Source organism: Porphyrobacter sp. THAI-01a, from assembly GCF_056868655.1.
In genome coordinates this window covers 1307131-1362723 of the sequence record NZ_CP180579.1, presented here as the reverse complement: position 1 = coordinate 1362723, position 55593 = coordinate 1307131, and the positions used below count along the sequence as shown (strand labels likewise).

General features: G+C 68.3%; 56 protein-coding genes and 2 tRNA genes (2 of these 58 cut by a window edge). 28 read left to right on the top strand and 30 right to left on the bottom strand.

All coding sequences use genetic code 11. From position 1 onward, the window contains the following. From ACMX37_RS06640 to ACMX37_RS06590, 11 genes are all read right to left on the bottom strand, one after another. Window positions 1-1907: the 5' portion of a S9 family peptidase gene (locus ACMX37_RS06640; protein ID WP_483148070.1), read on the bottom strand. 340 nt of this gene lie to the left of the window's left edge; 1907 of the gene's 2247 nt are visible here — the first part of the coding sequence; the start codon lies at window positions 1905-1907; its stop codon lies beyond the left edge, outside the window. 156 nt (window positions 1908-2063) lie between these two features. Further along, window positions 2064-2432: a 50S ribosomal protein L19 gene (rplS, locus tag ACMX37_RS06635; RefSeq protein WP_017665507.1), complete on the bottom strand. Its 369-nt coding sequence runs from the start codon at window positions 2430-2432 to the stop codon at window positions 2064-2066. After that, window positions 2429-3277, bottom strand: a complete 849-nt coding sequence (gene trmD, locus ACMX37_RS06630) for a tRNA (guanosine(37)-N1)-methyltransferase TrmD (protein WP_483148069.1) — start codon at window positions 3275-3277, stop codon at window positions 2429-2431. Before trmD ends, rplS begins: the two co-directional genes overlap by 4 nt. Continuing rightward, window positions 3274-4224 (bottom strand): carbon-nitrogen hydrolase family protein, encoded by a 951-nt coding sequence (locus ACMX37_RS06625; RefSeq protein WP_483148068.1) that lies wholly within the window; start codon window positions 4222-4224, stop codon window positions 3274-3276. The genes trmD and ACMX37_RS06625 overlap by 4 nt, the downstream gene beginning before the upstream one ends. 22 nt (window positions 4225-4246) lie before the next feature. Beyond that, window positions 4247-5059, bottom strand: coding sequence for a TIGR04222 domain-containing membrane protein (locus tag ACMX37_RS06620; protein ID WP_483148067.1), 813 nt, complete (start codon window positions 5057-5059; stop codon window positions 4247-4249). Beyond that, window positions 5059-5607: a glycine-rich domain-containing protein gene (locus ACMX37_RS06615; RefSeq protein WP_483148066.1), complete on the bottom strand. Its 549-nt coding sequence runs from the start codon at window positions 5605-5607 to the stop codon at window positions 5059-5061. Before ACMX37_RS06615 ends, ACMX37_RS06620 begins: the two co-directional genes overlap by 1 nt. A gap of 3 nt (window positions 5608-5610) precedes the next feature. Next, a complete protein-coding gene (gene rimM / locus ACMX37_RS06610) occupies window positions 5611-6117 on the bottom strand; it encodes a ribosome maturation factor RimM (RefSeq protein ID WP_483148065.1) in 507 nt (168 codons plus the stop codon). A 116-nt stretch (window positions 6118-6233) separates the two neighbouring features. Beyond that, window positions 6234-6722 (bottom strand): 30S ribosomal protein S16, encoded by a 489-nt coding sequence (gene rpsP / locus ACMX37_RS06605; RefSeq protein WP_483148064.1) that lies wholly within the window; start codon window positions 6720-6722, stop codon window positions 6234-6236. A gap of 55 nt (window positions 6723-6777) precedes the next feature. Then, window positions 6778-8235 carry a signal recognition particle protein gene (ffh, locus tag ACMX37_RS06600; protein ID WP_483148063.1) on the bottom strand — a complete coding sequence of 486 codons (1458 nt, stop codon included), beginning with the start codon at window positions 8233-8235 and terminating at the stop codon, window positions 6778-6780. A gap of 133 nt (window positions 8236-8368) precedes the next feature. Next, window positions 8369-8444, bottom strand: a tRNA-Ala gene (locus ACMX37_RS06595). An 89-nt stretch (window positions 8445-8533) separates the two neighbouring features. Further along, window positions 8534-8878: a TIGR02300 family protein gene (locus tag ACMX37_RS06590; protein ID WP_088914550.1), complete on the bottom strand. Its 345-nt coding sequence runs from the start codon at window positions 8876-8878 to the stop codon at window positions 8534-8536. A gap of 177 nt (window positions 8879-9055) precedes the next feature. On the opposite strand from ACMX37_RS06590, the gene aroA reads away from it, so the two are divergent. From aroA to ACMX37_RS06560, 6 genes are all read left to right on the top strand, one after another. Continuing rightward, window positions 9056-10372: a 3-phosphoshikimate 1-carboxyvinyltransferase gene (gene aroA, locus ACMX37_RS06585; RefSeq protein WP_483148062.1), complete on the top strand. Its 1317-nt coding sequence runs from the start codon at window positions 9056-9058 to the stop codon at window positions 10370-10372. After that, a complete protein-coding gene (locus ACMX37_RS06580; protein WP_483148061.1) occupies window positions 10369-10632 on the top strand; it encodes a CBU_0592 family membrane protein in 264 nt (87 codons plus the stop codon). Before aroA ends, ACMX37_RS06580 begins: the two co-directional genes overlap by 4 nt. Further along, window positions 10629-11249 (top strand): (d)CMP kinase, encoded by a 621-nt coding sequence (locus ACMX37_RS06575; protein ID WP_483148060.1) that lies wholly within the window; start codon window positions 10629-10631, stop codon window positions 11247-11249. The genes ACMX37_RS06580 and ACMX37_RS06575 overlap by 4 nt, the downstream gene beginning before the upstream one ends. 214 nt (window positions 11250-11463) lie before the next feature. Next, on the top strand, window positions 11464-13170 hold the full coding sequence (gene rpsA / locus ACMX37_RS06570) for a 30S ribosomal protein S1 (protein ID WP_483148059.1): 1707 nt from the start codon (window positions 11464-11466) through the stop codon (window positions 13168-13170). Between the two features lie 207 nt (window positions 13171-13377). Further along, the gene (gloB, locus tag ACMX37_RS06565; RefSeq protein ID WP_483148058.1) at window positions 13378-14133 is read left to right on the top strand and encodes a hydroxyacylglutathione hydrolase; all 756 of its coding nucleotides are present in this window, start codon (window positions 13378-13380) and stop codon (window positions 14131-14133) included. Window positions 14134-14137: 4 nt separating this feature from the next. Further along, on the top strand, window positions 14138-15115 hold the full coding sequence (locus ACMX37_RS06560; protein ID WP_483148057.1) for an NADPH:quinone oxidoreductase family protein: 978 nt from the start codon (window positions 14138-14140) through the stop codon (window positions 15113-15115). On the opposite strand, the gene ACMX37_RS06555 is transcribed toward ACMX37_RS06560, so the two are convergent. The 9 genes from ACMX37_RS06555 to ACMX37_RS06515 form a co-directional block, all read right to left on the bottom strand. Continuing rightward, the gene (locus ACMX37_RS06555; protein WP_483148056.1) at window positions 15103-15711 is read right to left on the bottom strand and encodes a flavodoxin family protein; all 609 of its coding nucleotides are present in this window, start codon (window positions 15709-15711) and stop codon (window positions 15103-15105) included. The two genes, ACMX37_RS06560 and ACMX37_RS06555, sit on opposite strands and share 13 nt — an antisense overlap. A gap of 156 nt (window positions 15712-15867) precedes the next feature. Further along, window positions 15868-16398, bottom strand: a complete 531-nt coding sequence (locus tag ACMX37_RS06550) for a F0F1 ATP synthase subunit B family protein (RefSeq protein WP_088914558.1) — start codon at window positions 16396-16398, stop codon at window positions 15868-15870. Next, complete coding sequence (locus ACMX37_RS06545) at window positions 16391-16885, bottom strand: F0F1 ATP synthase subunit B family protein (RefSeq protein ID WP_483148055.1); 495 nt, start codon at window positions 16883-16885, stop codon at window positions 16391-16393. Before ACMX37_RS06545 ends, ACMX37_RS06550 begins: the two co-directional genes overlap by 8 nt. 86 nt (window positions 16886-16971) lie before the next feature. Continuing rightward, window positions 16972-17196, bottom strand: coding sequence for a F0F1 ATP synthase subunit C (locus tag ACMX37_RS06540; protein WP_054118254.1), 225 nt, complete (start codon window positions 17194-17196; stop codon window positions 16972-16974). Between the two features lie 64 nt (window positions 17197-17260). Beyond that, window positions 17261-18022, bottom strand: coding sequence for a F0F1 ATP synthase subunit A (locus ACMX37_RS06535; RefSeq protein WP_483148373.1), 762 nt, complete (start codon window positions 18020-18022; stop codon window positions 17261-17263). 102 nt (window positions 18023-18124) lie between these two features. Continuing rightward, window positions 18125-18472, bottom strand: a complete 348-nt coding sequence (locus ACMX37_RS06530) for an AtpZ/AtpI family protein (protein ID WP_483148054.1) — start codon at window positions 18470-18472, stop codon at window positions 18125-18127. A 129-nt stretch (window positions 18473-18601) separates the two neighbouring features. After that, window positions 18602-18982, bottom strand: coding sequence for a YdbL family probable chaperone protein (locus ACMX37_RS06525; protein WP_483148053.1), 381 nt, complete (start codon window positions 18980-18982; stop codon window positions 18602-18604). A 23-nt stretch (window positions 18983-19005) separates the two neighbouring features. Beyond that, window positions 19006-19284, bottom strand: coding sequence for a YnbE family lipoprotein (locus ACMX37_RS06520; protein WP_483148052.1), 279 nt, complete (start codon window positions 19282-19284; stop codon window positions 19006-19008). Continuing rightward, entirely contained in the window at window positions 19281-22454 is a 3174-nt protein-coding gene (locus tag ACMX37_RS06515) for an intermembrane phospholipid transport protein YdbH family protein (RefSeq protein WP_483148051.1), read from the bottom strand. The genes ACMX37_RS06520 and ACMX37_RS06515 overlap by 4 nt, the downstream gene beginning before the upstream one ends. A 75-nt stretch (window positions 22455-22529) precedes the next feature. Between ACMX37_RS06515 and radC the strand changes: the two genes are divergently transcribed. The 11 genes from radC to ACMX37_RS06460 all read left to right on the top strand — a co-directional run bounded on the left by radC (window position 22530) and on the right by ACMX37_RS06460 (window position 31967). Continuing rightward, the gene (radC, locus tag ACMX37_RS06510) at window positions 22530-23264 is read left to right on the top strand and encodes a RadC family protein (RefSeq protein ID WP_483148050.1); all 735 of its coding nucleotides are present in this window, start codon (window positions 22530-22532) and stop codon (window positions 23262-23264) included. Window positions 23265-23333: 69 nt separating this feature from the next. Next, window positions 23334-24644, top strand: a complete 1311-nt coding sequence (purB, locus tag ACMX37_RS06505) for an adenylosuccinate lyase (RefSeq protein ID WP_483148049.1) — start codon at window positions 23334-23336, stop codon at window positions 24642-24644. Between the two features lie 76 nt (window positions 24645-24720). Then, window positions 24721-25116, top strand: coding sequence for a LapA family protein (locus ACMX37_RS06500; protein ID WP_483148048.1), 396 nt, complete (start codon window positions 24721-24723; stop codon window positions 25114-25116). Continuing rightward, a complete protein-coding gene (gene pyrF, locus ACMX37_RS06495) occupies window positions 25113-25787 on the top strand; it encodes an orotidine-5'-phosphate decarboxylase (RefSeq protein WP_483148047.1) in 675 nt (224 codons plus the stop codon). Before ACMX37_RS06500 ends, pyrF begins: the two co-directional genes overlap by 4 nt. An 11-nt stretch (window positions 25788-25798) precedes the next feature. After that, window positions 25799-26167: a bleomycin resistance protein gene (locus ACMX37_RS06490; RefSeq protein WP_483148046.1), complete on the top strand. Its 369-nt coding sequence runs from the start codon at window positions 25799-25801 to the stop codon at window positions 26165-26167. Next, the gene (locus ACMX37_RS06485; protein ID WP_483148045.1) at window positions 26164-26679 is read left to right on the top strand and encodes a GNAT family N-acetyltransferase; all 516 of its coding nucleotides are present in this window, start codon (window positions 26164-26166) and stop codon (window positions 26677-26679) included. Before ACMX37_RS06490 ends, ACMX37_RS06485 begins: the two co-directional genes overlap by 4 nt. 10 nt (window positions 26680-26689) lie before the next feature. Continuing rightward, window positions 26690-27322 (top strand): phosphoribosylanthranilate isomerase, encoded by a 633-nt coding sequence (locus tag ACMX37_RS06480; protein ID WP_483148044.1) that lies wholly within the window; start codon window positions 26690-26692, stop codon window positions 27320-27322. After that, entirely contained in the window at window positions 27319-28530 is a 1212-nt protein-coding gene (gene trpB / locus ACMX37_RS06475) for a tryptophan synthase subunit beta (RefSeq protein WP_483148043.1), read from the top strand. Before ACMX37_RS06480 ends, trpB begins: the two co-directional genes overlap by 4 nt. A 372-nt stretch (window positions 28531-28902) precedes the next feature. Further along, on the top strand, window positions 28903-29682 hold the full coding sequence (trpA, locus tag ACMX37_RS06470) for a tryptophan synthase subunit alpha (protein WP_483148042.1): 780 nt from the start codon (window positions 28903-28905) through the stop codon (window positions 29680-29682). Between the two features lie 83 nt (window positions 29683-29765). Beyond that, a complete protein-coding gene (gene accD, locus ACMX37_RS06465; protein WP_483148041.1) occupies window positions 29766-30617 on the top strand; it encodes an acetyl-CoA carboxylase, carboxyltransferase subunit beta in 852 nt (283 codons plus the stop codon). Between the two features lie 39 nt (window positions 30618-30656). Further along, on the top strand, window positions 30657-31967 hold the full coding sequence (locus ACMX37_RS06460; protein ID WP_483148040.1) for a bifunctional folylpolyglutamate synthase/dihydrofolate synthase: 1311 nt from the start codon (window positions 30657-30659) through the stop codon (window positions 31965-31967). 216 nt (window positions 31968-32183) lie between these two features. On the opposite strand, the gene ACMX37_RS06455 is transcribed toward ACMX37_RS06460, so the two are convergent. Continuing rightward, window positions 32184-33503, bottom strand: a complete 1320-nt coding sequence (locus ACMX37_RS06455; RefSeq protein ID WP_483148039.1) for an AmpG family muropeptide MFS transporter — start codon at window positions 33501-33503, stop codon at window positions 32184-32186. A 100-nt stretch (window positions 33504-33603) separates the two neighbouring features. Between ACMX37_RS06455 and ACMX37_RS06450 the strand changes: the two genes are divergently transcribed. The 3 genes from ACMX37_RS06450 to rsmD are packed head-to-tail and all read left to right on the top strand — an operon-like array spanning window position 33604 to window position 36117. Further along, window positions 33604-34734, top strand: coding sequence for an aromatic ring-hydroxylating oxygenase subunit alpha (locus ACMX37_RS06450; RefSeq protein ID WP_483148038.1), 1131 nt, complete (start codon window positions 33604-33606; stop codon window positions 34732-34734). 19 nt (window positions 34735-34753) lie between these two features. Further along, a complete protein-coding gene (locus tag ACMX37_RS06445) occupies window positions 34754-35533 on the top strand; it encodes a pseudouridine synthase (protein ID WP_483148037.1) in 780 nt (259 codons plus the stop codon). Continuing rightward, window positions 35530-36117 carry a 16S rRNA (guanine(966)-N(2))-methyltransferase RsmD gene (rsmD, locus tag ACMX37_RS06440; RefSeq protein WP_483148036.1) on the top strand — a complete coding sequence of 196 codons (588 nt, stop codon included), beginning with the start codon at window positions 35530-35532 and terminating at the stop codon, window positions 36115-36117. Before ACMX37_RS06445 ends, rsmD begins: the two co-directional genes overlap by 4 nt. Here the strand turns inward: rsmD and ACMX37_RS06435 are convergent. Continuing rightward, complete coding sequence (locus tag ACMX37_RS06435) at window positions 36114-36569, bottom strand: hypothetical protein (RefSeq protein ID WP_483148035.1); 456 nt, start codon at window positions 36567-36569, stop codon at window positions 36114-36116. The two genes, rsmD and ACMX37_RS06435, sit on opposite strands and share 4 nt — an antisense overlap. Window positions 36570-36840: 271 nt before the next feature. Here ACMX37_RS06435 and ACMX37_RS06430 point away from each other — a divergent pair, with 271 nt between their 5' ends. After that, window positions 36841-39147 (top strand): ATP-dependent helicase, encoded by a 2307-nt coding sequence (locus tag ACMX37_RS06430; protein ID WP_483148034.1) that lies wholly within the window; start codon window positions 36841-36843, stop codon window positions 39145-39147. A 7-nt stretch (window positions 39148-39154) separates the two neighbouring features. Here the strand turns inward: ACMX37_RS06430 and ACMX37_RS06425 are convergent, their stop codons facing one another. The 4 genes from ACMX37_RS06425 to ACMX37_RS06410 form a co-directional block, all read right to left on the bottom strand. Then, window positions 39155-39979, bottom strand: coding sequence for a sterol desaturase family protein (locus tag ACMX37_RS06425; RefSeq protein ID WP_483148033.1), 825 nt, complete (start codon window positions 39977-39979; stop codon window positions 39155-39157). A gap of 52 nt (window positions 39980-40031) precedes the next feature. Further along, window positions 40032-40802 carry an aspartyl/asparaginyl beta-hydroxylase domain-containing protein gene (locus ACMX37_RS06420; protein ID WP_483148032.1) on the bottom strand — a complete coding sequence of 257 codons (771 nt, stop codon included), beginning with the start codon at window positions 40800-40802 and terminating at the stop codon, window positions 40032-40034. Between the two features lie 82 nt (window positions 40803-40884). Further along, the gene (locus ACMX37_RS06415) at window positions 40885-42300 is read right to left on the bottom strand and encodes a DEAD/DEAH box helicase (protein WP_483148031.1); all 1416 of its coding nucleotides are present in this window, start codon (window positions 42298-42300) and stop codon (window positions 40885-40887) included. Window positions 42301-42448: 148 nt separating this feature from the next. Continuing rightward, window positions 42449-43027, bottom strand: a complete 579-nt coding sequence (locus tag ACMX37_RS06410) for a hypothetical protein (protein ID WP_483148030.1) — start codon at window positions 43025-43027, stop codon at window positions 42449-42451. A gap of 173 nt (window positions 43028-43200) precedes the next feature. Between ACMX37_RS06410 and ACMX37_RS06405 the strand changes: the two genes are divergently transcribed. Beyond that, on the top strand, window positions 43201-44670 hold the full coding sequence (locus tag ACMX37_RS06405) for an FAD-binding oxidoreductase (RefSeq protein WP_483148029.1): 1470 nt from the start codon (window positions 43201-43203) through the stop codon (window positions 44668-44670). Between the two features lie 110 nt (window positions 44671-44780). Further along, the gene (locus ACMX37_RS06400; RefSeq protein WP_483148028.1) at window positions 44781-45575 is read left to right on the top strand and encodes a SapC family protein; all 795 of its coding nucleotides are present in this window, start codon (window positions 44781-44783) and stop codon (window positions 45573-45575) included. 92 nt (window positions 45576-45667) lie between these two features. On the opposite strand, the gene ACMX37_RS06395 is transcribed toward ACMX37_RS06400, so the two are convergent. Then, window positions 45668-46645 (bottom strand): N-formylglutamate amidohydrolase, encoded by a 978-nt coding sequence (locus ACMX37_RS06395; RefSeq protein WP_483148027.1) that lies wholly within the window; start codon window positions 46643-46645, stop codon window positions 45668-45670. Window positions 46646-46783: 138 nt separating this feature from the next. Between ACMX37_RS06395 and cpdR the strand changes: the two genes are divergently transcribed. The 5 genes from cpdR to ACMX37_RS06370 all read left to right on the top strand — a co-directional run bounded on the left by cpdR (window position 46784) and on the right by ACMX37_RS06370 (window position 50888). Continuing rightward, window positions 46784-47173, top strand: a complete 390-nt coding sequence (cpdR, locus tag ACMX37_RS06390) for a cell cycle two-component system response regulator CpdR (protein ID WP_483148026.1) — start codon at window positions 46784-46786, stop codon at window positions 47171-47173. Window positions 47174-47254: 81 nt separating this feature from the next. Further along, window positions 47255-47329, top strand: a tRNA-Val gene (locus tag ACMX37_RS06385). Between the two features lie 236 nt (window positions 47330-47565). After that, window positions 47566-48789, top strand: a complete 1224-nt coding sequence (locus ACMX37_RS06380) for an NADP-dependent isocitrate dehydrogenase (RefSeq protein WP_483148025.1) — start codon at window positions 47566-47568, stop codon at window positions 48787-48789. A 109-nt stretch (window positions 48790-48898) separates the two neighbouring features. Then, window positions 48899-50662, top strand: coding sequence for a cation:proton antiporter domain-containing protein (locus ACMX37_RS06375; protein ID WP_483148024.1), 1764 nt, complete (start codon window positions 48899-48901; stop codon window positions 50660-50662). A 49-nt stretch (window positions 50663-50711) separates the two neighbouring features. Further along, entirely contained in the window at window positions 50712-50888 is a 177-nt protein-coding gene (locus ACMX37_RS06370) for a hypothetical protein (protein WP_483148023.1), read from the top strand. 23 nt (window positions 50889-50911) lie between these two features. Here the strand turns inward: ACMX37_RS06370 and alaS are convergent, their stop codons facing one another. The 3 genes from alaS to ACMX37_RS06355 all read right to left on the bottom strand — a co-directional run. Beyond that, window positions 50912-53569, bottom strand: a complete 2658-nt coding sequence (gene alaS, locus ACMX37_RS06365; protein WP_483148022.1) for an alanine--tRNA ligase — start codon at window positions 53567-53569, stop codon at window positions 50912-50914. 284 nt (window positions 53570-53853) lie between these two features. Next, window positions 53854-54921 carry a recombinase RecA gene (recA, locus tag ACMX37_RS06360; RefSeq protein WP_088914590.1) on the bottom strand — a complete coding sequence of 356 codons (1068 nt, stop codon included), beginning with the start codon at window positions 54919-54921 and terminating at the stop codon, window positions 53854-53856. A gap of 145 nt (window positions 54922-55066) precedes the next feature. Beyond that, window positions 55067-55593 carry the final stretch of a DUF4139 domain-containing protein gene (locus tag ACMX37_RS06355; protein WP_483148021.1) on the bottom strand. The gene runs 1075 nt beyond the window's last position, so the window shows 527 of its 1602 coding nt (coding positions 1076-1602); its start codon lies off the right edge, out of view; its stop codon occupies window positions 55067-55069.

The window sequence follows — 55593 nt, the reverse complement described above, 5'->3', positions numbered from 1 at the left end:
GGAGCGCCCGCGATGCCTGCGGCATAGAGCCCCGGATCGGCCTCAAGCATCTTCAGCGTCATGTAGCCGCCATAGGACCAGCCATAGGTCGCGATCTTGGCCGGATCGACGAAGTCGAGGCTCTTGAGGAAGGCCGCCCCTGTCTTCTGATCGCGCACCTCGACCCCGCCCATCGCGCGATAAATCGGCTGTTCGAAATCGACGCCGCGGTTGGCCGAGCCGCGATTGTCGATCTCGAAGAAGATGTAGCCCTTGTCCACGATCGCCTGCGCCAGCGCGCCGTTCCAGCCCTTCGTCACCGTCTGCGGGCCGGGGCCGCCATAGTGCTGGAAGAACACCGGGTAACGCTTGCCGGGCTCCATCTTCGGCTTGAGCATCATCCAGTGCAGCGGCGTGCCGTCCTCGGCGGCGATGGTGCCGAATTCGGGGCTCACATGGCTTGCGAGATAGGGCGCATAGGGATGATCGCCCTCGACCCGGTTCTCCTCGATCCAGGCGACGCGCTTGCCGTCGGGCGTGGCGAGGTAGGACTGCGGCGGCTGGTCCGGCCCCGAGCGGGTGACGTAGAGAAGCCGCCCCGCCCCGTCCATGCTGGCGCTGTTGGTGAAGGCGGGATCGGTCAGCAGTTCGGGCTCACCCGTCCCGTCCAGCCGCGCGCGGTAGATCTGCTGGGTCAGCACGTCGGCGGTCGCCTGATAGGTGAAGGTCCCCGCGGCCTCGTCGACCCCCACCAGCATGGTCGTGGGCGAGGTGCCGCTGGTGAGCTGCTGCCATGCCCCGTCCGCAAAGCGGTAGAAATGGCCGTAGCCGTCGCGCTCGGACCACCACAGCAGGCTGCCGTCGGCGAGGAAGCGGTAGTTGTCCGACAGGTTCACCCAGTTATCGGGCCGCGCCGCGTTCTCGGTGAACCAGACCGTGCTGGCGCCCGTCGCCGGATCGACCCGCAGCATGTCGATCCTGGTCTGCGCGCGGTCCTGCCGCTGGACGTAGATCGCGCTGCCATCGGGCGCCCAGTCGACGCGGGCGACATAGATGTCGATGTTGAGCCCGAGGTCGACCTTGACGCTGCCCGTCCCGTCGGGGTTCATCACGTAGAGCTCGACCACCGCATTGTCGGTGCCCGCGGCGGGGTAGCGTTGCTCGAACACCTTTGTGCCCTTGGCGCCGATCGCCGCGCGGGTGACGATGCCGACGCTCGCCTCGTCGGTGCGCTGCACGACGATCCGGCTGTCGTCGGGGCTCCACCAGTAGCCGGAGAGGCGGTGCATTTCCTCCTGGGCGACGAATTCGGCCTCGCCCCAGCGGATCGTCTCGGCCTCGCCTGCGGGGGTGATCGGCTGCGCCTCGCCCCCCACCGGCCCGACCCACAGGCGCCGGTCGCGCACGAAGCTGACGAACCCGCCCTTGCTGGAGAGCTTGGGATTGAGTTCGGTGCCCTCGGTATCGGTGAGGCGCGTCACCGTGCCGTCGAGCCTGGCCAGGAACAGGTCGCCGTCGAGCGGCACCAGCACCCCCGCCCCGTCGCTCGCCCACTGGTAGCTGATGATCCCCTTGAGGCTGCCGACGCGGGCGCGCTCGCGCTGCATCTTCTCGTCCTCGGACAATTCGCGCCCGCTGCCGAGCTTCCCGGAATCGACCAGCATCCGCCATTCGCGGGTCTCGATGTCGTAGCCCCACAGGTCGTAACGCTCGCGATCGTCGGCGCGGTTCCTCAGCAGGGTGAGGAAGCGCCCGTCGGGCGAGAGCTTCACCTGCCGCGGCGCCGGGCCATCGAGGCCGGGAGAGGCGAAGACGCGTTCGAAGGTCAGCGCGGGCGCGGTCTCAGCCATTGCGGGCGTCTCCGCCAGGACGGGCGTGGTCAGGCACGTGGAAAGGGAAAGGGCAACCGCAGCAAGAACCGAACGCATCCAAAGCTCACCTCGTCATCACGAGCCGCCGGAAGGGCGACACGCCGATGCTCCTCGCAATGACGGGACGGAATGGCAAGGGTCGAGCTTGGGCGCGCAAACGAAAAGGGCGGCCCCTTGCGGAGCCGCCCTTCGTGTTTCGCTGGCCGTGAAGCCTTACGCCTTGGGCGCGGAGGCCTTGCGCTCGACGATGCGGGCGCTCTTGCCGGTGCGGCCGCGCAGGTAGTAGAGCTTGGCGCGACGCACCACGCCGCGGCGGACCACGGTGATGCTCTCGACGATCGGCGAGTAGAGCGGGAAGACGCGTTCGACGCCCTCGCCGAAGCTCATCTTGCGCACGGTGAAGTTCGAACCCATGCCGCGGTTCGAGCGGGCGATCACCACGCCTTCATAGGCCTGGATACGCTCGCGGTTGCCTTCCTTCACCTTCACGCCGACGCGGACGGTGTCGCCTGCGCGGAATTCGGGGATGTCCTTGCCGGACTTGGCGATTTCTTCGGCTTCGATCTGCTGGATCAGGTTCACTGGTCCGGTTCCTTCGTTTCATGCCGCGCGCCAGAGGCAGGTCGGACCGGATCGCCACTATAGCGTTCCCACAAGTCCGGCCTGCGTGACCGAGTATCGTCCTCGCTCCTTGCCTTGCGCCAAGCAGCGATCCTCGCATGATCCCCCGATCGCAGCACTTCGGGGATCGTGCGCCCTTCCCATTCAACAGGTCGGGTATAGTGCGGGTATTCGAGGAGGCCGTTTTCGTACGACTCCTCCTCCCCGCTGGAGGTCGCGCCCATTACGCCGGGAATGAGCCGAATGCAAGCGTCAAGGAGGGTGAGCGCCGCCATCTCCCCGCCCGATAGGACGATGTCGGCGAGGGAGACCTGCTCGATCTGCGGCCGGGCTTCGAACAGGCGCTCGTCGAAGCCCTCGAACCGCCCGCACAGGATGACAACGCCGGGGCCGCTCGCGAGTTCGCGGATGCGCGCCTGCGTGATGGGTTTGCCCCGCGGGGTCATGGCGAGGATGGGCACAGCAGAAGAACCCGTTCGTGCTGAGCTTGTCGAAGCACTGTCCTTCTCTTCGATGCTGTGGTCAGAAGTAAAAGACTGCCCTTCGACATGCTCAGGGCGAGCGGGGTGGGTGGCGATGGCATGGTCCAATGCCCGCGCCAGCACATCGCACTTGAGCACCATCCCCGCCCCGCCGCCCGCGGGCGTGTCATCGACGGTGCGGTGCTTGTCGGTGGCAAAGTCGCGGATCTGCACCGTCTCGCAGGCCCACTTGCCCTCGGCGAGAGCGCGCCCCGCGATGGAGTGCCCAAGCGGCCCGGGGAACATCTCCGGGTAGAGCGTGAGGATGGTGGCGGCAAAGGTCATTGCCAGTTCACCCCATCCTTCGCCCGCGTATCCACCGTCAGCTCAAACACATCCGGCCGCGCATAATGCCCGTCGGTATCGAGGTTCGTCAGCCCCTCGGCCACTTCGGCAAGGTCGAGTTCGGCGAAGAGCGTCTCCTCCCCCTCGCCCGCCTGCGCGATGACGCGGGTGTCGGGCGCGGCGATCAGCGAGCCGCCGCGGTTGAGGACTTCGATGGGGATCGCTTCGAGCAGTTCGCGCGCCACATCAGAACCGCCGACACGCTCCAGCCCGTCGAACAGATCGTCCTTCATCTGGACCAGCCCCGCCGCCAGCACGAAGCAGCGGCCCTCCATTGCGTAATGCCGCGAGGCGATCTGGTGGCTCTCGCGCACCGTCGGCCAGGCAGCGATGTGCACATCCTCGCCGAGATTGTGCATCGCCGCGCGGGCGAGCGGCATCCAGTGCTCCCAGCAGATCAGCGTGCCGAGTCGGCCCCATTCGGCCTGGTGCACCCCCAGGGTCGAACCATCGCCGCGCGCCCAGATCAGGCGCTCGCCGTGGGTCGGCACCAGCTTGCGGTGATCGAGCACCGGCGCACCGGGGCGGAAGGTCAGCTGGTTGTTGACGAGGCTCCTGCGCACCCGCTCGTGCGTGCCGATGGAGATGATCGCCCCGCTCGCATCGGCCAGTTCCTGCAACGGAAGCAGCCGCTCGTCATTGGCGACCACCGCCTGTTCGAGCATGATCCGGTGCAGCGCCTTCGACCCCGGATGATCCCACAGCGCCGCACCCGGAGCCTCGTCGAGCCACAGGGGATAGCCGCCGAGGAAGGTCTCGCCGAAAGCGACGACCTTCGCCCCGCTGTCCACGGCCTCGCGGGCGAGCCGCACGGCCTTGTCGATCCCGCCCTGGAAATCGAGCGGGACAGGCGCGGCTTGCACGACAGCGACTGGAAGCTTGGTCATGCCCGCCACTTAGGCGCGGGCCTCAGCCTCCGCAACCGCCGCAGCCGCCGCCGCAGCCCGAGCCGCCGTCGCTGCTGCTGTCGCTGCCGCCGTCGCTCTCCTTCTGGCGCATGGCGTGAACCGGCTCCCACGGGGTCCCGACCAGCACGCCCGTGCCGAACAGCGCCACCGCCATCGCCGCCTCCTCGGGGCGCGGGGCGCGCGAGAAGCGGCCGTTCTTCGCGCGCAGCTCGCGCACCACCGCGATCCCGGCGGCGGTGCGGGGATCGCTTCTGGCATAGCGGATCACCGCCAGCACGGCCGTCAGCACCAGCAGGACCGACAGAAACGCGGTCGGCTCCCCAAGCGCGCTTCCGGCGCGGTGGCGGTAGATCCCGAGCACCAGCAGCACGAGGAAGGGCGCGATCGAGAGCCAGCGCAGCCGCGTGTCCGCGCCGCCGCGCATCAGCAGCCCCGCCCGCTGGAGCCGCGCCGCGACCCGCTCGGCGTGGGTCCCGAGCAGCTTGACCGCCTCGCCGAGCGTCAGCGGCGCATCTTGGCCCAGCAGCGCCTGTCCGGCGGGGGACACCGCGAGGCCGCGGTTGGCCGCCGCCAGCTTGCCCTTGCCCGCCGGTTCCAGCCCCCCGCGCACGTAAAGGTCGGCCAGCAGCGATTCGGTGAAGCGGGCGCGCCCACCGGACAGCACCGCGATGCTTTCGAGATCATCGATGCTGCCCCGCCGCCCGGGCTCGCGCAGGTGGGCGGGGATCCACCAGGCCGCAAGACACGCGAATGCCAGCATCATGGCGTAGAACAGCAGGAAATCGCTGCCCGTCCACGACGAGAACAGCTGCATCACATCATCCTTCCCGCGAGCCATCCCCCGGCAAGCAGAAGGATGCCCAGCGCCAGCGCGACCCGGCGTGTGACGAAAATACCATCGGAAAAGTTAACGCGAACTCCACGCGGGTCCACGGCGAAGCGCCGCTGCGCCGCGGGCCAGATGTCCGCCGGCGGCACCTCGCCGAATGCGGTCTCGTAGGCGGCGAGGGTTGCGGCATATTGCCGGTAGAAGCGGTCCCGCTCCGCCGGGCCGCCCCGGGTCGGGCCGTGATGCAGTTCGGCCCGCAGCACCTCGGGGCAGAACACCTGCCAGTAATCGCGCGAATAGGTGAGGTGGAGGTGCCACGCCTGGTCGACCGCGTCCGACGGGGTGACTTCATGTCCGGCAGTGACGGCAAGGTAGCAGAAGCGCCTGTATTCCCCGATCACCCGATCGGCAAAGGCGGCATCCCAGCGGTTCTCGCGGGCGAGGCGGGCGGCGAAGGAGAGCGATGCGTCAGAAGGGCCGATGGCGTGATCGGCGAGGCGCTGCCAGAGAGCGGCGTCGGCGAGCGATGGCACGCCTCAATTATCGGCGAAATCGGCGCTGATCACAAGCCGCTTGTCGTCCCATTCGATCACCGCAGCAGGGATCATCGGGACCATGAAGGTCTTCGGCCCTTTGACGGGCACGGGGTCGCGGGCGATCTCGACGATGTCGGTCGCGCCGAAATTCTCGATGGCAAGGACGGTGCCGACGGCATCGCCGGTGTCGGTGACGACCGGCAGGCCCAGCAGATCGGCATGGTAGAACTCGCCCTCGGCGAGCGGCGGGAGCGCCTCGCGGGGGACGGTCAGCACGGTGCCGCGCAGCTTCTCGGCATCGGCGCGCGAGGTGCTCTCGGCAAGACGGGCGATCGCGCCGCCCTTCCCGTCCTCGCGGATCTTCACGAGGGTGAGCGCCCCGCCGTTGAAGCTTTTCTGCTTCGCCAGCGTGGCGATGCCGTCGCCGAACAGCTTGAGGCGCACCTCGCCCGCCACCCCGTGCGCGCCGGCGATGGCGGCAAGGGTGACGGGCTTGGCGGTCGTCATTGCCAATCCCCGTTCGGGCTGAGCTTGTCGAAGCCCTGTTCTTTCTTCGCGGCTACGCAAAAGAAGAAGTGCGGTCCTTCGACAGGCTCAGGACGAACGGAGGAAGGCATCGTGCTTCAGCCTTCGGCCTGCTCTTCGGCGGCGGCTTCTTCGGCAGCCGGAGCTTCCTCGGCGGCAGCTTCTTCAGCGGCAGGCGCTTCTTCCGCAGCCGGGGCAGCGGCAGCGGCCTTGGCTTCTTCCTCGGCAGCGCGGGCGGCTTCCTCGGCCTCGGCGATCTTGGCGGCACGCTCTTCGGCGCGCTCCTTGGCCTTCTCGCCCGGCTCGCCCTTCTTGGGGTTCACGCGGGCCGCGCGCTCCTTGATGCCGGCGGCATCGAGGAAGCGGGCGACGCGGTCGGTCGGCTGGGCGCCGACGCCGAGCCAGTAGCGGGCGCGGTCCTCAATCAGCTTCACGCGCTCGGGGCTGTCCTTGGCGAGGAGCGGGTTGTAGGTCCCGATCTGCTCGAGATACTTGCCGTCGCGGGGCGAGCGGCTGTTGGCGACGACGATGCGGTAGTAGGGACGCTTCTTGGCACCGCCGCGCGAGAGCCGGATGGAAATCGACATGAGTAGTTACCTTTCGAGTGAATTGAACTTTTGAACCGAAACTTCTGAACTGAAACTATTTCTTGCGGGGCGGGCCGCCGAGGCCGGGAAGGCCGCCCATTCCCCCGCCCCCGAGGCCGGGGAGGCCGCCGGGACCGCCAAGACCGCCCATCGGACCGCCCGGGCCGCCCATGCCGCCGCCGAACATCGCCGCGAGGCCCTTGAGGCCGCCCATCTTCCTGATCTGCTTCATGGCGCGGGCCATTTCCTGATGCATCTTCAGGAGCTTGTTGACGGTCTGCACGTCGGTGCCGCTGCCCGCCGCCACGCGCTTCTTGCGCTTGGCGTTCATCAGGTCGGGATTGGCGCGCTCCTTGGGGGTCATCGAGGAGATCACCGCCTCGAGGTGGACGAGCACCTTGTCGTCCATCCCGCTCGCCGCCATCGCGGCCTTGGCCTTCTTCATGCCGGGCATCATGCCGGCGAGCATCCCCAGCCCGCCCATGTTGCGCATCTGCCTGAGCTGCATGGCGAGATCGTCGAGGTCGAACTTGCCCTTCTCGAAGTTCCGCGCGAGCTTCTCGGCCTCTTCCTCCTTGATCGTCGCCGCCGCGCGCTCGACGAGGCTGACGACGTCGCCCATGCCGAGAATGCGGTCGGCGACGGAGCCGGGGCGGAAGGGCTCGATCGCGTCGAGCTTTTCGCCGGTGCCCGCAAACTTGATCGGCTTGCCGGTGACCGCGCGCATCGACAGCGCCGCGCCGCCGCGGGCGTCGCCGTCCATGCGGGTGAGGACCACGCCCGTCAGCGGCACTTCATTGGTGAAGCTCTGCGCGACGTTGACCGCGTCCTGGCCGGTGAGCGAATCGACCACCAGCAGGACTTCATTGGGGGCGGACACGCTCGCGACGGCCTTCATCTCGGCCATCAGCGCGTCATCGACGTGCAGACGCCCGGCAGTGTCGAGGAGGAGAACGTCGAAGTTCTGGAGCTTCGCCGCTTCCATCGCCCGGCGCGCGATGTCGACCGGCTGCTGGCCGGCGACGATCGGCAGGGTGGCGACATCGACCTGCGTGCCCAGCACCGCCAGCTGTTCCTGTGCCGCCGGACGGTTCACGTCGAGCGAGGCCATCAGCGCCTTCTTGCCGTGGCGCTCGCGGATCAGCTTGGCGAGCTTGGCGGTGGTGGTCGTCTTGCCCGAGCCCTGAAGGCCGACCATCATGATCACGACCGGAGGCTTGGCTTCCAGCTTGAGGCCTTCGACCTCCATCCCGCCCAGCGTTGCGACCAGTTCGTCGTGGACGATCTTGATGACCATCTGGCCGGGGGTGACCGACTTCAGGACATCCTGGCCGACGGCCTTTTCGGTGACGGCATCGATGAATCGGCGGGCGACCGGCAGCGCGACGTCGGCTTCGAGGAGGGCGATGCGCACCTCGCGCATGGCATCGCGCACGTCCTGCTCGCGCAGCGCGCCGCGGCCCTTGAGCTTGTCGAACACCCCGCCAAGGCGGTCGGACAGCGTATCGAACATCGCCTGCTTCTCCTGCCGGGAGCCAAAACGCCCGGAAAATGCGAAAAACGCCGGCGGACGAAACCTCGTCGGCCAGCGTTGCGGAAGGTGTCCCCTTGGGGGGATGCGCCTTTCGACTTTATCAGTTGGTGACTGGTGGAGCCTAGCGGGATCGAACCGCTGACCTCAACACTGCCAGTGTTGCGCTCTCCCAGCTGAGCTAAGGCCCCGAGCCAGTCATCATGCGAAGCAGAGCGTGGTGCCCTGCTCGCGGGAGGCGGCCATTATAAGGGCCACCTCCCCCTTGCAAGCGAAAAAATCAGTTTTCGTCGTCGTCGTCGTCGCCGGTGCCGGTCGAAACGCCCAGATCGTCGTCGCCGCCGAGGTCGACATCGTTGTCGGGCGAATCGCCGTCCTCGTCGATATCCTCGATGTCCTCGAGATCGCCCAGATCATCGTCGCCGCCCAGATCGGCGTCGGCTTCGACATCGACCTTCTTCTCGGCTTCCTCGAAGGGAATCGGCTGCTTGGACTTGAGCACGGGCTCGGGCGTCCAGGTCTCGCCGCATTCGATGCAGGAGACGGGGTCTTCCTTGCCGAGATCGTAGAAGCGGGTCCCGCACTTCGGGCAGGTACGCTTGGTTCCCCATTCGGGCTTGGCCATGTGTATTCCTCGATTGGGGCCGACCCTTGGCAAAGGGCGGGCCTTGTCAGTGTCACGAAATTCGAAGGGCGATTGATCGCAAAAATTGGGTCCCGGCAAGCTCTTTATCAAGAGCCGGGCGGGCAAACGCGGCGCGCCTTGCCAGAAGCGCGGGGCGCTGTCAAAGACCGCCGCCTTATGACCAGCCACCGCTTCACGTCCATGGGTCCGCTGCGGGGCGCGATCCGCGTTCCGGGCGACAAGTCGATCAGCCACCGTTCGCTGATGTTTGCAGGCCTCGCGGTGGGCCGCAGCACCATCCACGGCCTGCTCGAGGGCGAGGACGTGCTGGCGACCGCGGCAGCGATGCGCGCCTTCGGAGCGCAGATTGCGCGCGGGGAGGACGGCAGCTGGACGGTCGACGGCGTCGGGGTCGGCAGCCTGCTCGAGCCGAAACAGGCGCTCGACATGGGCAATTCCGGCACCTCGACGCGGCTGCTGATGGGCCTCGTCGCGAGTCATGCCATCACCGCGACCTTCATGGGTGACGCGAGCCTATCGGGCCGCCCGATGAAGCGCGTCATCGATCCGCTGTCGCTGATGGGCGCCAGTTTCGAAGCGAGCGCGGGGGGCACCCTCCCCCTGATGCTGCGCGGGGCGAGCCCCGCAGTGCCGATCACCTACCGCCTCCCCGTCGCGAGCGCGCAGGTGAAAAGCGCGGTGCTGCTCGCCGGGCTCAACACCCCCGGCATCACCCGCGTCATCGAGCCCGTCCCGACCCGCGACCATACCGAGCGGATGCTGACCGGCTTCGGCGCCAAGCTGGAAGTCGGTCAGGAAAACGGCGAGACCGTGATCGCCATCCACGGCGAGGCGGACCTGAAGCCGATGGACGTTGTCGTCCCGGGCGATCCCTCCTCGGCTGCCTTCTTCATGGTCGCCGCCACGCTGGTGCCGGGGAGCGACCTCACCATCATGAACGTCGGCCTCAACCCGACCCGCGCCGGGCTGCTCCATGTGCTGCGCCAGATGGGTGCCGATATCGAGGAAGTGGACCCCCGCGAGGTCGGCGGCGAGCCGGTCGCGGACCTGCGCGTGCGCCATGCAGCCCTCACCGGCGTTGAGGTCGATCCGGCCATTGCGCCGAGCATGATCGACGAATTCCCGGTCCTCTTCGCCGCCGCCGCGCTGGCTCAGGGCACCACCCGCACCACCGGCCTCGAGGAACTGCGCGTCAAGGAAAGCGACCGCCTCGCCGCTATGGCCGCCGCGCTGACCGCCGCGGGCGCGCGGGTCGAGGAACACGAGGACGGCCTCACCATTCACGGCACCGGCGGCGAGCCGCTGCGGGGCACCGCCGAGGGCTGCGTCAAGTCGCTGCTCGACCACCGCATTGCAATGAGCATGGCGGTCGCGGGTCTTGTCAGCGCGGAAGGGGTCGAGGTCGACGACATCAGCCCCATCAACACCAGCTTCCCGACCTTCATGGGCCTGCTGCAAGAGGCTGCGGCGTGAACACCCCGCTCGACTGGCCCAGCATCGTCGGCCTGTTCGGCACGGCCTGCATCATCGGCGCCTATGCCTATCTGACGCTGGCGAAGACGACCAATCCCTTCGTGCTCCACGGCACCAACCTGCTCGGCGCCGCGCTGCTGACGGTCTCGCTGATCTACCACACCAATTGGGCGAGCCTCGTGCTGGAGTTCTTCTGGGCTTCCATCGCGCTGCTCGGGCTGGTGAAGGCCTGGCGCGGACGCGGGGAGGCAGCGGAATGATCATCGCGGTCGACGGTCCGACAGCCTCCGGCAAGGGCACCATCGCCAAGGCGCTCGCCGCGCATTTCGGCCTGCCCCATCTCGACACCGGCCTCCTCTACCGCGCGGTCGGACGGCAGGTGCAGATCAACGGCACCGACCCCGACGATCCGCACGCGGCGCTCGCGGCCTGCGACTTCGCCGATGCCCTGCTCGATGACGACATCCTGCGCTCCGAGGAGGTCGGCGGGTTCGCGAGCCGCGTCTCCGTCCACCCCGACGTGCGCCACGCGCTCTACCAGCGCCAGCGCGCCTTCGCGACGCAGGAAGGCGGCGCGGTGCTCGACGGGCGCGACATCGGAACCGTCATCGCGCCCGAGGCGCAGGTGAAGCTGTTCGTAACCGCCAGCGTGGCCGAGCGCGCGCGGCGGCGCTGGCTCGAGATGACGGGCCGCGGGATCGCCGTCGCCCTTGCAGACATCGAACGCGACATCGCCGCCCGCGACGCGCGCGACATGGGCCGCAAGGATGCCCCGCTCATCGCCGCCCCTGATGCGCTGGTGCTCGACACCACCCATTTCGGCCGCGACGCCGCGATCGAGGCCGCGATCGAGGCCGTGCTGGCCCGCGCCGGCTGAGCCGGTTTTCCTTGCTTTTCGCGCAGGCCTCGCCTAGGCGCAGCCCCGTTCTCGCAATCATCCAAGGTTGAAGGAACCCTCGCGTCCGGCATGGGGCCGCGCGGGGAAGTCTGCCTCTTGCCCCGCCAGCCCCGGCAATGGTGCCTGGGAAGCGGAGAAAGACCCCGGAAAAACCGGTGGCCGGTAGCACAACGAAACAGGACCTGCTGACCTTATGGCAACCCAGATGCCCACCCGCGCTGACTTTGAAGCGCTTCTCAACGAACAGCTCGGCGGCGCCGGCGACGAAGGCTTCGAAGGCCGCGTCGTCAAGGGCACCGTCACCGCGATCGAGAACGGCTTTGCCGTGATCGACGTCGGCCTCAAGAGCGAAGGCCGCATCTCCCTCAAGGAATTCTCGCGTGGCGAGGACGACCACGGCCTGACCGTCGGCGGCGAAGTCGAAGTCTTCGTCGACCGCGTCGAGAACGCCGATGGCGAAGCCATGCTCTCGCGTGACCGCGCCCGCCGCGAAGCCGCCTGGGACAAGCTCGAAAGCGAATTCGGCGAAGGCAAGCGCGTCGAAGGCCGCATCTTCGGCCGCGTCAAGGGCGGCTTCACCGTCGACCTCGACGGCGCCGTGGCCTTCCTCCCCGGCTCGCAGGTCGACATCCGCCCGGTGCGCGACGTCACCCCGCTGATGGACGTGCCGCAGCCCTTCCAGATCCTCAAGATGGACCGTCGCCGCGGCAACATCGTCGTCTCGCGTCGTGCCGTGCTCGAGGAAACCCGCGCCGAACAGCGCAGCGAGCTCATCAATGACCTGGTCGAAGGCCAGATCATCGACGGCGTCGTCAAGAACATCACCGATTACGGCGCCTTCGTCGACCTCGGCGGCATCGACGGCCTTCTGCATGTCACCGACATGAGCTACAAGCGCGTCAACCACCCGAGCGAAGTGATCGCCATCGGCGACACCGTGACCGTGCAGATCGTGCGCATCAACGCCGAAACGCAGCGCATCAGCCTCGGCATGAAGCAGCTCGAAAGCGATCCGTGGGATGGCGTGGCCGCCAAGTATCCGGTCGGCATGAAGCTCACCGGCCAGGTCACCAACATCACCGAATACGGCGCCTTCGTGGAGCTGGAGCCGGGCATCGAGGGCCTCGTCCACGTCTCGGAAATGAGCTGGACCAAGAAGAACGTCCACCCGGGCAAGATCGTCTCGACCTCGCAGGAAGTCGACGTGATGGTGCTGGAAGTCGACAGCGACAAGCGCCGCATCAGCCTCGGACTCAAGCAGGCCCAGCGCAATCCGTGGGACGAGTTCGCCGAGAAGCACCCGGTTGGCTCGGTCGTCGAAGGCGAAGTCAAGAACGCGACCGAATTCGGCCTGTTCGTCGGCCTCGACGGCGACGTCGACGGCATGGTGCACATGTCGGACATCGCCTGGGGCATCTCGGGCGAGGACGCGCTGGCGCTCCACCGCAAGGGCGAGATGGTCAAGGCCGTCGTGCTCGATGTGGACGTCGAGAAGGAGCGCATCAGCCTCGGCATGAAGCAGCTCGAAAAGGGCGCGCCCTCGGCTGAAGGCACCGCCAGCGGCTCGAGCCTGCGCAAGAACCAGACCGTCACCGTCACCGTGCTCGAAGTGCGCGACGGCGGCCTCGAGGTGCAGGTCGGCGAAGACGGCGCGACCGGCTTCATCAAGCGTTCGGACCTCGGCCGCGACCGCGACGAGCAGCGCCCCGACCGCTTCCAGGTCGGCAGCAAGGTCGACGCGATGGTGATCGGCTTCGACCGTTCGAAGAAGCCGAACTTCTCGATCAAGGCGCGCCAGATCGCCGAAGAGAAGGAAGCGGTTGCGCAGTTCGGCTCGTCGGACTCGGGCGCTTCGCTCGGCGACATTCTCGGCGCCGCCCTCAAGAAGGGTCAGGATTGATCTTGAGGCGCTCGCGCCTGTGCGCGAGCGTCCTCGGTGCTGTTCCCTTCGCTAAGCTTCGGGGCGCCTGCGGCTCGACCGCGCGGCCTCGTGGCCCCTGCGGGTCCGGGGATCGGCAAATTCAATCCGGCGTGAACGTGGAACAGGCCCGCTTGCTTCGGCAGGCGGGCCTTTTCACATGCCGCCCATGGGCGTAAGGTCGCGCGCATGATCCACGTGCACCAGTTCCCCTGCCTCAGCGACAATTACGGCTATCTCGTCCACGACACCGAGAGCCATGAAACCGTCGCGATCGACACCCCGGACGCGAAGCAGTACCTGCTCGAGGCGGACATGAAGGGCTGGAAGATCACCCAGATCTGGAACACCCACTGGCACCCCGATCATGCCGGGGGCAACGCGCATATCCAGGAAGAGACCGGCTGCACCATCCTCGGCCCCGCAGAGGTCGCGGGCAAGTTCCCGCTCGACCGTACGGTGACGGACGGCGAGACCGTGATGATCGGCGGTGTCGAGGCGCGCGTGATCGACGTTTCGGGCCACACCAACGGCCACATCGCCTTCCACCTGCCCGAGGCCGGCATCGCCTTCGTCGGCGATTCGATCTTCGCGCTCGGCTGCGGGCGGATGTTCGAGGGCGAGCCCGGGCAGTTCTGGGATAGCCTGTCGCGCATCAAGGCCCTGCCCCCCGAGACGCTGCTCTACTGCGCGCACGAATACACCGCGTCGAACGCGAAGTTCGCGGCCCATGCCGATCCCGACAACGTCGCGCTTCACGACTACATCGACGAGATCACCGCCAAGCGCGCCAAGGACGAGCCGACCGTCCCCACCACGCTGCGCCGCGAGCTCGCCACCAACCCCTTCCTGCGCGCCGACGATCCCGACATGATGGCGCGCTGGGGCGGCAGCACCCCGGCCGAGACTTTCGCGGCCCTGCGCGCGGCCAAGGACAATTTCTAGCCCCATGCAGGCCCTCAGGGTCGAACGGCTCTCGTCCGACCTGTCGGGCGTGACCCTGACAGACGTGCCCCCGCCGGAGCGCCGCCCGGGCGAGGTGCTCGTGCAGGTGCGCGCCGCCTCGCTCAACTTTCCCGACCTGCTGATGACGCGCGGCAAATACCAGTTCAGGCCCGAGGTGCCCTTCACCGGCGGCCTCGAATTCGCCGGCGTGGTGCTGGAGGCCGACGCCGGCAGTGGCTTTTCCCCCGGCGACAGGGTGACGGGCGGTAACAAGACCGGCGCTTTCGCGCAGATCGCCTGCGTCCCCGCCGAGAGGCTCTCGCCCATGCCCGCGGGGCTCGACTTCCCTGCCGCGGCCGCGATGGGTGCGGCCTATTCTACGGCCTTCACCGGCCTGGTGGAGCTGGGCGGCCTGAGTGAGGACCAGTCGGTGCTGGTCCACGGCGCCAGCGGCGGGGTGGGCCTTGCCGCCTGCGACCTCGCGCGCGCGCTCGGTGCCCGGGTGATCGCCACCACAGGCTCGCCCGACAAGGCGGAGCGCATCGCCGCCCTCGCCCGCCCCGAAGCCGTGATCGCCGCAGAAGGGCGCTTCCGCGAACAGGTCGCCGAACTGACGGGCGGCCACTTGGCCGACATCGTGTTCGACCCGGTCGGCGGCGACGTGTTCGACGAATCGACCCGCTGCGTCGCTTTCGGCGGCAAGCTGGTGGTGGTCGGCTTCACGAGCGGACGGATCGCCGACATCTCCACCAACATCCCGCTGATCAAGGGCTTCAGCATCGTCGGCCTGCGCGCGGGCGAATATGCCCGCCGCTTCCCCGAGCGGGGCCGCGCCATCAACCGTGCGATTGCGAAGCTTGCCGAAGCGGGCGCAATCACTCCCGCGATCGACCGCATCCTGCCGCTGTCGCGCTGGCGCGAGGGCTTCGAGGCGATGGCGCGGCGCGAACTGGTCGGCAAGGTGGTGTTTCAGCCGGGATAGGGCGCATCCTTGAGCAGCCGCGCGAGATGCGCGGCATTGCCGGCGACCATCGCGGCGGTCTTCGTGACCTTCTCCGGCACCTCGTCCAGGTCCTTGAAGTCGGTGCTGCCCATCGCCTCGCCCACCCAGTAGCACGCCGCCACGGCGGGTATGGTCCAGCCCGTGTCGTTCAGGGACTGGAACAGCTGCGAGGAGGCCCAGTGCGCTCCGTCCTCGTTGCCCACGATCGCCGCCACCGCGACCTTGCCGTAGCTCGGCATACGGCCCTTGTCGTCGGTTTCGGAGAGGAAGGCGTCCATCCGCTCGTGCACCCGTCTGGCGACGGACGACGCCTGCCCGAGCCAGATCGGTGTGCCGAACACGAGAATGTCGGCGGCGAGGATCTGCTTGCGGATCGCGGGCCAATCGTCGCCCTCGCCCTCGTCTGACGTCACCCCCGGCCTGACGTTGTGGTCGGCGATGCGGATCGGCTTACCGAGCGTCACGTCATGCTTCTCGAAGGCCTTTCGCAGCACGGCGATCATCGCGTCGGTCGAACTGTCGCGCGCGTCCGATGCGGCAAGCGAGCAATTGATGGCGCAGGCGGTGAGCGGCATGGGGCGGGTCTCCTTCGCAAAGGAAGAAGAAGCTGCTTCCCGGCGCCTTTGTTTCGCCGGGACCGCCTGCCCGCCCCGCCGGCGCGGCGGGCCGTGCGCCACGAAAAAAGGGCGGCCCCGCAGGACCGCCCTTCGATGTCTCTTATTTAGCGCCGCTCAGAGCGAGGCGATCACCTCGTCGGCGAGCCGCTTGTCGGCGGCACCGTCATGCGCGCGCGCGATCAGAACCTTCGAAGCTGCTGCGGCGGCGGTCACGGCCTTGGCCTTGACCTCGGCAACCGCGGCGCGCTCGGCAGCGGCGATCTTGTCTTCGGCCATCCGCTGACGGCGGGCGACCATCACCTCGCTGTCGGCCTCGGCCTTCGCGAGGATCGCGTCGGCTTCCTCGCGCGCGCCTGCCAGCATCGCCTCGGCGTCCTTCTCGGCCGATGCGATCTTGGCGGCATATTCTGCGCGCAGGGCCTCGGCCTCGGCGCGCAGGGTCTTGGCTTCGTCGAGCGCGGCGCGGATCGCGGCGATCTTGGAATCGAGCCCGCCGGTGATGAGGCCGGGGACCTTCTTCCACAGGAAGACACCGATCAGCACGGTCATCGCGAGGGCGACCCACTGGTACGAATCGAGGCCCAGCACGCCCGGTTCGGCATGGCCTTCGGCCCCGCTGGCGAGCAGCATCAGAATGTCAGCCATGCGCCATCACCTCCTTGACCGCGGCCTCGGCGGCGGCGGGTTCGACTTCGGCACCGGCGACCCGGGCGACGATGTCGCGTGCGGCTTCGGCGGCGACGCCCTCGATCTCGGCCATCGCGCTGCTGCGCGCGGCCTCGATCGCGGCTTCGGCCTCGGCGAGGCGGGCATCGAGCCGGCCCTGCGTCTCGGCAAGCTTGGCCGCGCTGGCGGCTGCCGCCTTGGCCTTGGCCGCGCCGATCAGCTCCTGCGCCGCAGCACGATTAGCGTTCTCGCGCGAGCGCCAGGCCGCTTCCTCGGTATCGGCAGCGTCACGCGCCGCCTGCGCCGCGGCGAGATCGCCGGCGATCTGGTTGTCCCGCAGCTCCACCGTGCCGAGGATCTTGGGAACCATCCCAAGACCGACGACCACGAAGGTGAGGCCGAAGAACAGCAGCAGCCAGAACACCTGGCTCGACAGCGTCTCGGCGATTTGTTCAATCTGAGGCATGGTCCGCCCTTGTTACCGGCAGTTCGCGAGGAGGGCGCCGGCACGCAGGCGAGGCATGGCCCCGCCCGCGCCCGGCGCGCCCGATCTTAGCGGAAGATCAGCAGAACGGCGATAACGAAGGCGAGCAGGCCGAGAAGTTCGGCGGCCGCGAAGCCGATGAACAGGCGGCCCTGCTGGCCGTCGGCGGCACCCGGATTGCGCAGCGCGCCTTCGAGGAACGAGGCGAAGACGTTGCCCACGCCGAGCGCGGCGAGGCCGGCGCCGATAGCGGCGAGACCGGCACCGAGGAGAGCTGCAGCAGTTGCGTCCATGATATCAAACTCCTTGAGTAAAATCTGTGTGATGGTGAGGGTTTCTAAGAGAGCCCGCGAGCTCTCAGTGAAGGTTTTCCGCGTCGTTGATGTAGAGCGAGGTCAACAGCGCGAAGACGTAGGCCTGGATACCCGCGACGAGGATCTCGAGCGCGCTGATCGCGACCATCAGGACGAAGCTCGGCACGCCGACGAGCACGCCGGTGCCGATCCCGCCGCTGCCTCCGGCGATCACGAAGCTCGCCAGCACCTTGAGCAGGACGTGGCCGGCCATCATCGCGACGAACAGACGCAGCGCCAGGCTGAAGGGGCGGACCATGAAGGACACGAGCTCGATCAGGCTGATCGGCAGCGCGAGGAACGCGGGCGTGTTCGCGGGCCAGAACAGCGAGAAGAAGTGGAGACCGTGCTTCCAGAAGCCGACGATCAGCACGATCGAGAAGCTCATGATCGCCAGCACGCCGGTCGCGGTGAAGTGGCTCGTGAAGGTGAAGGCGTGCACCCCCGGGATCAGACCGAGCGGCACGAGGCCGAGCAGGTTCCCGAACAGGATGAACATGAAGAGCGTGAAGATGTAGGGCACGTACTTGCGCCCGGCCTTGCCGACATTGGCCTCGAGCAGATCGTCGATGAAGCCGGTCATCGTCTCGACCGCCATCTGCCAGCGGCCCGGCACCAGCTCGCGCTTCATGCCGCCCGCGACGAACACCCAGACGAGGATGGCGGTCACGGCCATCCACAGCGCGGAATTGGTGAACGCGATGTTGATCCCGTCGGCCAGCTGCCAATCGGACCCCAGCAGGGGTTCGATGGTGAACTGCTTCATCGGATCGACCTTGCCTTCTTCGGCTGCCACGATCGAAAGATCCCCAAATGTTTCACATGAAACACGCCCCTTCGACGGGGCCTGGAGGGGATCCGGAGGGGTCTATCCCTCGTCGTCCCGGCTCTGGACCTCATCTGCGGGGCGCGTGTTCGCGCTCAGGATAATGCTTCTGAAAGCCGAGGCCGTTCCGAGGAACAGCCCGCCTAACAGACCCCAGGGCGCGATTCCCAGCATTGCGTCGAGCGCAAAGCCGATCACCAGGCCGCCGATGATCCCGCCCAGAAGACTGGCCAAAGCGCGGTTGCCGCTGCGGTAATTCGCATCGACACCCTTCACCTGTGGCCGGTTGCGCTGCTCTTCGCGCTCGCGTGCGGCCCTGAGCCGCGCTTCGAGCGCGTCGATCCGCGCATCCTCGTGAATGGGTTCTCGGGCGGGTTTCTCGTCGCTCATGCCTTGATCCCCTAAGAGCAAGACCAGCACACGCGCAACCAGGTGCCCGCCGAGGGCGCCGACCCCTTAGAAGGGGGGCACATATGTGTCAACATCGCCCAAGGGCCAGATTGTGCAGGTGCGAAAAAATCAGGGACAGCGCGGATCGCGCAGCGGCGCGGCGGTGGTGCGGGTCTGCCACGAGCCGTCGGGGCCCATGTATTTCTCGCCCGGCTTGGTCGCCGCGATCGCGAGGCAGCCGGAGGTGAAGGCATAGGCCTCTGGCGTCGCCTTGTTCTCCAGCGCCTTCTCGGCATAGACGGCCTTGCGCTTGATGTTGATGTCGTTGACCAGCCGCTGCAGCGCCGGATCGGCATCGCCGACGATCCCGAGATAGCCGTCGGGCTTCTCGCCGACCTTGCCTGCCTCGCGCGCGGCGGCATAGGCAGGGTCGCGCTGGGCGAGCGCGGGGCCGGCCACGAGGCCGAGCGCGGCCGCGGCGGCGATCCCGGCAAGAATGGCACTGCGCATCGTGTTTCCTCCTTGTCGCGGCATCAGAAGATGTCCGCGTTTTGCTCGATCGTGTTCTTCGCATCCTCCGCCAGGCGAAGGATCACTTCCTGCCGGATGTTGACGTTGAGCTCGATCACGATCGGCTTGTCCGGGGCGGCGATGTTGATGCAGCCCGCGAGCATTGCCGAAAGGACCAGGCCCGCACCCGCCAACGCCCGGCGCCGGTTGCTGCCTGTCCGCTCCATGGTGCCTGCCCGTGCCCCCTTCATGCCCGGAGGTGTGGCAGCGCGCCGCGGCGCGGTCAATTCGTGGTGCATCATGGCTGGCTTTCGCTTTCGGGAGGTTGAACGGGATCGCGGGGCACGAGCCGCCCGCTCTCGACGCGGTAGCGTTCCTCGAGGTTGCCGAGATAGCCGACATCCCAGAACGACCGCACCATCGTGGCGAGCTCGTAGAAATTCTCCGACCGGACATTGACCCGGAACCGGATCGGAAGCTCGGCGAGGCGGCGGGTGATGAAGTTGCGGCTCGTCCCCGCCCCCTGCCGCACCCCGTCGAAATTGAAGCTGGTGACGATCTCGCCCGCAAGGTCGCCGCCGAGGCCCACGCTCATCTGGCGATAGTCGAGCGAGCGCAGGGCCGAGAAGGCGTAGTTGCCCATCGTGCCGAGGTCCTCGTAGGTGAGTTCGCCGACATAGGCGACATTGCCCCCGCCCTCCCGCGCGATCAACATCCCGCCCTCGATCCGGCCATTGCCCTGGGCGTCGAAGACGATCGGCACGGTCCCGTCGAAGATGCCGGTGGCCGAGAGATTGGTCAGCTCCATCTGCGCGACGAACTGCGCGGCATCGAGGCCGACCACCTCGAAGACGTAGCGGCGCTCCTCGGGCTTGCCGAAATCCATCTCCAGCGGGCGCAGCAGCAGCGTGCCGCCCATCAAGGGGAAACGCGCGTCCTCGACGCTGAGCACCGTGCCGTCGCGCAGTTCGAACTGGATCGTGCCGGCAAGCACCTCGACCCCGGGATTGATCGCCGCGACGGTGAGGCGCTGGTCGGGCGCGGTGGTGAGATTGACGAGGTCGGTGAACACGACCTTGCCGGCAAGGCCCCGCACCGGCCCGAAGGCGGCGGCGAAGTCGAACCCGTCGCTGGCGAAGGTGCCCGAACTGGTGATGTCCCCGCCCCGCCAGTCGATCCGGCCATTGCCGCTGACGGTGCCATCGGCCAGCGCGATGACGCCCTTGGCGAGATAGGACAGGTCCTCGGGCTGAAGCGCGGCGTCGAAGGCGATACCGGGCACGGTGAAGCGCGCCCCGCCCGCGGCGGTATCGAGATCGTGGGTAACCGCGACATCGGCAACCTCGCGGCCCGATCCGGGATGCTGCAAGCGGGCATTGGCGGTGATGCGATTGTCGGCGAGCGTCAACGCCGCGCCTTCCGCCTTGAGCGGGGCGAAGCGCGCAGGGGCGCCCGCCTCGGGCCGGTCCAGAAGGGTGAAGGCCCCGCCGGTCACCTTGAGCGCGCCCTCGGCGAAGGCCCAGCGGCCGCCCACCGCGTCGAGATCGAAGGGCACCGCCGCGAGCCGCGCCTTGCCGCCCGCGAAGGTCCCGACAGTCTCGCCCGCAAGGCTGCCCTCAAGGCTGGCGGCGGCAAGGCTGATCGCGTTTTCGCCGCTGCCGATATTGGCGGCGAGGTTCTCGATGCGGAACGTCCCCGGATAGCGCAGCACTGCGCCCGCCGCCGCGAGGCTTGCGGGGCTTTCGCCCATCGTGCCCGCAAGCCGCAGCGCGCCGGTGCGGGCGGCGAGGCGCAACCCATCGCGCCAGGCGAGGATCGGGCCGCCGCGCTCGGGGCACAGGGTGATCGCCTGCCCCTGGAGCGCGAGGCCCGAAAGCGCGAGGCTGGCAAAGCGCAGCGGGGTGCAGCGCGTGCCCAGCGCGAGGCCCGCGCCCTGCGACCACGAGCCCTCGAGCGGGACGGAAAGATCCTCGATCCCGCCGCCCGGCAGGTCGCCGCTTGCGGTCAGCAGGCCGTCGAACCGCACCGCCCCGCCCGGCGCGGCGCGCAGGGTCAGTCCCGGGATCGCGAGGCGGTTGGCGCCCGCCGCATAGTCGGCCATCGCGAGGCGCATGGTCCAGCCGCCGTTCGCCCCTTGCGCGATGCGGGCGTTGATGTCGGGCAGGCCCTCGCCGCCGGCGAGCAGGTTGCCGCTCAATCCGGTGAGCCCGCCCTCGCCCAGCCCCGCGCTTGCCCGCGAAAGCGCCAGCACGCGCGTGCCGCGACGGGTGGCGAGGCTCGCCTCGGGGATGACCACCGAGGCCTCGTTGCCCCTGTGCCGTAAGGTCGCGTCGGCGGCGATGCTCGCTCCGGCGAGGCCTGCCTCGAGGCTGGCGCGGGCCTTGTCGAGCAGCGGCGCGGCGAGCGTGCCCTCCGCCCCGCGCGCGGCTTCGGCGAGGCTGGCGGTGAGGCCGGGCGCGGGCAAGAGGCCGGTGCCGCGCAGCGATCCTTCCCACTGGCCGCTCGCCCCGTCCGCAGTGCCGCGCCATGCCCCCTCGGCCGAAAGACGCGCCAGGCGTCCCTGCGGAGCGGCGACGCCGACGAGGGCAAGGTCATGGGCGAGCGCGATGCGGCCTTCCGACCAGCCCAGCCGCGCCGTGCCCGTCAGGCCCTCGCCCGACAGGTCGCCATAGGCCCCGCCCGCGCCCCGGATCGCCAGATCGGCTTCGGCGGCGGCGAAATCGGGCCTGAGGCTGGCCCTCGTGCCGATATCGGCCCGGGCGAGTCGGGCCGTCCCGCAATCCAGCCCCGCAATCCGCAGAGGGCCGTCGATCGCGGGCGCGCCGCCGCTGGTGGTAAGCCTGCCGTAGAGCGTCGCCCCCTCGGCGCGGCAGCCCTCGGTGCCGATCCCCGGCGCGCTCGCGGCGAGGATGCCGGCGAATCCGTCATCGAGCCGCCCCGCGCCTTCGAGCTTCACCCCGATCCGGCCGTAATCGCTCTCCACCAGCGCGCGGGCATCGCGCAGGGCAAGGTCGATCGCGGGCAGGCGCGGCGGGGCATCGCTCTCGGTGAACACCAGCGGATCGAGCGCCCCGAGGCTGACACGCCCGCCGCGCAGGCTGCCATAGAGCCGCGCGCCCTCGACCTGCACGGCGCGCACCTCGGGCCCCTGCCAGCCCGCGCCGAGCGTGACAACCATCCGCCTCACCGTCAGATCGGGCCGCGCGGGATCGCCGATGACGAGGTTGGCGATCACCTGTTCGCGCGGGGAGAGGCTGACGATATCGTAAGTGGCCGGGACGCCGTTCCCGGCGAGATAGGCGTCGATCGCATCGGCGGCGATTCGCTCGCGGGCGAGCCACGCGGTGCTCCCAGCGGCGAGCGCCACCACCGCGACGCCCGCGGCGATGCGCCTCGCCCAGCGGCGCGGCCGGGCCTGCCCCGCCTCGCCGCTCTCGGGCCCCTCGATCTGCTGCGCGTCCGCTCCCGGCATCGTCTCCAACCCTTGCGCGCTTCATCGTCCAAAGGCAATGAAGCGCGAGACGCAACGCTTGTCCGGAGGGTCGCATTGCCGGAAGCTGAAGAGGGGTTCGATTTTCTCGACGGAGCCGTGCCCGATTGGGACGCGGGCAAGGCCGCAGGAGACGGGCACCGCGCGCGGCTGCGCCAGCGGCTGCTGACCGGCGGGGCCGAGGCTCTCGCCGATTACGAGGTGCTCGAATATCTCCTCTTCGCCGCCATTCCGCGCGGCAACACCAAGCCGATCGCCAAGGCGCTGCTAGCGCAATACGGGAGCCTCGCCGGCGTGCTCAACGCCGATCCCAAGGCCTTGCAGCGCGTGAAGGGCGTGGGCGAGAACTCGGCGGCCGCGCTCAAGGCCGTCGCCACCGCCGCCCGCCGCATGGCGCGCGGGGAGATCATGGGCAAGCCGGTGCTCGGATCGTGGCAGTCGCTGATCGACTATCTCACCACCGACATGGCGCACCTCACGGTCGAGCGGGTGCGGGTGCTCTATCTCGACACCAAGAACCGCCTGATCGAGGATCACCACGTGGGCGACGGCAGCATCGACGAGGCCGCGATCCACCCGCGCGAGGTGATCCGCCGGGCGATGGACGTGGGCGCCTCTGCCATGATCCTCGTCCACAACCACCCCTCCGGCTCGCCCGAACCCAGCCGCGCCGACATCCAGATCACCCAGCGCATCGCCGAGGCCGGGCGGCACATGGGCGTGACCGTCCACGATCACGTGATCATCGGGCGCGAGGGGCATACGTCCCTGCGCGCCAGGGGACTCATCTAGCGCTCTTGCCATCCGCGCCCGCGCCGCCTAGCCCGCGCCCACGTTCGACCCCTCAACCGGAGCCGCCCGATGGTCCCCCGCTATGCCCGCCCTGCCATGACCGCCCTGTGGGAACCGGAAGCGAAATACCGCATCTGGTTCGAGATCGAGGCGCACGCGACGCAGAAGCTCGCGGACCTCGGCGTGGTGCCGCAATCGGCGGCGAAGGCGCTGTGGGACTGGTGGGCGACCGACCCGAAGATCGACGTCGAAGCCATCGACGCGATCGAGGCGGTGACCAAGCATGACGTGATCGCCTTCCTCGACTGGGTGGCGCAGCAGGTCGGCGAGGAAGCGCGCTTCATGCACCAGGGCATGACGAGCAGCGACGTGCTCGACACCACGCTCTCGGTGCAGCTCGCCCGGGCGAGCGACATCCTGCTGGCCGATCTCGACGCCCTGCTTGCCGCGATCCGCACCCGCGCCGAGGAGCACAAATACACCCCCACCATCGGCCGCAGCCACGGCATCCATGCCGAACCCGTGACCTTCGGCCTCAAGCTCGCGCAGGCCTATGCCGAGTTCAGCCGCTGCCGCACCCGTCTCGTCGCCGCACGCGCCGAGATCGCGACCTGCGCCATCTCGGGCGCGGTCGGGACCTTCGCCAATGTCGATCCGCAGGTCGAGGCTTATGTCGCCGAGCAGCTCGGCCTCGAGATCGAGCCGGTCTCGACGCAGGTCATCCCGCGCGATCGCCATGCGATGTTCTTCGCCACCCTGGGCGTGATCGCCAGCTCGATCGAGCGGCTCGCCACCGAGATCCGCCACCTCCAGCGCACCGAGGTGCTCGAGGCCGAGGAATATTTCTCCCCCGGCCAGAAGGGCTCCAGCGCCATGCCGCACAAGCGCAATCCGGTGCTGACCGAGAACCTCACGGGCCTTGCCCGCGTGGTGCGCTCCGCCGTCACCCCGGCGCTGGAGAACGTCGCGCTGTGGCACGAGCGCGACATCTCGCACTCCTCGGTCGAACGCTACATCGGGCCGGATGCGACCATCACCCTCGACTTCGCCCTCGCCCGCCTGACCGGCGTGGTCGAGAAGCTGCTGGTCTATCCGGCGCGCATGGAGAAGAACATGAACCGCATGGGCGGCCTCATCCATTCGCAGCGGGTGCTGCTGGCGCTGACGCAGGCAGGGCTGACCCGCGACGAGAGCTACCGCCTCGTCCAGAGGAACGCGATGAAGGTGTGGGAATCGGACGGCACGCTGTCGCTGCTCGATCTGCTCAAGGCCGACCCGGACGTCACCGCCGCGCTCACGCCCGAGCAGCTCGAGGAGAAGTTCGACCTCGGCTACCACTTCAAACACGTCGACACGATCTTCGCGCGCGTATTCGGGTGAGCCCCGCGATGCTGGACAAGGGAGCCGAATTGCTTAGGTTCGCTGAGGGCAACGGCCACCGGGAGAGAGACCGCTCGTGAAGATCCTGCGCACCATTGTCTGGGTTCTCGCGGCCCTCGGCTTCCTCATCTTCGCGATCTACAACTGGCAGCCGGTCGAGCTCAGGCTGTGGCAGAACCTCGTGCTGGAAACCAAGGTGCCGGTGCTGGCGCTGCTCGCCTTCGTCGCCGGGTTCCTGCCGATGTGGGCGGTGCACCGCAGCGTGACCTGGGGGCAGGCCCGCCGCATCCGCGCGCTGGAAAACTCGCTCAAGAACACCGCGATGGCGCACCGCGCCGACACCACGACGGCCGCGAATGCCGCCCACGCGGCGGACAGCCCTGTGGACAAGACCGGCAAAAGCGCGGGAGAACAGTCGGATTTCTTCGCGCGCGGCGATAGTGGCGGGGGCGAAGCAGGGGGCGGCGAATGAGCAATCCGGTCTATCTGGCGCTCGATGTGCCGCAGCTCGAACCGGCGAAGGCGCTGGTCGAGAAGGTCAAGGCCCATGTGGGCGGCGTGAAGCTCGGGCTCGAGTTCTTCTGCGCCCACGGCGCGCACGGGGTGCACGAGATCGCACATTGCGGCCTGCCGATCTTCCTCGACCTCAAGTTCCACGATATCCCCAACACCGTCGCCGCCGCGATGCAGGCGATCCACGTCTACGAGCCCGCGATCGTCACCGTCCACGCGAGCGGCGGGCGCGCGATGATGGAGGACGCCAAGGCGGCGGCTGCGGCGGGCACCAAGGTGGTCGCGGTGACGATGCTCACCAGCCTCGATGCGAGCGACCTCACCAGCACAGGCGTCTATGGCAGCGCCGAGACGCAGGTCATGCGCCTTGCCGAACTCGCCCATGCGGCGGGGCTGGACGGGATCGTGTGCTCCGGCCAGGAGGTCGGCATGGTGAAGAAGGCATGGCGCGACGGCTTCTTCGTCGTCCCCGGCCTCAGGCCCAGCGGCAATGGCACCGGCGACCAGAAGCGCGTCGTCACCCCCCGTCAGGCCCGCGACAACGGCGCGAGCGTGCTCGTCATCGGTCGCCCGATCAGCCGTGCGGAGGACCCGGCGGCAGCCGCGCGGGCGATCGAGGCGACGCTCTGACGCCCCGGTCGATGAGCGACCGCGCCACCCCCAACCTGCCCGCGCGCGACTTCGCGGCGACGGAGGCGTTCTATGCCAGGCTCGGCTTCGAGGTGGACTACCGCTCGTCCGGGTGGATGATCCTCTCGCGCGGCGAGGTAACGCTCGAATTCTACCCCTGGCCCGATCTCGATCCCTTCCAGTCGTCCTTTTCCTGCTGCATCCGGCTCGATGATCTCGCTGCGATCATGCGGCAGGTGGAAGCGAGCGGCGTGCCCGATGCGCGCCAAGGCATTCCTCGCTATCATCCGGCAGCGCCCGACCCGAGCGGCCTCACCATCGCCTACCTGATCGACCCGGACGGCACGTTGCTGCGCCTGATTCAGAACGACCGAGCATGACCCCCACCCTCGCCATCACCACCGCCACCCCCGCCGATGCGCCCGTGCTCAAGGCCCTGCTCGAGGCCGCCTATCGCGGCGATTCGGCGCGTCAGGGGTGGAACCACGAGGCCGACATTCTCGATGATGAGCGCATCGGCATCGACGAGCTCGACGCGATGCTCGCCGATCCGGCGGTGACGATCCTGACGGCGCGGGACGGCGGGGCGCTGATCGGCTGCGTTGCGGTGACGATGAAGGACCAGAGCCTCGGCTATCTCGGGATGCTGTGCGTCTCGCCGACGCTCCAATCCTCCGGGCTCGGCCGGCGGCTGCTCGATGCGGCGGAGGACCACGCCCGCGCCCTCGGCCTTGCGGCGATGGAGATGACGGTGATCGACAGCCGCGCAAGCCTGATCGCGTGGTATGTCCGGCGCGGCTATGCCTTGACCGGCGAGACGCGCCCCTTCCCCGTGCTGCGCGATCCGCCGGTGACCTTCGTGGTGCTGGAAAAGCCGCTCTCGCCCGCGTAAGGCCCGCCCCATGGCAGGCACCCTCGTCAAGATCTGCGGGATTTCGACGCCCGATACACTCGCTGCGGCGGTCGGCGCGGGGGCGAGCCATGTCGGCTTCGTGCACTTCGCCAAGAGCCCGCGCCACCTCGCGCTGGCCGATGCGGCGGCGCTGCGGCGTCAGGTGCCCGCTCACGTCAAGGCGGTGCTGCTGCTGGTGAATGCCTCGCCGGAGACCCTTGCCGAAGCGGTGCGCACCGTCGCGCCCGATGTCGTCCAGTTCCACGGCAGCGAGACGCCCGACACCCTCGCCCGCTTCCGCGCCGAGACGGGACGCGAAGCTTGGCGCGCGCTGGCGGTGCGCGACGCCGCCAGCCTCGCCACGGTCGCCGCCTTCCGGGGCGCGGCAGACCGCGTGCTGCTCGATGCGCCTGCGAGCGCGCTGCCCGGCGGCAACGGCACGGCCTTCGACTGGAGCCTCCTTGCCGGATGGCAGGCCCCGCTCGCCTGGGGCCTTGCGGGCGGCCTCACGCCTGCCAACGTCGCCGATGCGATCCGCGTCACCGGCGCGCCGCTGGTGGATACTTCGAGCGGGGTCGAGCGTTCTCCCGGCATCAAGGACGTGGACAAGATCACGGCCTTCTGCAAAGCGGCACGGCTATGAACTCTCCCAACTCCTTCCGCAACCAGCCCGACGAGCGCGGCCATTTCGGCCAGTTCGGCGGGCGCTACGTCGCCGAGACGCTGATGCCGCTGGTGCTCGATCTCGAGCGCGAATACCGCAAGGCGCAGGCCGATCCGGCGTTCCAGGCAGAATTCGACGACCTGCTCGAACATTACGTGGGCCGCCCCTCGCCGCTCTACTTCGCGACGCGGCTGACGGAAGAACTGGGCGGCTCGCAGGTGTGGTTCAAGCGCGACGAGCTCAATCACACCGGCGCGCACAAGATCAACAATTGCATCGGCCAGATCCTGCTCGCGATCCGCATGGGCAAGACCCGCATCATCGCCGAGACCGGCGCAGGGCAGCATGGCGTGGCGACCGCGACGGTGTGCGCGCGCTTCGGCCTGCCTTGCGTGATCTACATGGGCGCCGAGGACGTGAAGCGGCAGTCGCCCAACGTGTTCCGGATGAAGCTGCTGGGCGCCGAGGTCGTCCCCGTCACCAGCGGCGGCGCGACGCTCAAGGACGCGATGAACGAGGGGCTGCGCGACTGGGTCGCGAATGTCCACGACACCTTCTACATCATCGGCACCGCGGCCGGCCCGCACCCCTACCCCGAGATGGTGCGCAACTTCCAGAGCGTGATCGGCAAGGAGGCCCGCGCGCAGATGCTCGATCGCACCGGGCGCCTGCCCGACCTGCTGGTGGCTGCCATCGGCGGCGGGTCGAACGCGCTCGGCCTGTTCCACCCCTTCCTCGATGATCCTTCGGTCAAGATGCTCGGCGTGGAAGCGGCAGGCCACGGCCTTGACGGTGACGAACATGCCGCAAGCCTGCTCGGCGGATCGCCCGGCGTGCTCCACGGCAACCGCACCTATCTGCTGCAGGACGCGGACGGCCAGATCACCGAGGGCCACTCGATCAGCGCAGGGCTCGATTACCCCGGCATCGGCCCCGAGCACGCGTGGCTCAAGGAAAGCGGCCGCGTCGATTACACCGCCGTCACCGACGAGGAGGCGCTCGACGCCTTCCAGCTGCTGTGTGCGACCGAGGGGATCATTCCGGCCCTGGAGCCCTCGCACGCGATCGCCGCGGTGAAGAAGGTCGCGCCGACGATGCCGAAGGACTCGATCATCCTCGCCAACCTGTGCGGGCGCGGGGACAAGGACATTTTCACCGTGGCGGAGCGGTTGGGGGTGGAGCTTTGACCACTTTTTCTCGTCATTGCGAGGAGCAGAAGGCGACGCGGCAATCCATGGGTTCGGTCCGTGGATTGCTTCGCTACGCTCGCAATGACGAGAGAAGGGCTCCGCTAGGAGCTAACAAGTGAAGCGCAGGAAGCAGGATTTGGGCCCGATCCTTGGAGCAAAGCCAACATTCCGAGAACGCTTCGCTCGCGACTTCAGCCCGATGAGAGGCCTCAAGAGCTTTGGCCTCGGGCTCCTGCTCTCTCCGATCCTCATCTTACTGAGTTCATTCGGCGTCCAAGAATTCCACTGGGAAGGCGTGCTGCCCTTCATGCTTTTGGTTGCCGCGATTTGTGGACTTTGGGGCCTGTTTACGAAGAGAGACTTACCGTTGTGACCCGCCTCACCAATACCTTCGCCGCCCCGCGCCCTTCGCTCGTCTGCTTCATCACCGCGGGCGACGGCGACACGGCGGCCAATCTCGATGCGCTGGTGGAGGCCGGTGCGGACGTGATCGAGCTCGGCATGCCCTTCACCGATCCGATGGCGGACGGCCCCGCGATACAGAGCGCCAACCTGCGCAGCCTCGGCGCGGGGACGACCACGGCGGACGTGCTGCGCTACGCCACCGAATTCCGCGCGCGGCACCCGAATGTGCCGCTGGTGCTGATGGGCTATGCCAACCCGATGGTGCGGCGCGGCCCCGAGTGGTTTGCCGAGGCCGCCGCCGCGGCGGGCGTCGACGGGGTGATCTGCGTCGACATTCCGCCCGAGGAGGACGACGCGCTCGGCCCGGCCTTGCGGGCCAAGGGCATCGCCCCGATCCGCCTCGCCACGCCGACGACGGACGCCGCCCGCCTTCCGCAGGTGCTCGAGGGTTCGGAGGGCTTTCTCTACTACGTCTCGGTCGCCGGGATCACCGGCAAGCAGCAGGCGCAGATCGCCAGCATCGAGGCCAATGTGGCGCGCATCAAGCAATCGACCGCCATCCCCGTTGCCGTCGGCTTCGGTGTGAGAACGCCCGAACAGGCCGCCGAAATCGCCAAGGTGGCGGACGGCGTCGTGGTCGGCTCGGCGCTGGTGGAAGTCTGCGGCCAGTATGGCGCCGAGGCTCCAGAGCACCTCAAGGCGCTCACCGCCGCGCTGTCCGAAGCGGTTCACACCGCGCGCTGACGGGAACCGCAATCCCGCCCTGTGGATTGCTAGACCGTTGCACATCTCGCAATGACGGGGAAACCCGGCTAAGGACTGCTCGCATGAACTGGTTCACCCGCGTCCGCAATTCGCTGGGCTTCGCGCCCGAGAAGAAGTCCACCGAGAAGGATCTGTGGATCAAGTGCCCCTCCTGCCAGGAGATGCTGTTCGTCGCCGATTACGAGGCGAACCTTTCGGTCTGCCCGAAATGCGAGCATCACGGCCGCATCGGGGCCGACGCGCGACTTGCGCTGCTGCTCGATGCCGGCTTCGAGGTGCTGCCGCTGCCCAAGGTCACGGAAGACCCGCTGCAGTTCAAGGACACCAAGAAATACACCGACCGCCTCAAGGCCGCGCGCGCCGCGAACCCGCATGAGGATGCCTTCGTGGTCGGATCGGGCTTCATCGACGCCAAGCCGGCGGTCGTGGGCGTGCAGGACTTCAGCTTCATGGGCGGCTCGATGGGCATGGCCGTGGGGCAGGCCTTCTGCAACGGCGCGCAGAAGGCGCTGGACCGCAAGTGCGCCTATGTCGTGGTGACGGCCGCCGGAGGCGCGCGGATGCAGGAGGGGATTCTCTCGCTGATGCAGATGCCCCGCGCGACCGTCATGACGCGGCGGCTGAAGAATGCCGGGCTGCCCTACATCGTGGTGCTGACCGACCCCACCACCGGCGGTGTGACCGCGAGCTACGCGATGCTCGGCGACATCCACATTGCCGAGCCGGGCGCGCTGATCGGTTTCGCCGGCCAGCGCGTGATTCAGGACACGATCCGCGAGCAGCTGCCCGAAGGCTTCCAGCGTGCCGAATATCTCCACAAGCACGGCATGGTCGACATGGTCGTGCCGCGTCACGAGCTGAAGGCGACCCTGGCGAGCGTGCTCGATTACCTCGCCCCGGTGAAGGCGGCGTAAGCTCTCCCCTCCCGCCAGCGGGAGGGGCCGGGGGTGGGCATGAGAGATTTCGGCAAGTCGGACGACCCGCGCGTTCAGGCCCAGCTTGACCGCCTCAGCGCATTGAGCCTGCCGCAAGGGCGGCTCGGGCTGGAAACGATCCGCGCGCTGATGGAGCGGCTCGGCAATCCCCATCGTCAGCTGCCGCCCACGTTCCATGTCGCGGGCACCAACGGCAAGGGATCGACCTGCGCCTTCCTGCGGGCGATGCTGGAGGCCGAGGGCTACCGCGTCCACGTCACCACCTCCCCCCATCTGGTGCGCTACAACGAGCGCATCCGGCTCGCCGGAGAGCTGATCGCCGACGCGATGCTCGCCGAGGTGCTGGCCGAAGTGCTCGACGCCGGTGAGGATCTCGGCCCCAGCTTCTTCGAGGTCACCATCGCCGCCGCCTTCCTCGCCTTCGCCCGCGTGCCGGCCGATGTCTGCGTGGTCGAAGTGGGCATGGGTGGGCGCTTCGATGCCACCAACGTGCTGGAGCCCGAGGTGCTCGCAGCCTGCGGGATCGCCGCATTGGGCCTCGATCACGAGCGGTTTCTTCTGGCCCCCGAGGACGGCGTGCCGACCGAACCGATGGCCCGCATCGCCTTCGAGAAGGCGGGGATCGCGAAGCCGGGGGTGCCGCTCGTCAGCATAGCGCGGTCCGCACTAGAAGCGCAGAACATCGCCGCCGTAGCCCGCGCGAAGGGCGCGCCGCTGCTGGTTCAGGGCGAAGACTGGCACGCCGGCCCCTTCGACGGAGGGCTGGGCTATTCCGATCGCACCGGAAGGGACGGGGTGGACAGCATGAACCTCGCCCCGCCCGCCCTGCCCGGCGCGCACCAGTTCCGGAACGCCGCGCTCGCCATTGCTATGCTGCGCCATCAGGACAGGCTTCCCGTGCGCTTCGGCGCCTTCTCGCTGGGCCTGCAAGCCGCCCGCTGGCCCGCGCGAATGCAGCGTCTGCGCGAGGGCCCGCTGACCGGCAGGCGGGTGGTCTGGCTCGACGGCGGACACAATCCGCAGGCAGGCGCGATGCTGGGGGAGCATTTTGCAGGCCAGCGCCTGCACCTCGTGATCGGGATGATCGAGGGGAAAGACCCCGCCTCGCTGACGGGCGCGCTCGCAGGATCGCTCGCCAGCATCACCGCCGTGCCGGTGCCGGGGCACGAATGGCACCCGGCCAGCGCCTTCGGCCCCGCGGCGCGTTCCGCCCCCGATGTGCCCTCGGCCATGACGATGATCCCCGAGGACGGCCTGCCGGTGCTGATCGCCGGCTCGCTCTACCTCGCGGGCGAGGTGCTGCGGCTGAACGACGAAGTGCCGGACTGACCCTCGCGACGGGGCGATTTCCTACTCGCCTGGCCCGGGCTAGAGCAGGTGACCGCTCTTTCCCATTGTCGGCCCCGTCCGCATCGCGCCCGCGGGAGCGAAAAACGCTCCGCACACTGTCAACTTCGCAAATGGCGTATAAGCCTATGATAGAAAGGCGAAAATCCTGTAGGAATGCGAAGTCTACAGTGTCAACTTTGTAAACTTCGCGCGCCCTCAATCCTCGCCCCCTTCGGTGCCCGCCGTCCCGATCGAGGCGTCGATCAGGCCTGCGCGCATCATCAGCCAGAACAGCACGATCCCCGGCAGCGCCGCCGCGGTGGTGAAGAGGTAGAAGTTCACATAGCCGAAGCTCTCGACCAGCGCGCCGGCGGTGGTCCCCGTCAGCACCCGCCCGACGATGCTCGCCGCCGCCGAGATCAGGGCATATTGCGAGGCGGTGAACCTGAGGTCGGTGAGCGCGGCGAAGTAGGCGACCACCGTCACCCCGCCGATCCCGCTCGCGACGTTCTCGAACAGGAAGGTCGCGGCGAGGCCCGCATTGGTCTTGTCGACCGCCGCCAGCAGCGCGAAGCTGAAGTTGGAGACGCCCATCAGCACGAGGCTCAGCAGCACCGACCGCTTCATGCCGAGCCGGGTGTAGAGGATCCCCCCGATGAAGATCCCGATCAGGAAGGCCCAGAAGCCCACGCCCACGTCGTAGAGCGCGATCTCGTCGTTGGTGTAGCCCTTGTCGTCGAGCAGCAGGCGGACGGTGAGGTTCGCCAGCGTGTCGCCGATCTTGTGGAGCAGGATGAACAGGAGGACGAGCACCGCGCCCTTCCTCATGAAGAACTCGGTGAAGGGCCCGTAGACCGCCCGGAAGGCCTCGCCGATGCCCTTGGCGCGTTCCACGACCCGGCGGCGGGCCGGCTCGCCGAGGATCAGCGCGGTGAGCATGGCGGGCAGCGCGAAGGCGGCGCAGGTCATGTAGGCGACCTCCCACCCCGCGCGCGCCGCCACCACCAGCGCCAGCGCCCCCGCGCCGGCCGAGCCGATCCGCCAGCCGTACTGGGTCATCCCCGATCCGACGCCGAGCTGTTCGGGCTTCAGGGTCTCGATCCGGTAGGCGTCGATCACGATGTCGAAGGTCGCCCCCGCGATGCCGACGAGGATCGCCGAGGTCGCGACCCAGCCGATATCCGCCGCAGGGTCCACCAGCGCGAGGTTGACGACCGCCGCAATCACCGCGAGGCCGACCACCAGCATCCACGACACCCGCTGGCCGAGCCGCCCGATCACCGGCAGGCGCACCCCGTCGATCACCCAGGCCCACAGGAACTTGAAGTTGTAGGCAAGGAAGACGAGGGTGAAGGCGGTGACGGTCTTCTTGTCGATCCCGTCCTGTGCCAGCCGGCTCGTCAGCGTCGCGCCGATCAGGGCGTAGGGAAAGCCCGAGGACACGCCGAGGAAGAAGGCTGCGAGCGATTCCTTCTCGAGGTAGGGCTTCACTGCGCTCGCCCAGCCACGCTGCGGGGCCGCCCCGGTCTCGGTCATGCGAGGAGTCCTTTTGATTGATCCCGATCTCTGCCACACTCAGCAGGAATGAGAGGATGAGAAAAGAGCGATGAACGCTGCAACAACAGATTTGCCCAGAATGTCGCCGACCCCCGGGCAGCTGGCGCTCGCCGAGGCGATCCGGGAGGGGCGCGCCAAGGTGGCGGGCGGGATCCAGAGGGTGCCTGCGGCGAACTACACCTGCCCCCATCACTTCGCCCGCGAGAAGGCGGGGCTGTTCGACCGCTTGCCGCAGGTCATCGCCCCGTCCGCGCTCCTGCCGGAGGCCGGCATGGCCGTGCCGCACGATGCCACGGGGCGCCCGCTGCTCGTCACCCGCGACGCCGAGGGGCGCGCCCATGTCTTCCTCAACGTCTGCCGCCACCGGGGCACGCGGCTGGTCGAGGGCAGCGAGGTGCAATGCGCCAGGCGGCTCGTGTGCCCCTATCACGCCTGGACCTACCGGCTCGATGGCGGGCTGATGGCCCTCCCCCGGCCCGAGACCTTCCCCGGGCTGGACAAGGCGGATTACGGCCTCGTCGAACTGCCCAGGCTCGAGGCAGGCGGCCTGATCTGGTTCGCGCCGGTCGAGGGCGCCGATTTCGGCGCTGCACAGGAATTGGGCAGGGATCTGGATTCCTTCGGATTGGCGGGTGCCCACCTGTTCCGGCGCAAGCTCCACACGGTGAAGGGCAACTGGAAGCTCATCATGGATGCCTTCCTCGAAAGCTACCACGTCACGCGCCTCCACGCCGCGACCATCGGCCCCTTCTTCAAGGACGGCATCACGGCGGGCGACCAGATCGGCCCGCACCAGCGCAGCGCCGTCGGGCGGCTCGAGGAGATGGAGGGCGTCGACCTCACCGACATGGCGCAGCTGCGGCGGGTCGTCACCTTCGCCTATCAGCTCCTGCCCGCGACCGTGATCGTGCCCAGCCCCGACTACGTCAACGTGATGGTACTGATGCCGCAGGCGGCCGACCTGACGCTGGTCGAAGACTTCATGCTCATTCCGGAGGCACCCGCGACCGAAAAGGCGCTGGCGCACTGGGAGAAGAGCTGGAACCTGCTCGACGGCGGGGTCTTCGCCAGCGAGGATTTCCGCGCGGCGGAGCTGGGCCAGCAGGGGCTTTCCTCGGGGGCGGTCGATCACATCACGCTCGGCACGCTTGAAGGCGGGATCGCGCGCTTTGATGCGATCGTCAGCGAAGCCTTGCGGGCGGCGGGCTGAAGCCCTAGGCGCGGCCCCCATGCCCACCCAGCCCCCCCGCTCCGAAAACCGCCCCGAGGGCGACCGCATCGCGAAGCTCCTCGCCCGCGCAGGCGTCGCCAGCCGCCGCGAGGTCGAACGGATGATCGCCGAGGGGCGTGTGGCGCTGGACGGCAAGGTGCTCGACACGCCGGCCACGATCCTGCCGAATCTCAAGGGCGTGACGGTCGACGGCAAGCCCGTCACCGCCGCCGAGCCGACCCGGCTGTTCGCCTTCCACAAGCCCACCGGCCTCATCACCGCCGAGCGCGATCCGGCAGGCCGGCCGACGATCTACACCGCATTGCGCAATGCCCTGCCGAAGAACGCCGGACGGGTGATGCCGGTCGGACGGCTCGACCTCAATACCGAGGGGCTGCTGCTGCTGACCAACGACGGAGCGGTGAAGCGCACGCTCGAACTGCCCGCCAGCCGCGTGCCCCGCACCTACCGCGCCCGTGCCTTCGGTGTGGTCTCGCAGGAGCAGCTCGAGGACCTGATCGAGGGCGTCACCATCGACGGGATGCGCTACGGCTCGATCGACGCAAACCTCGAACGCTCCTCGGGCCGCAACCTGTGGATCGAGATGACCATCACCGAGGGCAAGAACCGCGAGGTCCGCCGCGTGCTCGAACATCTGGGCTTGCAGGTGAACCGCCTGATCCGCGTCGGCTACGGCCCCTTTGCGCTCGGCGATCTGCCGCGCGGGCAGGCGGTGGAGCTGAAGGGCAAGCCGGTCGACCGCTTCCTCGCCGATCTGGCGAAGGGTCCGCTCAAGTGAGGATCATCGCCGGGGAATGGCGCGGGAGGAAGCTTGCCGCGCCCAAGGGCGAGGCCACGCGGCCCACGGCCGACCGGGCGCGCGAGACGCTGTTCGCGATGCTGACCAGCCGGCTGGGCAATTTCGAGGGGCTGCAGGTCGCCGATCTGTTCGCCGGCTCGGGCGCGCTAGGACTCGAGGCCCTGTCGCGCGGGGCGGCATCGTGCCTGTTCGTCGAGCAGGACCGCGCCGCGCTGGACGTGATCCGCGCCAATGTCACAGCGCTGGGCGCAGGCGCCAAAGCGCGAGTGGAGGCAGGGTCGGTGATGGGGTTGCGGGCCGCCACCAGGCCGCTCGACCTGATCCTGGCCGATCCGCCCTATCACTCGGGCGCGGGCGAAGTCGCGCTCGACCGGCTGCTGCGGCTGGGCTGGATCGGGCCGGAAACCTGGATCGCGCTCGAGACCGCCTTCAGCGAGGACGTGGCGGTCACGGGATTGGTCCACGACACCGAACGCCGGGTCGGCAAGGGGAAGCTCCACCTCTTGCGGGTGGATGCCTCCGTTGCCGGCCCGGCGACGGTCCGCGACGAAAGTGCGGGTTAGCCCTGCGAGGACTTGATCTGGCTTTCGATCTGGCCCCAGGCCACTTCACGCTGGTCTTCCGGCAGCTGGCTCAGCCTGACCTTGTCCTGATCCGACAGCGCCCAGAACATCTCCTTACGCTCCTCGGGGAGCGACTGGTAATAGGTCTGGGTCTCGGCCGGCCAGGTCGCGACCGCCGCCTGCTGCTCTTCCACCGTCATGGTCTTGGACGCGGATGCCGGGGGCGGCATGGTGCCGTCATCCACGGTGCCATCGGTCGACTCGGGGAGAGTTTCGGTGGTGGTGTCGGACGGCGCCGTCGGCGGCGTGGTCGTGGTGGTCGTGCCGGTGTCCGGCATGCTCGGCGGGGTGGTGCCGGGCATCGCTTCATCCTGAGCCGAAGCGAGGGCGGGAGTCATCGCCAGAGCCGAAGCGGCACCGGCAAGACCGAGAATCTTCAGAGACTTGTGCATGGGTAACTCCATCATTAACTGACCCGAGCACGACGAACGCTGTATGCTGTCCGGCGGCGCGGCCCCTGCGAACCGGACATCTCCACATATGGACACGGTGCTTCCCGGGACAATGCTCCGGCCGGCCGGACAACCCGTCACTGCCCCGTCCGGTCGGTAAATGTGGCTGAAAGACGGCAGGCCGATGATCCGCCCGTCGCAATGCCTGTGCGGCAAGGCGCCTCGCGGCTTGCTCCGGTGATAATTGTTCCCTACCTGTTCGCACAAGACGATGAGCCCGCCTCTGCCCTCCCCCGCCGCTCCGCCCGAGTCGGTGCCCGCCTACGCCGCGCGGCTGAACCCGCCGCAGCGTGCGGCCGTGCTGGCGACCGAGGGGCCTGTCCTGATGCTTGCCGGCGCGGGCACGGGGAAGACCGCCGCGCTTACCTCGCGGCTTGCGCATCTGGTTGCGACGGGGCGCGCCTGGCCTTCGCAGATTCTGTGCGTCACCTTCACCAACAAGGCCGCGCGCGAGATGCGCGAGCGCGTGGCGCACCATCTCGGCCCGGCGGCGGAGGGGCTGCCGTGGCTCGGCACCTTTCACTCGATCTGTGCCAAGATGCTGCGCCGCCATGCCGAGCTTGTCGGTCTGCAGCACAATTTCACGATCATCGACACCGACGATCAGTTGCGGGTGCTGAAGGCGCTGATCACCGAGGCCGATCTCGACGAGAAGCGCTGGCCCGCGCGCCAGCTTGCCGGTCTGATCGACCGTTGGAAGAACCGCGGCCTCAATCCGGCGGATCTGGATGCGGTAGAGAACGAGGCCTATGCCAACGGCCGCGGCGCGGCGCTCTATGGCCGCTATCAGGAGCGCCTCAAGCAACTGAACGCCTGCGATTTCGGCGATCTGATGCTGCACATGCTGAACATCCTGAAGCAGCATCACGACATCCTCGCCGATTACCAGCGCCGCTTCCGCTACATCATGGTGGACGAGTATCAGGACACCAACGCCGTCCAGTACCTGTGGCTGCGGCTGCTCGCGCAGGGGCACAGGAACATCTGTGTCGTGGGGGACGACGACCAGTCGATCTATTCCTGGCGCGGGGCCGAAGTCGCCAACATCCTGCGCTTCGAGAAGGATTTCCCCGGCGCCGAGGTGATCCGGCTCGAACAGAACTACCGCTCCACGCCGCACATCCTCGGCGCGGCATCGGGGCTGATCCGCGCCAATTCGCAGCGCCACGACAAGACCCTGTGGACCGAGGTCAACGGCGGCGACAAGGTCAAGGTCATCGGCGTCTGGGACGCGCCCGAGGAAGCGCGCCGCGTCGGCGAGGCGATCGAGCGGCTGGAGCGGGAGGGCGCAGGCCTCGACCAGGTCGCCATCCTCGTGCGCGCGCAGTACCAGACCCGCGAGTTCGAGGACCGCTTCATCCAGATCGGCATCGCCTACCGGATCATCGGGGGCTTCCGCTTCTACGAGCGCGCCGAGATCCGCGATGCGCTCGCCTATCTGCGCCTAATCGCGCAGCCTCAGGACGATCTGGCGTTTGAGCGCATCCACAATGTCCCCAAGCGCGGGCTCGGCGCCAAGGCGCTGGAGGCGATGCACTCGCACGCCCGCCGGACTGGCCTGCCGCTCGCTGCCGCCGCGCTGCAACTGGCCGACAGCGACGAGCTGCCCAAGCGCGCCGCGATCACCATCGGCGGGCTGATGCGCCAGTTCCTGCACTGGCGCGAGCAGGCCGAGACGCTCTCTCCGGCCGACCTTCTCCGGCTGGTGATGGAGGAATCGGGCTACAACGCGATGCTCGCCGCCGACCGCTCGCCCGAAAGTGCGGGCCGCGCGGAGAACCTCTCCGAACTCGCCCGCGCGATGGAGGAATACGAGACGCTCGGAGATTTCCTCGAGCACGTCAGCCTCGTCATGGACAATGACCGCGCGAACGAGGGCGAGACGGTCACGATCATGACGATCCATGCCGCCAAGGGGCTGGAATTCGACAACGTCTTCTGCGTCGGCTGGGAGGAAGGCGTCTTCCCCTCGCAGCGCGCCATCGACGAGGGCGGCCTCGCGTCACTGGAGGAGGAGCGCCGTCTCGCCTATGTCGCGATCACCCGCGCGCGGCGGCATTGCACCATCCTCCACGCCGCCAACCGCCGCATCTATGGCCAGTGGACCAGTTCCATCCCCTCGCGCTTCATCGAGGAACTTCCCGCCGAGCATATCGAGCAGGAAACGACACTCACCGGCGGTGCCTCGCTGTGGCGGGCGAACTGGAGCGAGCAGGAAGACCCCTTCGCGCACGTGGCGCGCGACCGGCCCGACCGGGCGCAGCAGCGCGGCCCCGGCTGGCAGCGGGCGCTGGCGAGCGGATACGACACCACCCCCGCCCGCGTGCGCGAGAACACCCGGTCGGCGGCGAGCTTTGCCGCCCCCGCCCGCTCCGACATCGCGATCGGGGCTATGGTCACACATGCCAAGTTCGGCACGGGCTGCGTCATCGACCAGGAAGGCAACAAGCTCACCATCCTGTTCGAGGAGGCGGGCGAGAAGCGGGTGCTCGACAGCTTCGTGACAGTGGTGGGTTAAACGCCGGTCAGGCGGCGGGCTGCTCGGCCACGTCGGCAGCGCCCTTGCGCCAGTAGCGCGCCTCGAAGGGTCGCTTGAGTTCGCCCCAGGCGTCGCGGGTGCCTTCGGCAATGCCGGTCTCGCAGTTCACGTAGGGCGCCGGGTCCATGTAGGTGCCGAACACGCGGTCCCACAGCGTCACCGTGTTGCCGAAATTGGTCCCCATCAGCCGCTCGTCGCGGATGTGATGCAGGCGGTGTGCGGCAGGCGAGATCAGCAAGCGACCGACCGGACCGAGGGTCCAGGGCAGGTCGGCATGAATGAAATAGCCCCACCAGCTGCGCAGCATGAAGGCGATCGCGATCGCCCAGACCGGCAGGCCGAGCAGTATCACCGGCAGGCTGTCGAACAGAAGGCTCAGCGCCTCGCCGAGCGGATGCTTGCGGCGCAGGCTCAGCCAGTTCATCGCCTCGTCGGCATGGTGGGTCGCATGGACCGGCCACAGCGCGCGGGTGTGCTCCAGGCGATGACGCCAGTAGCCCGCAAAGTCGCACAGCACGATGGCGACGAACAGCGGGAGCAGGCCCGGCACGGCCTCCCAGAAGGCGACGAGCACCTCGGGCCGGGGGACCAGCGACTTGCCGGTCATAAGCGGGATCGCCAGCAAGGGCACGACCACGACGGCATTGACCAGCAGCAGCGCCAGATTGGTCACGATCTCGCCGCGCGCCCGGCGGATGCCGGAGAACACCGCGCCGCGCTTCAGCGCCAGCGCCAGCAGGCCGAACACCACCGCCATCGGCAGCAGTTCGGCGAGCTCGGTGCGCAGGGATTCGAGAATGGTGGCAGTCACCCGCAAGTTCTAGTCGGGCACCAGCCAACAAAGCGTTAAGCCGCAGCCGCGCTCAGGCGGTGACCTTGCCCCCGGCGGCCTCGATCGCCTTGCGGATGTCCTGCACGAAGCGCGACCGGCCGACGGCCCACAGGAACAGGTTCTGGATGGCATTCCCGCTCCAGCGGCAGGGGCGCTTGATCTGGATCAGCAGGATGTAGCGATCCTCGTCGGTCTCGTTCCAGACCTCGTGATTGAACATGTCGTCGAAGACGAAGGACTCGCCCTCGTCCCAGTGCAGCACATGGACTGCCTCGCCTTCCTCGAGATGCATCCGGCACTTCGCGCGGTCGGCTGGGGACTTGAGCGCGAGATGGTAGGTCAGCATTCCCTTGGTCATGCCCCAGTGGCGCGGGATGTGCCCGCCCGCCTCGAGCACGGAGAAATTGGCGGTGACCAGACCCGGCACCTGGTCGAGCAGGTCGGCAGTGATCGGCGCGCGGCGCGCGTTCGATTCCATCCGGTAGCCGTAGCCCTTGATGAAGAACGCCCGCCAGCGTCGGTCGGCGGCGATGCGGCCGTGATCGAAGGAGATGTCGCCGAGCGAAGGGATGTCCTCGGCGCGGATGCGCACGGCCTCGTCGCGGATGTCCTGCCAGCGGGCCTCGAGAGCGGGCATCCAGGGGAAGGCAGCCTTGTCCACGATCGCAGTGTCGGGGATCTTCGACGCGTTCATGATGATCCGGTCGATCCTGGGTCGCAGGTCCTTGCCGATCTGGAACAGGGACTTGTTGAGGAACGGCACCTTCCAGCCGCGCGCATTCACGGTTTGCTGCCAGTTCACTGAAGGATATTCCTTCGCCGGGGTTGGACGAACCTTTCCCCGTTACCTCAAGGTCTTGCGGCACGAAAGTCCCTGAAAGGCCTTAACCGAAGCCGACGTCGAGGAAGCTCGGGCGCGGGCCGTTCCATTCGCCGGCGGGCACCGGCTCGTCGTCCTCGCGGTGACGGCGGGCGCCGCGTTCGGGCCGCTCGGTGCGCGCAGGACGCTCCTCGCGTCGTTCGTCCCGGGGGCGGCGTTCCTTGCGGGGGCGCTCCTCCCGCTCCTCGCGGTCCTCGCGGGCGCGGCGGGGCTTGCGCTCCTCGCGCGGTTCCTCCTCCGCCTCGCTGCGCTCGACCTTCGCGGCTTCCGCCTTGGCCAGCACTTCGCTGAGGTCGACCCGCACGTCGGCCTTGCCGAACACCTTGATCGCGCTGCCGGTCAGCTTCTCGACATTGGCGATAGCCTCGGCATCCTCGTCCGAGACGAAGGTGAAGGCCCGGCCCTTGGCCCCGGCACGCCCCGTTCGGCCGATGCGGTGGACGTAATCGTCAGGGTGCCAGGGCGTGTCGAAGTTGAAGACGTGGGAGACGCCCTTGATGTCGAGCCCGCGCGCGGCAACATCGGAGGCGACGAGGATGTTGACCTCGCCGGTCTTGAACCGCTCGAGCTCCTTGAGACGCGAAGTCTGATCCATGTCGCCGTGGATTTCGCTGGAGCGGAAACCGTGGCGCTTGAGGCTCTGGTTCAGCTCGCGCACCGTGGTCTTGCGATTGGCGAAGATGATCGCGGTCTCGACCAGATCGTTCTCGAGGAACCAGCGCAGCGTCTCGCGCTTGGCGCGGGTCTTCACCGGCACCTTGAAGGCGGTGATGTCGGCATTGGTGGAGGCCGCACGGCTCACCTCGATCCGCTTGGGATTGGTGAGGAACTTCTTCGCCAGCTTCTCGATCGGCGGCGGCATGGTCGCCGAGAAAAGCATCGTCTGGCGCGTTTCGGGAAGCTTCGAGCAGATGAACTCGATGTCCGGGATGAAGCCCATGTCGAGCATCCGGTCGGCCTCGTCGATGACGAGGAGCTCGCAGCCGTTCAAAAGGATCTTGCCGCGCTCGAACAGGTCCATGAGGCGGCCCGGCGTGGCGATCAGCACGTCGACCCCGTCGGACAGCGCCTTGAGCTGGTCGCCCATCTGCACGCCGCCGATCAGCAGCGCCATCTTGAGATCGTGGTTCTTGCCGTATTTCTCGAAGTTCTCGGCGACCTGTGCGGCGAGTTCGCGCGTCGGCTCGAGGATCAGCGAACGCGGCATCAGGGCGCGACGGCGGCCGGCGGCCATTACGTCGATCATGGGGAGCACGAAGCTCGCGGTCTTGCCCGTGCCGGTCTGGGCGATGCCGATGAGATCCTTCATCATCAGCACGGTCGGGATCGCCTGCGCCTGGATCGCGGTCGGCGTGGTGTAGCCCGCGTCCTCCACGGCTTTGAGCAATTCGGGCGAAAGGCCGAGATCGGCGAAGGTCATCAGGTGTATGGTGTCCGAGAATAGCGGGCAGGGTCGCTGCCGGAGATTGCAGGCCCGCTCGCGCGTCTAAGCGCCGGATCAGGCCGCCGCGCCTTTCCAGCAAATGGCTGCAAAAGTCAAGGAATCGCGCGGGCGCGCCGGTGCGGCGTCAACCGTCCGCGAGCACAAGCTGGCGCATCGTCTCCACCTCGCAGCGTGCGCCGGTGCGCGACTGGAGCTTGTCGCGATCGACGCAGAGCCGCCCGTCCTTGTTCTTCTCGACGTAGAAGCCGGCATAGAAGTCGCGGGCGCGGCACGTTTTTTCGAGAGCGACGGACATCATGCGGCGGTCGCGCAGGTACAGCACGAGGCGGTTGCCACTGCCCGTCTGGACGCCCGCGATGCCGTCGAGCGGCACGCATTTTTCCTTGCCCCGTTCCTCGAAACGCGGCGGCTGGGGGCGCTGCGGCATCTCGGCGAGCATGTTCTGGCGGACGGCGGACGGCTGGGGCGCGATGCGGACCACGACCCGCTGCTCGATCCGCACCTGGCGTGCGATCGCGGATTCGCGCCAGGCCGAGAGCGGGTTGAGCGTGACCGGTGTGTTGTCACCGGCTGCAGCGGCAGCGTCGCATTGCGGGGCCGAAGCACCGGATGAGCGCCGCCCGTCATCCCTCTTCTCGCCGCCCGGAGCCACCAACGGCAGCAGCAGCGCAAGCGGCGCCGCAAGGGCGAACAGGCTGTCCATGGGAGGATGCACTCTCCTCGTGAGCGGCGGAACGGGCGGACATGCCGATGGCGCGACCCCTTGCCAAAGGCCGAAGCGGTTTAGCAACAATGGTTGAACCGTGGCTTAACTGCCGCGACGTGCGGCACGAAAGCGGTGGCAATTTCCCTGCCGACTGTGGCATGGAGGCAACAATGAATCATCCTGCCGCCCCGTCCCGCCCGGCCGCCGACACAGCCGCCTTTCTGGCCGCTGCCGCCGAGCTGCTCGGCCCCCGCGGACTGACCACCGATCCCGAACGGATGGACACCTGGCTGACCGACTGGCGCGGACGCTACACCGGCCGGGCGCTGGCGCTCGCCTCCCCGGCCTCGACCGCCGAGGTCGCCGCGCTGGTGAAGCTGTGCGCCGCGCATCACATTCCGATCGTCCCGCAGGGCGGCAACAGCGGCATGGCAGGCGGCGCGACCCCCGACGCGACGGGCCACGCCATCCTCCTCTCGCTGCGGCGAATGGACCGCATCCGCAGCCTCAGCGCCGAGGCAGGACAGGTGGAGTGCGAGGCCGGGGTGATCCTCCAGACCCTGCACGAGGCGGCGGAAAGCGCCGGGATGCGCTTTCCCCTGACGCTCGGCGGCAAGGGTTCGGCGACCATCGGCGGTCTCGTCTCGACCAATGCGGGGGGCACGCAGGTGCTGCGCCACGGGACGATGCGCGCGCAGGTGCTGGGGCTCGAGGCCGTGCTCGCCTCGGGCGAGGTGCTGGACCTGATGACCCCGCTGAAGAAGGACAATCGCGGCTTCGACCTGAAGCAGCTGCTGATCGGCTCGGAAGGCACGCTCGGCATCGTCACGGCAGCGCGGCTGCGCCTGCTGCCCGCCCCCATCGGCCGCGTGACCGCCTGGGTCGGGCTCGGCGGGATCGTCGCGGCGGGAACCTTGCTCGGCCGCATGGAGCGCGCGCTCGGCGATGCGCTCGAGGGGTTCGAGGTGGTGCCCGCGCATTGCCTCGAAAGCGTGCTCGCTCACCAGAGCGATGCCCGCGCCCCGCTGGCCGAGGCCCATGCATGGAACGCGCTGGTCGAATGCGTCTCGCCAGCCCATGACGACGCGGCCCTGCGCGACGCGCTCGAGACCGCCCTGGCCGCCGCGTTCGAGGACGGATTGATCGCAGACGCCGTGATCGCCGCCAGCGACAGCCAGGCCGAGGCCTTCTGGCAATTGCGCGACGGCATCTCCGCTGCCGAACGGGCGATCGGCCCGGCGATGCAGCACGATATCTCGGTGCCGGTCGCGGCGATGCCCGAATTCATCCTCGCCGCCGTGCCCGATATCGAGGCCGCCTTTCCCGGCACCCGTGCCGTCGCCTTCGGGCATCTGGGCGACGGCAATGTCCACTTCCACGTCCTTGCCCCGCCGGGCGCGGTGCGGGGGGAATGGGAGGAGGCAGAGGGCAAGACGGTGAGCGCCCGGGTACACGATCTGGTGACGCAGTGGGGCGGATCCATCAGTGCCGAGCACGGCATCGGGCAGATGAAGGTGGACGAGCTCGCCCGCCTCCACGATCCGGTGGCGCTCGCCGTGATGGCGCAGGTGAAGCGGGCGCTCGATCCGGCGGGGCTGCTCAATCCGGGGAAACTGCTGCGCGCGACCCCGCGGGCCTGACCCTCGCGGCTTGCGCAGGGCCACGCAAAGCCCTAAGGGCCGCGCTTTCGGCGGGGCGAGAGGTCTTCCGCTGAGGGGATCATCCACCACCGTTTGTCGGAGACTTCGTCATGGCCAGCGCGCCGCAACCGCAACTTCCGCTGTTCTACAAGGACCTTCTACCGCTCAACAGCCGCGATCACGCCGACTGGAAGGCCGGCACGCTCGAAAGCGCCGCCTATCTTGCCGCGACCCACGCGATCCCGGTGACCTCGGACGAGTTCGTCGACGCCCAGCGCGATTTCCCGATCGTCTTCACCGCCGGCGAAAACCCGCTGCCGATCGCGCTGTTCGGCCTCAACGAAGGCGTCAACACCTTTGTCGGCGACGACATGAAGATCAACGAGGTGATCTACCTTCCGGCCTATGCGCGCCGCTATCCCTTCATCCTCGCCAAGCTCCAGCCGGGCAGCGATGACATGTCGCTGTGCTTCGACCCGAGCGCCAACCTGCTCGGCAAGTTCGACGAGGGTCTCGCGCTGTTCGACGGCGAGGGCAAGCCGACCGAATACACCGAAGGCGTGCTCGATTTCTGCCGCCGCTTCGAGGAAGCCGGCCAGCGCACCAAGCTGTTCATGGAGGAGCTGGTGAAGCTCGACGTGCTGATGGACGGCGAGATCGCGATCACCCGCAACGACATGCCCGACACCCCGTTCATCTATCGCGGCTTCCGGATGGTGGACGAGAACAAGCTGCGCGAGCTTCCCGCCGCCAAGCTCGAGGAACTGGCCAAGAACGGCATGCTGATGCTGATCTACGCGCACCTCTTCTCGCTCAACCTGCTGCGCACTCTGTTCGAGCGCCAGCTCGCCCAGGGCAAGGTGCCGATGACGCCGAACGGCGCTCCGGCTCCGGCGGTGAACTGATCGAGCGACCGGGCCGGGGCGACGCTCCGGCCCGATGGAGACAGCAAGCGGGCGGGTGGACGAGGTCTGCCCGCCCGTTTTGCTGCGCGGCGCTATTCCGCTGCCTGCCGCAGCCCCTCGCCGCCGCCGAGCAGCGCGGTTTCCGCGCCGAGCTCGCGCACCAGCCCGGCCAGCATCGCTGCGATCGCCGGAAGGCCCGCCCCGGGTTCGGCAAGGTGGCGGTCGAGATAGGTCGTGCGGCACACCTCGATCTGCACCGCGTGAACACCCTCGCGCGGGGCGCCGTGCCGGTCGAGAACATAGCCGCCCGAATAGGGCCGGTTCTGCGCAGCCGGCACGCCGCGCGTCTCGAGATGGGCGAGCGCGCGGCCGACCAGCGCGTTGTGGCAGGAGGCACCGAAGCGGTCGCCGAGGACCACCAGCGGGGCGCGGCTCTCGCCCTCGGCAGGCCGCAGCGGCGGCATGGAATGCAGGTCGACCAGCAGCGCCGCGCCCCACTCGGCACGGATCCGCGCCAGTTCTTCGGCAAGGCTTGCGTGATAGGTGCGGTGGATGCCCTCGATCCGGGCCGCGAGCTCGGCAGGCACGAGGCGCCCGCGCCAGATCTCTCCCGAGCCCGGCAGGCGGCGCGGCACCAGTCCGAGGCCGCTCCTCGCCCGCGCGTTGCCGCGCTGGCCCGGTTCTTCCGGCGCGGCATCGGCAGGCCTGCCGCCCTCGATCATGTCCCAGTCGACATCGTCCTCGGCGCGGTTGAGATCGAGCAGCGCGCGCGGCGCGTGGGCGACCAGCAATGCCGCCCCGGTCTCGCGCGCGATCGCGACCCCGAGCCGGTCCGCGTGGCGATCCTCGAGCCGCAGCTGGGCGAGCGTCGCATCCCGCATCCGCGCCGTCACGGCGGGCGGATAGGCGCGCCCCGCGTGGGGCACGGCCACCAGCACCGGCAGGCGCAGGCGTTCGGGGCGGGTCAGGGTGAAAGCAGGCGCCTCCGCAAGACCCGGCACCACCCCGCCGCTCATCGCGATACGGCGCGGGGCGGGACCTGTACGGAGAGGCTGCGGGGGGGATGGCATCGTGGCCCTTGCTGAAGCCTTTGGCCCGCAGTGTCAAAGCCTGATCGTCCGCCCGACCCTCCCCTTCGCAGGAACGCGCAGCCTCAGCCTGCCGCAAGCACAAAGATTTCTTAAGCCCGGCCTGCTAACACCCCCGGCATGACAGCGACACGCACACCCCGCATCCTGCTCGCCGAGGACGAAGACGCGATGCGCGCCTATCTCGAGCGCGCGCTCACCAATGCCGGCTATTCGGTCAGCGCGGTGGATCGCGGCACCGATGCCGTGCCGCTGCTGGAGACCGGCGACTACGACCTGCTGCTGTCCGACATCGTCATGCCCGAGATGGACGGGATCGAGCTTGCCCAGCGCTGCGCCGAACTCTCGCCGCGCACCAAGGTGATGTTCATCACCGGCTTTGCCGCGGTGTCCCTGCGCGCCAGCCGCGAGCAGCCAGCCGCCAAGGTGCTCTCGAAGCCCTTCCACCTGCGCGATCTGGTGCTCGAGGTGGAACGCGTGTTCGAGGAAGCGGACGCGGCGCGCGGCTAGACGTTCTCGAATCGCTTGCACCTTCCCTGGTGCTGCGATAAAGGGCCGCTCCGCCCCGAACCGGGGCCGATCCGATGGTGTGGGCGTATAGCTCAGTGGTAGAGCACTATGTTGACATCGTAGGGGTCGCAAGTTCAATCCTTGCTACGCCCACCATCGGCTGAAAGGCTGACGAGCCCGCCCTCACCGGCGGGCTTTTTCGTGCCCGTGATCCCCAGCGCCGCGCCGCGCAAGGGCTGTTGCGTTTCATTCGCATTTCCTGCGCTTGCAAGCCCCCGCGCCTCTGCTAAAGCCCGCGCGGGATCTTTGGGCCTCGGACGGGCCCGCAACAGCTTCCTGTCGATCAAGCACGGCCCCGCGCACGACGGGGCAAGAAGGATAGGGCATAGGCCATGCAGAAAATCAAAGTCGCCAACCCCGTCGTCGAACTCGACGGCGACGAGATGACCCGGATCATCTGGCAGTGGATCCGCGAAAGGCTGATCCTGCCCTACCTCGACATCGACCTGAAATATTACGACCTGTCGATCGAGAACCGCGATGCGACCGACGACCAGGTGACGGTCGATTCCGCGAACGCGATCAAGCAGTACGGCGTCGGCGTGAAGTGCGCGACCATCACCCCCGACGAACAGCGCGTCGAGGAATTCGGCCTCAAGAAGATGTGGAAGTCGCCCAACGGCACGATCCGCAACATCCTGGGCGGCGTGGTCTTCCGCGAGCCGATCGTGATCGACAACGTGCCGCGCCTGGTGCCGGGCTGGACCGACCCCATCGTCGTCGGCCGCCATGCCTTCGGCGACCAGTACCGCGCCACCGACACGCTGATCCCCGGCCCGGGCAAGCTGCGCCTCGTCTTCGACGGCGAGGACGGCACCAAGATCGACCTCGACGTGTTCGACTTCCCCAGCGCGGGCGTCGCGATGGCGATGTACAACCTCGACGATTCGATCCGCGACTTCGCCCGGTCGAGCTTCAATTACGGCCTCAACCTCGGCTGGCCGGTGTACCTGTCGACCAAGAACACGATCATGAAGGCCTATGACGGGCGCTTCAAGGACCTGTTCCAGGAAGTGTTCGACACCGAGGGCTTCGCCGAGAAGTTCAAGGAAAAGGGCATCGTCTACGAACACCGCCTGATCGACGACATGGTCGCCTCGGCCCTCAAGTGGAGCGGCAAGTTCGTCTGGGCCTGCAAGAACTACGACGGCGACGTGCAGTCGGACACCGTGGCACAGGGCTTCGGCTCGCTCGGCCTCATGACCTCGGTGCTGATGACCCCGGACGGCAAGACCGTCGAGGCCGAAGCCGCCCACGGCACCGTCACCCGCCACTACCGCCAGCACCAGCAGGGCAAGGCGACCTCGACCAACCCGATCGCCTCGATCTTCGCATGGACCCGCGGTCTCATGTACCGCGGCAAGTTCGACAACACGCCCGACGTGGTGCGCTTTGCCGAAACGCTCGAGAAGGTCTGCATCCAGACCGTCGAGAAGGGCTACATGACCAAGGATCTCGCGCTGCTGATCGGCCCGGGTCAGGCCTGGCAGACCACCGAGCAGTTCTTCGAGACCATCGTCCAGAACCTCGAGAAGGAAATGGCCTCCTGGGCCTGATAGTCGCTCGATTGTCATAGACAAAAGCCGGGCGGCCGCATGGCCTGCCCGGCTTTTTTCTGCACTGCACAAGGGTGACAGCCCGGCTGCGGCCCGTTAAGTCCGTCATGTGGCTGGCGAACTGACCCTTTCCCCCTTCCTGTCCGATGCACTGGTGATCCTTGGCGCCGCGGGAATCGTGATCCCGGTCTTCGCCCGCTTCCGCATCACCCCGATCATCGGTTTCATCGTCATCGGGGTGCTGGTCGGGCCCTATGGCCTGGGCTCACTGGTCGAGCGAATACCCTGGCTCTACTACATCACGATCAGCGACCCCGGGGCGCTCACGCCCTTCGCCGATTTCGGCATCGTGCTGCTGCTCTTCGCGATCGGGCTGGAGCTGTCGTTCAACCGCCTCTGGCAGCTGCGGCGGCTGGTGTTCGGCCTCGGCGCGCTCGAACTGCTGATCATCGGCTCGTCGCTGGCCGCGCTGTTCGGCCTCACGGGCATGCTCGGCTGGACGGCGGCGCTGGCGCTCGGCTTCGCGCTGGCCTTCTCCTCGACCGCCATCGTCCTGCCGATCTCGGGCACGCGCACGCCGGTGGGCCGCGCGGCGCTTTCGATGCTGCTGTTCGAGGACATCATGATCGTGCCGATCATCTTCATCCTCGGCGCGCTCGCCCCCAATGCGCAGGGCGACGGCTGGAGCGGCCTTGTCGAGACCATGTGGCAGGGCGGCCTCGTCATCGGGGTGCTGCTCGTGGCCGGACGCATCGCCCTCCCCCGCCTGTTCGCGCAGGCTGCGCGCACCAAGAGCCCCGAACTGTTCCTCTCCGCCTCGCTGCTGGTGGTGATCGGCGCGAGCCTCGCCACCGCGCTGGTCGGTCTCTCGCCGATCGTCGGCGCACTGATCGCAGGTCTGCTGATCGCCGAGACCGAGTATCACACCGAGGTCGAGCTGATCATGGAGCCGTTCAAGGGCCTTGCCCTCGGGGTGTTCCTGATCACCATCGGCATGAGCATCAACCTCCGCGAAATCGGCGAGCAGATCGGCATGATCGCGGTGGCAGTCGTGGGCGTGCTGGTGTTCAAGGCGATCGTCACCGGCATCCTGCTGCGGCTGATGGGCGCACGCCGCAGCACCGCGGCCGAAACCGGCGTGATGATGGCCTCGCCGAGCGAGACGACGCTGATCGTGCTGGCGGCGGCGACCGCCGCGATGGTGGTCGATACCGAGACCGCGCAGTTCTGGCAGACCGTCACCGCCATCGGCCTCACCGTCACCCCGCTGCTGGCGAAGCTCGGTCAGGTGATCGCCCGCCGGGTCGACGGCGCGCCCGCCCTGCCCGGCGAGGAGGACAGCGCCGAGGAGCGCACCATCATCGTCGGCGGCGGCCGCGTCGGCCGTCTGGTGGCCGACATGATGCAGACCCACGGCAAGCCCTATGTCATGATCGACACCAACCCCGATCTGATCGCCCAGGCCAAGCGCGACGGCTATCGCGCCACCTTCGGCGATGCGGCGCGCGGCGATGCACTGCCGCGGCTTGGTGTCGAGACCGCGCCGGCCGTGGTGCTGACGATGGACGAACCGGTGCTGGCCCAGCGGCTCGTCGCCAAGCTCAGGCAGACCTATCCCGATCTTCTGATCGTCGCCCGCGCGCGCGACACCGATCATGCCGCCGCCCTTTACCGGGCCGGCGCCAGCCACGCCGTGCCAGAGACGCTGGAAAGCTCGCTCCAGCTATCCGAGGCGGTGCTGGTCGATATTGGCGTGGCGATGGGCCCGGTGATCGCCTCGATCCACGCCAAGCGCGACGAGTTCCGCGAACAGCTGGAACGCGACGGGGGCCTCAGCGAAAAGCCGAAGCTGCGCACCAGCACGACGGGCTGAGAAACAATTCGCGCACGCCGCTGGTAAGTCGGGGCAAAGGAGAGCCCCCATGAGCAAGCCCGACACCCCCCAGTCCGACAACCCGGCCGATCGTCGCCCCGAGACCCTGACCGACGAGAAACACGGCACGGTCAAGGACAAGCAGCTCGAAGGCAATCGCCGCCCGGACACGGATCTGGCGCGCGGCTCCGAGCCCGCTACCCGCGCTGCTTCGACCAAGCGCTAGCGCCAGCGCGCCGCGGTGCCCGATCAGCCTGCGAGCACCGCCTTGACCGCCGCAAGGGCCTCGGCCGCCCTGCTGCCGTCGGGCCCGCCGCCCTGCGCCATGTCGGGCCGCCCGCCGCCGCCCTTGCCGCCGAGCGCCTCGACGCCCGCGCGCACCAGGTCGACCGCGCTGAAGCGCCCGGTCAGATCGTCGGTGACGGCCACGGCGATGCTCGCCTTGCCTTCGTTGACCGCGATCAGCACTGCGATGCCCGATCCCATGCGTTGCTTGGCCGCGTCGAGCAGCGGGCGAAGTTCCTTCGGATCGAGGCCCTCGAGCACCTGACCGCTGAAGGTGACTCCGGCAACGGTCTCGTCGGCCGGAGCCGCCGCCCCGCCCGTCCCGCCGCCGCCCAGTGCGAGCGCCTTCTTCGCCTCGGCCAATTCCTTCTCGAGCCGCTTGCGCTCCTCGAGCAGCGCAGTGAGGCGCGCGGGCACTTCCTCGGGCGTCGCTCGGATCACGCTGGCGGCCGACTTCAGGGCTTCCTCGCGCGCGACCAGCCACTGACGCGCGCCCTCGCCGGTCATCGCCTCGATGCGGCGCACGCCCGAGGAGACCGCGCTTTCGGAGACGATCCGGAAAATGCCGATATCGCCGGTGGCGCGCACATGGGTGCCGCCGCACAGCTCGACCGAATAGTTGCGGCCCTCGCTGCCGGCGCGGCCCATCGCGAGCACGCGGACTTCATCGCCATACTTCTCGCCGAACAGCGCCAGCGCGCCCGCCGCGACGGCATCGTCCGGGGTCATCAGGCGGGTGCTGACCGTCTCGTTGGCGCGGATCTCGGCATTCACCTCGGCCTCGATCGCCGCGATGTCCTCGGGGGTAAGCGCGACGGGGTGCGAGAAATCGAACCGCAGCCGGTCCTCGGCGACCATGCTGCCCTTCTGCGTCACATGCTGTCCGAGCCGGCCCCGCAGCGCGGCATGGACGAGATGGGTGGCCGAATGGTTCGCCCGGATGCGGTCGCGGCGCTCGGCATCGACCTTGAGCTCGACCGTGTCGCCGACGCTGACGGCGCCCTCGTCGATCCGCACGTGATGGGCGTGGAGACGACCGAGCGGCTTTGCCGTGTCGGTCACGGTCGCGCGCAGGCCCGCGAGGCTCGCCATCGTGCCGGCATCGCCGGTCTGGCCACCGCTCTCGCCGTAGAAGGGGGTCTGGTTGGTGAGGATCACGACCTCGTCGCCCGCGGCGGCGGCAGCGACTTCGGCTCCGCCCCTGACGATCGCGACGACCTTGCCCTCGCCGGTCGTGGCAGCATAGCCCGTGAATTCGGTCGCGCCCTCGCGTTCGGCGATGTCGAACCACACTTCGCCCGAGGCGGCCTCGCCCGAGCCCTTCCACGCGGCGCGCGCGGCGGCCTTCTGGCGCGCCATCGCGGCATCGAAGCCCGCCTTGTCGACCCCGATGCCGCGGGCACGCAGGGCGTCCTCGGTGAGGTCATAGGGGAAGCCGTAGGTGTCGTAGAGGCGGAAGGCGACCTCGCCGTCGAGCTCGCCGCCCTGCGCCAGATCGCCGGTCGCTTCGTCGAGCAGTTTCAGGCCCTTGTCGAGCGTGCGGCGGAACTGGGTTTCCTCGCGCTCGAGCACCTCGGCGACCAGCGCCTGGCCGCGGACGAGCTCGGGGTAGGCCTGCCCCATCTCCCCGACGAGCGCGGGGACGAGACGGTGCATCAGCGGCTCGGAGGCGCCGAGGAGGTGCGCGTGGCGCATGGCGCGGCGCATGATCCGGCGCAGCACGTAGCCGCGGCCCTCGTTGGAGGGGAGCACGCCGTCGGCCATGAGGAAGCTCGTCGAGCGCAGGTGATCGGCAATGACGCGGTGCGAGGCCGCATGATCGCCCACAGCGGCGACGCCGGTGAGCGATTCCGATGCCGAAATCAGGGCCTTGAAGGTATCCGTATCGTAATTGTCGTGCACGCCCTGGAGCACCGCGGCGATGCGTTCGATGCCCATGCCGGTGTCGATCGAGGGCTTGGGCAGGTCGCGGCGCGTGCCGTCGGCCTGCTGCTCGTACTGCATGAACACGAGGTTCCAGATCTCGACGAAGCGGTCGCCGTCCTCGTCGGGGCTGCCCGGGGGGCCGCCGAAGATGTGATCGCCGTGGTCGTAGAAGATCTCGGAGCAGGGGCCGCAGGGGCCGGTGTCACCCATCGACCAGAAATTGTCCGAGGTCGGGATGCGGATGATCCGACTGTCGGGCAGGCCCGCGATCTTGCGCCACAGGGCGTGGGCCTCGTCGTCTGTATGATACACCGTGACCGTGAGCCGGTCGGCAGGCAGGCCCCACTCCCTGGTCAACAGGGTCCAGGCATGTTCGATCGCCTGTTCCTTGAAGTAGTCGCCGAAGGAAAAATTCCCAAGCATTTCAAAGAACGTGTGGTGCCGCGCGGTGTAGCCGACATTGTCGAGGTCGTTGTGCTTGCCGCCGGCGCGGACGCATTTCTGCGAGGAGGCGGCGCGGGGGCTGGCGGGTGTTTCGAGGCCCGTGAAGACGTTCTTGAACGGCACCATTCCGGCGTTGACGAACATCAGCGTCGGATCGTTGTAGGGCACGAGCGGCGCGCTCGGCGTGGGCGTGTGCCCGTTCCTACCGAAGTAGTCGAGGAAGGAGCGGCGGATTTCGTTGGTCGACGTCATGGGCGTGCAGTTAGGCAAAGCGCGGGCTGAACGCAATGGAGCGCGCATTGCGGGTGCCCGGACGGGGGCCCAAAAGACAACCGCATCGCGACAACCGTGCAACGACATCGCGACGACAGGCCCACGGCACCGCTACGGCAGAGCGCAGCAAGACCCCCCGAAACGCGAAAGGCCGGTGCGGGCCTGGGGAAGGCTCGCACCGGCGTTCCGCTTGTCCGGGCACCGATGGGGACAGCCGGGCCGGAGCGGGACACTCCGGGCTCAGGCAGGCGCCCGCTTGGGAATCACATGTCCGAGTCCGCGTCCGGCCCGGTCATCATCTCCCCGGCGACCTGGTCGGTGCGGCTGCGGATCGCAGCTTCCAACCGGTCGCAAACCTCAGGATTGTCGCGCAGGTAGGTCTTGGCGTTCTCGCGCCCCTGCCCGATGCGGATCGAATCGTAGGAGAACCAGCTCCCCGACTTCTCGACCAGGCCCGCCTTGACCCCGAGATCGAGGATCTCGCCGATCTTGGAGATGCCCTCGCCGTACATGATGTCGAATTCGACCTGCTTGAACGGCGGCGCCACCTTGTTCTTGACCACCTTGACGCGGGTGGTGTTGCCGATGATCTCGTCCCGGTCCTTGATCTGGCCGGTGCGGCGGATGTCGAGACGAACGCTGGCGTAGAACTTGAGCGCATTGCCGCCGGTGGTGGTTTCCGGGTTGCCGTACATCACCCCGATCTTCATGCGCAGCTGGTTGATGAAGATCACCATGCAGCGCGAACGGCTGATCGAGCCGGTCAGCTTGCGCAGCGACTGCGACATGAGGCGCGCCTGGAGGCCGACGTGGCTGTCGCCCATCTCGCCCTCGATCTCCGCGCGCGGCACCAGCGCCGCGACCGAGTCGACCACCAGCACGTCGATCGCGTTGGAGCGCACCAGCGTGTCGGTGATCTCGAGCGCCTGTTCGCCGGTGTCGGGCTGCGAGACGATCAGTTCGTCGATGTCGACGCCCAGCTTCTTGGCATAGACCGGATCGAGCGCGTGTTCGGCATCGACGAAGGCCGCGGTGCCGCCCATCTTCTGCGCTTCGGCGATGACGTGCAGCGCCAGCGTGGTCTTGCCCGAGCTTTCCGGCCCGTAGACCTCGATCACCCGGCCGCGCGGCAAGCCGCCGATCCCGAGCGCGATGTCCAGACCCAGCGATCCGGTGGAGATGGCTTCGACCTGCATCGTCTCCTTCGAGCCCAGCTTCATCGCCGAACCCTTGCCGAAGGCACGATCGATCTGCGCAAGCGCGGCTTCCAGAGCCTTCTGACGATCCACGGCTTTCCTGTCCTCTTCGACCAATTTCAACTGGGTAGCCATCGCATGCGCTCCTTCGCTTGCCTAGGGGCAAGGCGGAGTTTTCCGCCGCCCGCTGGGGCAGCATGTATCGCATTTGTTCTCATGGAACAAGTAGGGAACGGAAAATTTTTCCGCCCCGCCGCAGGCGCCCGTTCCTACCCCCGCGTCAGGGGCGCGTGGCCGAGCGCAGCTGCCAGTCGAAACGCCGTTCGGCACTGGCGGGGATGGTCACTTCCACCGTCTGCCAGCCGTCCTTCACCGCCACCTTTTGCCCCGGGAAGCGGATGTCGAAGCCGCCCGCGTAACCCAGTTGCAGCCGGATCGTGACGGGATGGGGGTTGGCGTTGGTGAGGCGCGCGCGCATCGGCACCCACTGGCGCGCGATCTCGCCCGCCCCGCCCGCCTGCTGCGCGGCGCAGCGGGCGAAGACCTGCGCGCTCTCGCCCAGTTCCAGCTCCATCTCCTGCCCGCGCGCATAGTCGCGCAAGGTGGTGCGCCCGGCCAGCCGCTCGCCTCCGGCGGCCGGTTCGTAGAGCGTCATCGCCCCCTGCGGCAGCGCGATCCCGAGGCCGCGCGCCTCCTCGTTCCGCGTCGCCAGCAGCAGCTCTGCCGCGAGCGGCTCCTCGGCGCTGTCGGTGTAGGGATCGCAGGTCGTGCGGTAGATGAGCCGCGCCTTCACCCCGTCCCTGTCGA

Coding starts and splice junctions, on each gene's coding strand:
- trmD (WP_483148069.1), bottom strand. CDS start 3,277: ATGACCTTTGCCGCCACCATCCTCACGCTCTACCCGGAGATGTTCCCC.
- ACMX37_RS06625 (WP_483148068.1), bottom strand. CDS start 4,224: ATGACCAAGCTTCCAGTCGCTGTCGTGCAAGCCGCGCCTGTCCCGCTC.
- ACMX37_RS06620 (WP_483148067.1), bottom strand. CDS start 5,059: ATGCAGCTGTTCTCGTCGTGGACGGGCAGCGATTTCCTGCTGTTCTAC.
- rimM (WP_483148065.1), bottom strand. CDS start 6,117: ATGACGACCGCCAAGCCCGTCACCCTTGCCGCCATCGCCGGCGCGCAC.
- rpsP (WP_483148064.1), bottom strand. CDS start 6,722: ATGTCGATTTCCATCCGGCTCTCGCGCGGCGGTGCCAAGAAGCGTCCC.
- ffh (WP_483148063.1), bottom strand. CDS start 8,235: ATGTTCGATACGCTGTCCGACCGCCTTGGCGGGGTGTTCGACAAGCTC.
- ACMX37_RS06590 (WP_088914550.1), bottom strand. CDS start 8,878: ATGGCCAAGCCCGAATGGGGAACCAAGCGTACCTGCCCGAAGTGCGGG.
- aroA (WP_483148062.1), top strand. CDS start 9,056: ATGACCAGCCACCGCTTCACGTCCATGGGTCCGCTGCGGGGCGCGATC.
- ACMX37_RS06575 (WP_483148060.1), top strand. CDS start 10,629: ATGATCATCGCGGTCGACGGTCCGACAGCCTCCGGCAAGGGCACCATC.
- rpsA (WP_483148059.1), top strand. CDS start 11,464: ATGGCAACCCAGATGCCCACCCGCGCTGACTTTGAAGCGCTTCTCAAC.
- gloB (WP_483148058.1), top strand. CDS start 13,378: ATGATCCACGTGCACCAGTTCCCCTGCCTCAGCGACAATTACGGCTAT.
- ACMX37_RS06560 (WP_483148057.1), top strand. CDS start 14,138: ATGCAGGCCCTCAGGGTCGAACGGCTCTCGTCCGACCTGTCGGGCGTG.
- ACMX37_RS06555 (WP_483148056.1), bottom strand. CDS start 15,711: ATGCCGCTCACCGCCTGCGCCATCAATTGCTCGCTTGCCGCATCGGAC.
- ACMX37_RS06550 (WP_088914558.1), bottom strand. CDS start 16,398: ATGGCTGACATTCTGATGCTGCTCGCCAGCGGGGCCGAAGGCCATGCC.
- ACMX37_RS06545 (WP_483148055.1), bottom strand. CDS start 16,885: ATGCCTCAGATTGAACAAATCGCCGAGACGCTGTCGAGCCAGGTGTTC.
- ACMX37_RS06540 (WP_054118254.1), bottom strand. CDS start 17,196: ATGGACGCAACTGCTGCAGCTCTCCTCGGTGCCGGTCTCGCCGCTATC.
- ACMX37_RS06535 (WP_483148373.1), bottom strand. CDS start 18,022: ATGAAGCAGTTCACCATCGAACCCCTGCTGGGGTCCGATTGGCAGCTG.
- ACMX37_RS06530 (WP_483148054.1), bottom strand. CDS start 18,472: ATGAGCGACGAGAAACCCGCCCGAGAACCCATTCACGAGGATGCGCGG.
- ACMX37_RS06525 (WP_483148053.1), bottom strand. CDS start 18,982: ATGCGCAGTGCCATTCTTGCCGGGATCGCCGCCGCGGCCGCGCTCGGC.
- ACMX37_RS06520 (WP_483148052.1), bottom strand. CDS start 19,284: ATGATGCACCACGAATTGACCGCGCCGCGGCGCGCTGCCACACCTCCG.
- ACMX37_RS06515 (WP_483148051.1), bottom strand. CDS start 22,454: ATGCCGGGAGCGGACGCGCAGCAGATCGAGGGGCCCGAGAGCGGCGAG.
- purB (WP_483148049.1), top strand. CDS start 23,334: ATGGTCCCCCGCTATGCCCGCCCTGCCATGACCGCCCTGTGGGAACCG.
- pyrF (WP_483148047.1), top strand. CDS start 25,113: ATGAGCAATCCGGTCTATCTGGCGCTCGATGTGCCGCAGCTCGAACCG.
- ACMX37_RS06490 (WP_483148046.1), top strand. CDS start 25,799: ATGAGCGACCGCGCCACCCCCAACCTGCCCGCGCGCGACTTCGCGGCG.
- ACMX37_RS06485 (WP_483148045.1), top strand. CDS start 26,164: ATGACCCCCACCCTCGCCATCACCACCGCCACCCCCGCCGATGCGCCC.
- ACMX37_RS06480 (WP_483148044.1), top strand. CDS start 26,690: ATGGCAGGCACCCTCGTCAAGATCTGCGGGATTTCGACGCCCGATACA.
- trpB (WP_483148043.1), top strand. CDS start 27,319: ATGAACTCTCCCAACTCCTTCCGCAACCAGCCCGACGAGCGCGGCCAT.
- accD (WP_483148041.1), top strand. CDS start 29,766: ATGAACTGGTTCACCCGCGTCCGCAATTCGCTGGGCTTCGCGCCCGAG.
- ACMX37_RS06460 (WP_483148040.1), top strand. CDS start 30,657: ATGAGAGATTTCGGCAAGTCGGACGACCCGCGCGTTCAGGCCCAGCTT.
- ACMX37_RS06455 (WP_483148039.1), bottom strand. CDS start 33,503: ATGACCGAGACCGGGGCGGCCCCGCAGCGTGGCTGGGCGAGCGCAGTG.
- ACMX37_RS06450 (WP_483148038.1), top strand. CDS start 33,604: ATGTCGCCGACCCCCGGGCAGCTGGCGCTCGCCGAGGCGATCCGGGAG.
- ACMX37_RS06445 (WP_483148037.1), top strand. CDS start 34,754: ATGCCCACCCAGCCCCCCCGCTCCGAAAACCGCCCCGAGGGCGACCGC.
- ACMX37_RS06435 (WP_483148035.1), bottom strand. CDS start 36,569: ATGCACAAGTCTCTGAAGATTCTCGGTCTTGCCGGTGCCGCTTCGGCT.
- ACMX37_RS06430 (WP_483148034.1), top strand. CDS start 36,841: ATGAGCCCGCCTCTGCCCTCCCCCGCCGCTCCGCCCGAGTCGGTGCCC.
- ACMX37_RS06415 (WP_483148031.1), bottom strand. CDS start 42,300: ATGACCTTCGCCGATCTCGGCCTTTCGCCCGAATTGCTCAAAGCCGTG.
- ACMX37_RS06410 (WP_483148030.1), bottom strand. CDS start 43,027: ATGGACAGCCTGTTCGCCCTTGCGGCGCCGCTTGCGCTGCTGCTGCCG.
- ACMX37_RS06405 (WP_483148029.1), top strand. CDS start 43,201: ATGAATCATCCTGCCGCCCCGTCCCGCCCGGCCGCCGACACAGCCGCC.
- ACMX37_RS06400 (WP_483148028.1), top strand. CDS start 44,781: ATGGCCAGCGCGCCGCAACCGCAACTTCCGCTGTTCTACAAGGACCTT.
- ACMX37_RS06395 (WP_483148027.1), bottom strand. CDS start 46,645: ATGCCATCCCCCCCGCAGCCTCTCCGTACAGGTCCCGCCCCGCGCCGT.
- cpdR (WP_483148026.1), top strand. CDS start 46,784: ATGACAGCGACACGCACACCCCGCATCCTGCTCGCCGAGGACGAAGAC.
- ACMX37_RS06380 (WP_483148025.1), top strand. CDS start 47,566: ATGCAGAAAATCAAAGTCGCCAACCCCGTCGTCGAACTCGACGGCGAC.
- ACMX37_RS06370 (WP_483148023.1), top strand. CDS start 50,712: ATGAGCAAGCCCGACACCCCCCAGTCCGACAACCCGGCCGATCGTCGC.
- alaS (WP_483148022.1), bottom strand. CDS start 53,569: ATGACGTCGACCAACGAAATCCGCCGCTCCTTCCTCGACTACTTCGGT.
- recA (WP_088914590.1), bottom strand. CDS start 54,921: ATGGCTACCCAGTTGAAATTGGTCGAAGAGGACAGGAAAGCCGTGGAT.